The sequence below is a fragment of the Collinsella aerofaciens genome (assembly GCF_015556945.1).
In the GTDB taxonomy this organism is placed as follows: domain Bacteria; phylum Actinomycetota; class Coriobacteriia; order Coriobacteriales; family Coriobacteriaceae; genus Collinsella; species Collinsella aerofaciens_AO.
In genome coordinates this window covers 1-57,671 of record NZ_JADNNH010000005.1, presented here as the reverse complement: position 1 = coordinate 57,671, position 57,671 = coordinate 1, and the positions used below count along the sequence as shown (strand labels likewise).

The following is a 57,671-nucleotide window of genomic DNA, read 5'->3' as shown; positions in this document are numbered from 1 at the left end:
GGGGCGCGGAATGGCCTGCGCCGTGGCGCCCAGGTGCGCAAACTCCGGCGAGCAGGCGTACACCGCCATGCCTCGCGGCGTCACCGTCAGCTGGGCCTCGAGCGCAAACTTGCCCTCGCCCACTGCAACCTTTGTCGTGTGCATACCCATGGGATCTCCTGCCGCCCGCGATGTACCTGAGACCATCTTCGCCTGTATTGCGACTATACAGGCAAGCCCTCCATGTGACAAAGGGACTGCCCCTTTGTCACATTCTGTTAGAGTTGCAGGGATTGAATCCCGCTTATTCATGCGACATTGGAGTGACAACCTTGACCGCCGCAACCACGCCTAAAAGTAAGCCAACCGCCGCCGCGCTCTCCCCCGCGCGCACCAAGCTCTGCCTGGCGCTGCTCGTGCTGTTGGGATTCTCGCTCGGCTGCTCCGAGTTCGTGGTCATCGGCATCGAAAGCGACTTGGCAACGGAACTCGGCATATCACTTGCCACTGCGGGCCAGCTCATCAGCGTGTTTGCGCTCGTCTACGCTATCGCCACGCCGGTGCTTGCGCTCAGCACGGGGCGTTTTCGCCGCTACCAGCTGCTCGTGTGCTATAGCGTCGTCTTTGTGCTCGGCAACCTGGTCATGGCGTTGGCTCCCAACTTCCAGGTGCTGTTTATCTCACGCATTGTCCTGGGCTCTGTCTCGGGTGCGCTGCTCGCCGTGGGCGTGACGTACATCCCTGAGCTGCTATCCCCGCAGCAAACCTCACTTGCCATCTCGGTCGTGTACGGCGCGTTTTCCGTGGCGATGGTCTTTGTGACCTCGATTGGCAAGTTTGTGGCCGACACACTCGATTGGCACGTGGCCATGTACGGCACGCTGACCTTTGCCGTTTTGATCTGTAGCGCGCTCGTGGCGTTTATGCCTCGCGCCGGGCAGACCGATGAGCCCGCCACCTTCCGCGAGCAGGCGGGGCTACTACGCGAGCCGAGTATCATCACCGGCATGCTCATCTTCTTGTTTGGCGTGGGCTCGGTCTACGTATTCTACGGCTACGTGACGCCTTATCTGGAGCAGATGCTGGGCATGGATACCGTTCAGGCGAGCACCACACTTATGGCCTATGGCGTGTTCTGCCTGATCTCGAACATCCTGGGCGGATGGATCGATGCGCGTTTTGGCATGAAGGCGCTGCTGGTTACGTTTGTGCTGCAGGCGGCGGCACTGCTCGGGCTGTTTGCCGTGGGCGCCGCCATGCCGCTCGCGCTGGTCTTTGTCTTTAGCCTGGCGATGCTCATGTACCTGTTCTCGGTCTCATGCATCACGCACTTTATGGACGTGGCACGCAGCCGCCATCCCAAGTCGATGGTACTCGCAAGTTCGGTTGAGCCCATGGCGTTTAACGTCGGCATCTCGTTTGGCACCGCAGTGGGCGGCGCCGTGGTAAGCAGCATTGGCATTGCGTACGTGGGTGCAGTGGGCGCCGCGTTCTCGCTTGTGGCCTGGGCGCTCACGCTGGTGACGATTAAGTTGGCTCGCTGGGAGCGCCGTCGTCAATCTGCACAGCCCCGGATGCAGGCATAGGGGCGAACATAGCCCAAGGTGGCGAGCAACCGGTGAAAACCGTCCCATACGAGTAGTGTTTATCCGCCTGCAAGCTCCAGCAGTGCAATTTCGTGTACTTCAGATACACACTTTTCTACTATTTCGTGTATTCCAAGTACATGAAATCGTACTAAACTATGTATCTGAAGTACACGAAATTGGAAAGGCGGCCCCATGCGCAGATCAATCGAATCCGTTATCGAATCATGGGCGACAAAGGACGCGTCGCGCCCCCTCCTCATCCGTGGTGCGCGACGCGTAGGCAAAACGTACGTTGCCGAGGAAATCGGCAGACGAATCGCCGGCGATGCGTTTGTCAAACTCGACTTTCAGACCGATCTTGAGCTGATCGCTCCGCTGTTCGACTGTCCCACCGACGACGTTAACGCCATCGTGGCGCGAATCTCAGACTATAAACGCACCCCCATTCGCAAAGAAACCGCCTTCATCCTGTTTGACGAGGTGCAGCTCTGCGAACGGGCGCTCAACTCGCTTCGCTTTTTTTCGGGTTCGGGCTGGCGCATATGCGCGACCGGCAGTCAGCTCGGCGTCGCCACGCGCAAGCGCAAGTTGCCTTTTCCCAGCGGCGTTCGTCAAGAGACCATGCATCCTATGTCGTTCGAGGAGTTTCTCTGGGCGCTCGACGAGGAGCAGATGTCCAATGCCATTCGTACCCACGCCGGCACGCTCGAGACCTACGCCGCGCACCAAGCCGCGCTCAGCCTGTTTCATCGATACCAGATCGTGGGCGGCATGCCCGCCGCCGTCAACGCATATCGCAAGACGTTATCCATCGAGGATGCGCGCGTCGAGCAGCGCGAAATCGACGAGACCTATACCGCCGATATGACCGACCCCGAAAACGGGATCAGCGGCGTGGCGGCGCGCAAGGTCTGGCGCTCCATTCCGTCCCAGCTGCTGAGATCGTCCACAAAAAAATTCAAGTACTCCGAGGTCGAACGCGGAGGCCGTCGCGCCAAGCTTATCGAGCCGCTCGACTGGCTCGAAGGCGCCGGCATCATATCGGTCAACAACCTGACCGAAGGCATCGAGCCTCCCCTCGTTCCCTTCGACGACGAAGATGGAAGTTTCTTTAAGGTCTATCTTCTCGATACCGGCCTCATGTTCTACAAACTCGGCATCAACCCGCGGCTCTGGCTCGACCTCAAAGAGGATTCCGCCATAGCGCTATCTTCCGACTTCCGAGGCGCCCTGGCGGAAAACTCGGTCATGCAAGCATTTTCGGGCAATAGCTTGCAGACGTATTACTGGGTGCCGCCGTCGTCTTGGAAGACGACCGGCGAGCTCGATTTTTTACTTCAGACCGACCGTATGGAAATTGTGCCCGTCGAAGTAAAGTCCGCACGTAACGTGCGCGCGAGAACCCTCGGGTCGTTTATGGACAAAGCCCGATCGCCATATGCCTACATTTTGTCCGAGAACAATTTTTCCCGCAGCGAAACCGATGACGGGCGCGAGCTGCGCCACCTCCCCTTGTACGCAGCGGGCTTTATTGGAGCAAACTGCCTCAAGAGCAGTCTGTAAGCCCTGCGCGACCGCCTAGAAAGGAAGCCGCTCATGCAACGCATTCTTTTTATCTGCTATGGAAATATCTGTCGCTCGACGATGGCTGAGTCCGTGTTTACCGAGCTGGTGCGGCGCGCCGGGCGCGCGGGCGAGTTTGTCATTGACTCCGCTGCGACCTCAACTGAGGAGATCGGCAACCCGCCGCATCATGGCACGGTCGCCAAGCTGCGCGAAGTCGGGATTCCCGTCGTTGCGCACCGTGCCCGCCAGGTGCGTCGCGCGGAGTATGGCGACTGGGATCACATTGTCTATATGGATGCTGAGAACGCGCGGGGCCTGCGTCGCATCTTTGGCGACGCAGGCCCCGACGGAAAGATTACGCGCTTGCTCGATTGGACCGAGTGTCCCGGCGACGTGGCCGACCCCTGGTACACCGGCAATTTCGATGCCACCTACCGCGATGTGCTCGCCGGTTGCACCGCTATGCTCGAGCAGCTGTAGGTTCGTGGGCGCACGAACCGCGCCCACGGCATAAATCGAGCGTAGATTTTCTCCCACTTTGAGCGTTCAAGTGCGCTCTATACGGGAGAAAATCAACGCTCATGAATGTGACAAAGGGACTGCCCCTTTGTCACATCCGGGACTGGCCCTAGACCGGCTTGACCTCCAGCTTTATCCCCTCGGCACAGGAGTCGCCCAAAACATCCGAAAGGGCCCAGGTCGCATATAGCGGCAAATAGAGAACCGCTCCGTTGCGCTCAACGTTGCCTCTCGAGAAAACAATCCCGAGCCTTACGCCATATTCAACCGTATCAAGCACATGACCGAGCGCAGCGTGCGCGTGGTAATAGGAGCCCGATTTAACCTCGATCGGAACAGCCGTCCCATCCGGTCCGTCGACCACAAAGTCCACTTCACCGCGCTTTTTTGTCTGATAGTAGTAAAGCTGGCGATTTTGGGCAGCCAGCTGCTGGGCCACCACGTTTTCGTAAATGCCGCCCAGATTGGGCTCCTTGCTATCAAGATACGCCGCTTGGGCGACTCCAACGGGGTAGCGCGCCATCAACATGCCCGTATCCGATTGGTATAGCTTGAACTGCGATGGCCGTGCCGTCTTGAGCAGGGGCGACTTTGGCTCGGTTACGATATCGGCTTTGAGAGCAACGCCGGCATCGACAAGCCAGACAAAATCTCGCTGGTACTTCTCATAATGCGCCTTGGGGTCAATGGAATTGAGCACGAAACGCTTGTGTTCGCCCTCGAGCATAATAGGGAGCTGATCGTAGATGCTCTGCACCTGCAGGGCTCGCCCGCTTGCATACTTGGAGATATCCCGCCGGTACTGTTCGTTGAGCTCTGACTGTAGCTGACGAACAGAGGCAAGGTCGCCCTGCGTGTCAAGGAAACGCTGCACGACCTCCGGCATTCCGCCGACAACGGTATAGGTCCTGAAGTTTGCCATCATCGCGTCATGAATGTAATCAGGAATGGGCCTCTCGCTGATACACGCGTCACGTATCGTTTGGCGAGCCCCCTCGCTCACCCCGGTTGCCCAGCAAAACTCCTCAAAATCGAGCGGGAACATCCTAAGCTCGTGGACATACCCCACGGGATAGGACCTGACGCCCTTGAACTGGGTCCCGAGCATTGACCCCGAAAACGCCCAGCGGCACCTCCCGTCCTCAACAAGGAACTTTGCCATCGTCATGATGTCGGGGGCCTCTTGGACCTCATCGATAAACACGAGCGTTTTGCCTGGTGCAATCGACTTTCCCGAAAGAAGCGTCACCCTGCTGATGAAATCATCGGCATCCCGCGCCTCGAGAAGAGCATCTTTTGCCTGGCGATTTTCCATGAGGTTAAGCTCGATGTAGGTTGCATGGCTGGCTTTGCCAAATGCGCGAATCGAATAGCTTTTGCCGATCTGGCGAGAACCCGTGATGAATAAGGCCTTTTGCTCGGCAGACTTCAGCCAACGCTCCAGCTCTGCCGCTATTTTCCTGCGCAGCATAGGCTCTCCCCTCAGTGTCATCAAATGAAATGCAAAGTTTTATGCGCTTAATTATCGATGAAATGTAGGATTTTTAGAACCTAAAATCGGATGAAATGCAGAGATTTAGGATTATAAGCAAAAAGAAGGGGCAGCCCCGGCGAATGTGACAAAGGGGCTGTCCCTTTGCCACATTGCGCTCGACTACTCGTCAACGATCTCGGCAAGCCAGACGTTCAGCGTATCGACCTCGGGGCAGCAGAACTTTGCCGTACCAAGCTCGTTGCCAGGCACGGTTCCGCCATAGCGCAGGATATCGATATAGGGAAAGCCCACATGGCAGGCCATAGCGCACATCTTGCCGCGGTCGCGGTCGAAGTCGAAGACGTCACCCGGCTTGTGCCCGTGGTGGCAGCGGCATGTGCCCAGCTGGTCCACGCAGCTAATGCGAATACGTGGGCGCCTGCCGCGCGGGGCACCGAGCGGCTTGTTCTCGCCCGCCGCCTCGGTGCTGCTCTCGTCGGCGTTACTCATGGTCAACCACATCCAGGCAGGCCTCGATGGGAAGGCCGGCCGACTTGTCCTCTTGGTCGGCATTGCGCTCGATAAGCTCCGCCACCACGCGCATGGCATCGCCCGTCGCGCGCTGCAGGCTCCAACCGGCCATAACGCGGCCGACAAGCACCGCCGAAAACGTGTCGCCCGTACCCGGGAAATACACCGGAATGAGCTCAAAGGGAATCGTGAAGTACTCCCCCGCCACATGGTCGTAACCGATAACCGCGTTCGTGCCATTGACCACGGCGCTCGTAATGACCACCGACTTGGCACCCAGCTCGCGCACGGCGTCCACAAGGGCGCGGGCCTCATCGGGCGTGATTTGCTCGGCGATAGGCCTATCGGCAAGCAGGCACGCCTCGGTATAGTTGGGCACCGCGTAGTCTGCGCACTCCAGCAGGTGCCGCATAAGGCCAATCGTGGACTCGGGCACGCCCGCATAGAGCTTGCCGTTGTCGCCCATGATGGGGTCAACGAACACCTTGGTGCCCTTTTGCGCACGGCGGTGGCAAAAGTCCGAGATGATGCGTGTCTCTTCCTCGGTCACGATAAAGCCGGTCGAGATGGCGTCGAACTCAAAGCCGAGCTCCTCCCAGATAGCGAGGCTTTGGCGGACATACTCCGTGGTGTCGTGGATGTAGAACTTGGGGTAGTTGAGCGTATCGGACACCAGCGCCGTCGGCAGGTTGTGGATGCGATAGCCCATGTGCGACAGCACCGGCAGCATGGCAGAAAGCGCGACCTTGCCGTAACCGCACATATCGTTGATCAGCAGCAGCTGTGTGTTCTTCATGAGTGTCCCCCTTGGGTCGGGCGCGGCGCGACGGCGCCATAGTGCGACTAAGTGTAGCGCAGGGGGCGTTGCGAGCGAAGGCGAGCGGTACGAAGGGCAAATTGTTGCGGAAAGGTTACGGAAAATGATCCCTTTTCCTCCGTCCCCAAGGGATTGCATGCACCGAAACGGACCGTGGCGGAATCACAGGTTGAGGACGGACAGCGAAAGCGTTCCTAAGCGAGCAAGGTGGCGTGAAAGAGGAGGGCATAGGCCTTGTGGCCATGCCCGACGATTGAACGCCAGATTGCCGCTTAGGAACGTTTGCAGCGTCGAGCGGTTACGGCGTTTGGCAAAACGCCGTAACTTAATAAGTTTGGTACCTTGACATTCATTTCTCATGCTCCTAGATTGGTTAGGCACAAAACAATTCCACTACCTAACTAAAGAAAGGAGCAACACTAATTCATGTGCGATGAACCTCTTAACCTTTGTTCGCACGAGCCCGGCGGTGACCCGTCGCAACCGGTAGACATACCCGAAGCGGTCAACGCCGAAGACAAACTCGCCAAGCGCATCCTGAGCGGTCTGGGCTTTTGCGGCCATTACATGCATTTTCACGGCGGCGGCATATCTGGCAAGGCGCCCATCGTTTGCCTGCTCGCCAAGCAGCCTACCGGCGAGCTGTCCCAACAGGAACTTGGCATGCACTTCGACCTCAAGCCGGGGTCCCTTTCCGAGATTCTGTCCAAGCTCGAAATGGGCGGCCTCATCGAGCGCAACCGCAATCCCAAAGACCGTCGGCAGCTCACCATCCGCCTGACCGAAGCAGGATGGGAAAAGGCCCGCGTTGAGCAGGCGGCCCGCATCCGCTTTAGAGAGCGCGCCTTTAGTGCCCTCACTCACGACGAGCGCGAGCAGCTCGCCGAAATGCTCGAGAAAATCCGCAAAACCTGGGAGGAACTGGATGATTAAAACCCTCATGGGCAGCATCCGCGACTATATGAAAGTCACTGTTGCCACGCCATTGCTCGTGCTTGGCGAGGTGCTCTGCGAGATGCTGATTCCATTTATCACCGCCAACCTGATCGACGCCATCAAAGACGGCGCCACCGTAGCCGAGATGCTTCCCACCGCGGGCTTTTTGGTGCTCATCGCGCTGACGTCGCTTGCTTTTGGTGCCGCTGCCGGCGTCACCTGCAGCCATGCGAGTTGCGGCTTCGCTAAGAACCTGCGTCACGACCTGTTCTACAAGATCCAAACGTTCAGCTTTGCCAACATCGATGAGTTCTCGAGCTCCTCGCTCGTCACGCGCCTGACTACCGATATCAACAACGTGCAGCAGGCCTTTATGATGATCATCCGTATCGCCGTGCGCGCGCCGCTGGTCTTGATCTTCGCCTTTACCATGGCATTTATCATGGGCGGCAGCGTCGCCATGGTCTACCTGGTCATCATTCCGCTGCTGGGCTTTGGACTGTTCTTTATCATCTTTAAGGTACGCCCCATCTTCTCGCGCGTGTTCCACAAGTACGACGCCCTTAACGAGTCCGTCGAGGAAAACGTCACCGGCATGCGCGTGGTTAAGAGCTACGTGCGCGAAGACTTTGAGAAAGAGAAGTTCGCGACCGCCGCACGCGACGTCCAGATGGACTTCACCCGCGCCGAGAAGCTGCTCGCCTTTAACAACCCCATGATGAACATCTGCGTCAACGGCGCATTTGTCGTCATCATCTACCTGGGCTCCAAGCTCATCATCACAAGCCAGGGCACGCTGTTCGACGTGGGCCAGCTCTCCTCGATCTTTACCTATGGCTTTCAGATCCTTATGAGCCTGATGCAGCTGTCGATGATCTTTGTCATGGTGACCATGGCCGACGAATCGGCACACCGCATTACCGAGGTGCTTGCCGCCGAGCCCACGATTGCTGATCCCGCCGAGCCCGTGCTCGAGGTTGCCGACGGCTCCATCGACTTTGACCACGTGAGCTTTAAGTATTCCGCGCATGCGAAACGCCAGGCGCTCGACGACATCGACCTGCACATTACGAGCGGCGAGACCATCGGCATCATCGGCGGCACTGGCTCGGCCAAGTCCACGCTCGTAAACCTCATTGCCCGCCTGTATGACGCCACCGAAGGCACCGTGCGCGTGGGCGGCATGGACGTGCGCGACTACGACCTGGACGCGTTGCGCCACCAAGTGGCCATGGTATTGCAGAAAAACGTGCTGTTTAGCGGCACCATCGCCGAGAACCTGCGTTGGGGAGACCCGAATGCCACTGACGAAGAGGTCCGCGAGGCAGCGCACCTGGCCTGTGCCGACGAGTTTGTCGACGGCTTCCCCAAGGGCTATGACACCTGGATTGAACAGGGCGGCTCCAATGTCTCGGGCGGTCAGAAGCAGCGCCTGTGCATTGCGCGTGCCCTGCTGCGTCGCCCCAAGATCTTGATCCTGGACGACTCCACCAGCGCCGTCGACACCAAGACCGACGCCAAGATTCGCGCAGGGCTGGCAAGCTATCTGCCCAACACGACCAAGCTCATCATCGCCCAGCGCATCAGCTCCGTGCAGGACGCCGATCGCATCATCGTCATGGAGGGCGGCCGTATCGCTCAAATCGGTAACCACGACGAGCTGCTCAAGACGAGCGAGATCTACCGCGAAACCTTTACCTCGCAGAACAAGATGTCTGCCGAGGGCGAAGGGGCCGTCGAGGCCAACACCGATACGACCGTAACGCAAGCCCAGACCCAGGAAGGAGGCGAGGCACATGAGTAAGGCAACGACCGCCGAGCGCGCGCTCAACCGCAAGGGCGGCACCATGTCGCGCCTCATCAAGACGCTCTTTGGCTTCTACCCCGTGCTTTTGCCCCTCGTCGTCGTCGGCGTGGTGCTCTGCGCCATCATCAACTCCATCGGCGCGACCTTCCTTCAGAGCGCCCTGCAGATTATTAGCGAATCGTGGCAGTCGGGCGATTGGGAAGCCGCACAGCCCAAAATCGCACAGCTCGTGACCACCCTCGCCTGCATCTACGGCGTCGGCATCCTGTCCTCACTGTTCTGGAACCGCGCCATGGCCATCGTCACGCAGGGCTCGCTCGAGAAGCTGCGCGAGAAGATGTTCAACCGCATGCAGGACCTGCCGATTCGCTACTTCGACACGCACCAGCGCGGCGACATCATGAGCCACTACACCAACGACATCGACACGCTGCGCCAGATGATCAGCCAGTCGCTGCCCAACCTGCTCATGACGACCATCGTCATCGTCACGGTGTTCTTTATCATGCTGTACTACAGCGTTTGGATGTGCCTGGTCATTGTGGCAGGCGTCGCCTTTATGACCTTTATGACCAAGCTGCTCGGCTCCAACTCCGCGCGTTTCTTTATTGCGCAGCAGACCGAGCTCGGCGTGGTCGAGGGCCACATCGAGGAAGTCATGAACGGCCAGAAGGTCGTCAAGGCATTCTGCCACGAGTCTGCCGCCGAGGCCGATTTTGACGAGCGCAACGAAAAGCTCTTCGAGGTCTCGCAGAAGGCCAACATGTACGCCAACATCCTCATGCCTATCCTTATGAACCTGGGCAACCTGCTCTACGTGCTGGTCGCACTGGCAGGCGGCATTTTGCTGGCGCTGGGCGTGCCCAACCTGAGCATCTCGGGCATGGCGCTGTCCATCGCCGTCGTGGTGCCGTTCCTCAACATGACCAAGCAGTTCTGCGGACAGATCGGTCAGATCTCGCAGCAGATCAACGCCGTGGTCATGGGCCTCGCCGGCGCCGACCGTATCTTTGAACTCATCGACGAGGAGCCCGAGGCCGACGAAGGCTATGTGACGCTCGTCAACGCGCAGGTGAACCCCGATACCTGGCAGCTCGAGGAGGCCGACCACCACACCGGCATGTGGGCATGGAAACATCCGCACCGCGCAACCGGCGAGATTGAGTACGTGCCGCTGCGCGGCGACCTGGTCATGGACAACGTCGACTTTGGCTACACGCCCGACCACGAGGTGCTGCACGGCGTGTCTGTGTTTGCCAAGCCGGGCCAGAAGGTCGCGTTTGTCGGCGCCACCGGTGCCGGCAAGACGACCATCACCAACCTCATCAACCGCTTCTATGACATCGCCGACGGCAAGATCCGCTACGACGGCATCAACGTCAACAAGATCCGCAAGGCCGATCTGCGCCGCTCGCTGGGCGTCGTGCTACAGGACGTGAACCTGTTCACCGGCACCGTGATGGATAACATCCGCTACGGCAACCTGGATGCCACCGACGAGGAGTGCATCGCGGCGGCAAAGCTCGCGGGCGCGGACGACTTTATCACCCGCCTGCCCGACGGCTACGACACCATGCTCACCGGCAACGGCGCACAGCTGTCGCAGGGCCAGCGCCAGCTGATTTCGATCGCACGCGCTGCCGTCGCCGATCCGCCAGCAATGATTCTGGACGAGGCCACGAGCTCCATCGACACCCGCACCGAGGCTATCGTGCAGGCCGGCATGGACAAGCTCATGGAAGGCCGCACGACATTTGTCATCGCGCACCGCTTGTCCACCGTGCGCAACTCCGACGCGATCATCTGTCTGGACCACGGCCGCATCATCGAGCGCGGCAATCACGACGAGCTGATCGCCAAGCGCGGGTATTACTACCAGCTGTACACGGGTGCGTTTGAGCTCGAGTAGGACCGGTTACTGACGGAGGGCGCCCCGAGGGTGGCGGGGCACCCTCCTGCGCACAATCAGCCCGTCACTTAGAGCGGAATAAAAGATTGTGAGCCCCTGGCCGATTGGCCAGGGGCTCGTTTTGTGTGGGGGTATTTTGGCTGGCAGGTGCTGTATATTGTTCGTATAATTTATCGTAAGTTCCCGTACATCGATTGGAGCCTTACATGCCTGCCATTAAACCTGTTTCCGATTTGCGCAATTACAACGAGGTGCTCTCCGATGTCCACGAGGGCTCCCCGGTGTTTCTGACCAAAAATGGGCACGGTTGCTACGCTGTGCTCGACATGAAAGATTACGACCGGTTTTGCGCCATCAGCACGCTGATGTCGGAGCTTGAGCGCGGGCGCAGCTCGGGTGATGAGAGCGGATGGGTCTCGTCGGACAACGTCGCCGAGCACTTCCGCCGCAAGGCCGCAAGCCATGCATAGCTGCGCGGTCGTCTACTCTCCGCTGGCTCTGCAAGATCTCGACGACATCTGGGACTATATTGCCGTCGAAAAGGACAATCCCGCAGCAGCGGAGAGAATCGTAGAGGGCATCCTCGCTCGGATAGACCTGCTCTCCAGCTTCCCGGAGTCGGGCACGCCACTTTCATCGATCCATCCCCTACGCTCCGATTACCGGTTCGTGATCTGTGACAATTATCTCACGTTTACCGCTATCACCAGAAGGTCTATATCGACCGCGTCCTCCACAGAAAGCGCGATTACCTGCAGATATTGCTTGCCAAATAAAATGATAGCTAATTTGGGACGCTCTCTGAGTGTAGCCGTCAACAGTGAACGCAGCAAAGGAACGCCCCTTTGTCATGCAAAGTCTTTGGAAATCAAAGTGCTCATTGCCTGTGTGGCAATGAGCACTAATTGACGTAGATTAAATATTAGTTCTAACGTGAAACCCTGGAGCTGCTTGAGCAAAGAGGAAATGCCTATAATCAGTCAGCTTCGACTTCATCGGAAGTTGGCTCATCAAGAACAAAAGATGCTGAGCCACCTGTTCGGGTAACTATTCCGCCAAATCCTTGATAAGTTGAGCTGTATACATCATCGCTGGTGTCGCTTTCGATGAGATTAACCTCTCGATTGACGTAGCAGCTGAGGTACGAGTTAGATATGGATTCGTACTTAGTATCGTCATCGGCTCTAAGGAGTGAATACCAGAGCTCCTTTCTGCCCCATGCTGCGGCACCTCCCCCGCTAAGGCTAAGCACCCCAGGATATCCACATGTCGGCAAGCATACTTTCTCATATTCCGTGTTGTTGCCTGTGTCGTCTGTTTGAACCTCAAGCGAATAGGATTTACCCTCTGGTTCCTTTGGCAACGACATAGATTTAAGGTCTTCAAAAAAACGCGAGAAGTAGGCATTTTCAACATTCAAGTCAGGATTATCCGCTGCCTCGGCCTTTAGGTCCTCGTAACTAGAAGAGAGCTCATCGATCACATTTTGCTTTTTGCTTTCAAATTCGTCCTGCGATATGGGCCAATGCTCTTTAGCCATCGAGAGAACTTCTTTATCCGAAAGACCTTCAAGGTCCCTAAATCGAATCACCGAAGAGCCCGTTTCGTCGTATACATTCCAACATGTAACCGTTCCGTCTCCGTAAAATTCAAAGATTGCCGTTATCGATGTGTCTTTAGCAACGCTCTCACGTCCGTCTGCATAGTCATTACCAAAAGTGAACCAAAGCCCCTTTTGTTTGAAAGCGTCGGAGGGCGTATACGTCCCCGTCGCTTCAAGCCAATCGAACTGCTCCTTATCTGATGCAGTGTTATCCGCGGAATCGATTGGCCTGTCGTTTGTTGAGCAGCCACTCAAGGGGGATAGCAGCAAACATCCTGCAGCCAATCCCATATGTTTAACGATCTGCCGTCTTGAATAGCACTGCATAGACACTCCTTTTCTACGTACGTGTAGAAGAAATGGTATCCCCCCCCCGAAAAGACAACCGTGCTCTGCGGTGAGTTTACCGAGCGGCATCTTATATGTCCCGAGCGGCATCTTTCATGTCATTAGAAAAAGCTGTCGTGTTTTGACGGGGGGTCCTCCGGTGGGAGCTACTCCAGCTCAAACGCTCCGGTGTAGAGCTGGAGTAGCTCCCACCGGAGGCTGGGGCCCCATTTGTTTGCTGAGATTTTTCTAGGACAGCGAGAGTAGTTAAAAAAGCCCCGTCCCAAATGAGCTAGTTGAGGAGTTGGGCCATGGCGTTGACGAATTTTTGGACTTGGAGGGTGGGCTCGAGCGGATAGTGCAAAAAGACCGGCACCTCGCGACCGCACAGGAACGGCACGCCCACAAAGGCAGGGTGCACCCCCGACCACGCTCCGCAGGTGAGCACCGCGTCGCCCTTTTCCTCCGCCTCATTAAAGAGCGCAAAGTCAAAGCTGTCCACGTCGATCACGTCTACGCCGCCGTCGGCCAACAGATCGATACGCAGACTGTCCATAGCGTCGTTGCCGTGACGGAGCACGCGCAGGCGCATGCCCTCTAAGTCGGCAACTGTGATGCGCGTCTTGCGCGCCAGCGGGCTTGTGCGCGGCAGGTCGATATAAAACGGCACGTTGACAATGCGGAGCCTTTGGCAGGCATCACCCCAGCGTGGGGTAGAAAAACTCGACTGCACCACATCGACCTCGCGGCCCAAGCTGCGCATGACGGTCTCGCGCTCATCGTAGAGGTCGCTTACCGGCACGATCTCAAATCGCAGCGACGGTTCCAGATCGTGAATGCCCGACCACATCGACAACGTTTGGCGCCCCGGACACATCATCGACACGCCCAGGCGTACGGCACCGCCATCGCCCGCTGCGCGTCGGGCGCGGCGCAACGCATCCTCGGACTGCCGCATGATCGAGCGCGCGTCATCCACCAGCAGCGCGCCGGCCGGCGTCACCTTGACGCCCGAGTGCGAGCGTTCGAACAGCGTGATGCCGAACTCGGCCTCGAAACCCGACACCTGCTTGACGAGCGCCGGAGTCGACACGCGCAATTTTGCCGCCGCACGCGAGAAGCTTCCCAGCTCCGCGGCGGCCGATATGGCCTCAAGTCGTCGATCGTACACGTCAATCTCCCGTTTTCGCGCCCGTGGCCACATAGCGCCACAGGGGGTTGTTTTCGCAGGTCACGCGCTCAATTGAACATAAACTGCATCGCACAGTGTAAACCTACGGTTAACGCTATTCTAACAAATATGCAATTCACCTGCGCAAATGCAAAGCATACAGTAACCAGCGAATACCACGTGGGTCGGTTAATGGGAGCGACCCACCGGAAGGCACAAGAAGGGAAGTTCCTATGAGCAATTGGCTTAAGCTCGAGGGCGATGTCTGCGCCGTGACCGGCGCGCTCGGCGGTATGGGCGCCGAGATCTGCCGCGAGTTCGCCCGCAATGGCGCCAACGTCATCCTGCTCGACCTGGACGAGGAGAAGGTCAAGGCCGCTGCCGCCGACCTCGCTGCCGAGTTTGGCATCCACGCCGAGGGTTACAAGATGAACGCCACCGACGAGGCCGAGGTTCAGGCCGCCGTCGACGCCACCATCGCCGACTTCGGTCGCGTCGACGTCCTCGTCAACACCGCCGGTATCCTGCGTTTCGCAGCCATGGAAGACCTGCCGCTGAGCGACTGGGAGCAGGTGCTCAACGTCAACCTCACCGGCTACTTCATCACCTCGCAGCGCTTTGGTCGCGAGATGATCAAGGCCGGCCAGGGCCGCCTGGTGCACATCTCGACCGTCGCCAGCCACTCCCCCGAGACGTTCTCGGGCGTGTACAGCTCTACCAAGGCCGGCGTCAACATGATGTCCAAGATGCTCGCCGCCGAGTGGGGCCCCTACGGCGTGCGCTCCAACTGCGTCGAGCCCTGCTTCGTCAAGACCCCGATGTCGGCCAATTTCTACGCCGACCCCGAGGTCGAGAAGAGCCGCAGCCGCCTAATCGCCACGCGTCGCATCGGCGAGGTCAGCGATATCGCCAACGCCGTCATGTTCCTGGCGTCCAAGCGCTCGGACTTTACCACCGGCGACGCCATCAAGGTCGACGGCGGCTTCTCCAACATGATGGGTGACCTCACCGCCAAGCCCGGCGGCCGTCGCGCCTATGCCGACAACTACCTCAAGAACAAGGGTGTCGAGCTCTGGTCCGATGAGTCCGGCGTCGCCAAGCCGGCTGACCAGTAAACCAACCTGACAGGGAGGCCCCGCGGACACGACCGCTCCTCCCCCGTATCGATTAGAAAGAGTCCAATGGCTTCCACCAACTCCAACAAGGGTCGCGCCGTCGTGCTTTCCGCCGCGTGCGTCACCATGTTCTTCATCAGCTCCATCGCGCTGTATTCCGTCGTGAGCAAGAACCTGCTCGCCGTCTACCCCGAGTGGTCCAGCGCTCTCACCTGGGCCTTCCCGGTCTTTCAGACCATCATGGCCGTGACGGGCATCTTCGCCGGCCGCATCTCCGATAAGATCGGCCCGCGCAACGTCGTAATCGCCGCCGCCGTGTGCTACGGCCTGGGCTGGTTCATGTCCGGCACCGTCACCGAGCCGTGGCAGTTCTACCTGTGGTTCTCGCTCGTCGCCGCTGTCGGCAACGGCCTGGGCTACAACCCGGCGCTCACCACCGGCCAAAAGTGGTTCATCGACAAGAAGGGCCTCGCCTCCGGCATTACGCTCGCCGCTTCGACCGCCGGTCCTGCCGTGCTGTCCCCGGTGCTCGCCTCGCTGCTCATCCCGAGCCTGGGCATCTTTGGCGCCCTTAAGGCGCTCGGCGTCATCTTCTTTGTGATGATCGCCGCCTCCGCCCTGTTCCTGAAGGCCCCCGAGGCCGGTTGGCTGCCCGAGGGCTTCGAGGCCCCCAAGGGCGGCGCACACGCCGGCACCTTCGGCGACCTCACCCCGGGCGAGATGGTCAAGACCCCGCGCTTCTGGGTCCTCATCGTCACCTTCGCCTTCGCCGCCACCGCGGGCACCCTGCTCGTGGGCAAGGTTGCCTCCATCGCTGCCGTCCAGCTCTTCGCCGACCCCACGAGCGCTGCGGCCGTCGCCCTCGGCGGCGTGGTGGTCTCCGTCAACACCTGCGCCAACCTGGTTGGACGTCTGTCCTTTGGCCAGATCATCGACAAGCTCGGCGCCTATAAGTCGCTGCTCATCAGCCTTGTCGTCACCATCGTCGCACTCGTCATCATGTCGATGAGCTTTACGCAGGGCATGTTCTTTGTGGCGCTCGCCCTGCTCGGCTTTAGCTTTGGCGCCCTGCTCGTCATCTACCCGCCGCTCACCGGTGGCGCCTTTGGCACCAGCAACATCGGCGTCAACTACGGCATCATGTTTTTGGGCTATGCCGCTTCCACCTGGATCAGCCAGCCCATCACCGCCGTGCTGTATCACGCCGAGGCCGGCAGCGCCGCCTACCAGCAGTCCTTCTACGGCGCTATTGTGATCGCCGCCATCGCCGTCGTGCTCACCGTCTACATGATGGTCTCCGACAGCAAGAAGAAGTCCGCCTAGTTTTACCGATGCGACAAAGGGACAGCCCCTTTGTCGCATTTCACCGGTCACCAGTATTAAGGAGTCGAAATGTCTGAGCTCAACCCCGTCCGCATTGCCGTTATCGGCGCCGGCGCCATGGGCCGCAACCACATCCGCTTTGTCACCGAGGAGCCCGAGGCCGAGCTCGTCGCCATCGCCGACGCCTTTGAGGGCGCCCGCGCCACGGCCGAGGCCGCCGGCGTGCCGTTTTACACCGATCCCGCCCAGATGATGGACGAGGTCAAGCCCGAGGCCGTCATCATCGCCACGCCCAACGACCTGCACCTGGGCGTTGCTCGCGAGGCCGTGAAGCGCAATATCGTGCCGCTGGTCGAAAAGCCGATCTCCAACGATCTCGAGGATGCCCAGGCCTTCGCCGCCGAGGCCGAGACCGCCGGCGTGCCCGTGCTCGTGGGTCAGCACCGTCGCCACAACCCCTTCGTCAACAAGGCCAAGGAGATCATCGAGTCCGGTGAGCTGGGCAAGCTCACCGTGTCGAGCTTCCACTACATGATCTATAAGAATGACGAGTACTTCGATGTCGAGTGGCGCCGCAAGAAGGGTGCCGGCCCGATCCTGGTCAACCTGGTGCACGACGTCGACCTGCTCCGCTACCTGCTGGGCGAGCCCGTTGCCGTCCAGGGTATGCAGTCCAGCGCCGCCCGCGGTTTTGAGACCGAGGACTCCGCCGTGGTCAACGTCCGTTTTGCCGATGGCGCGCTCGCAAGCATGACCATCTCCGACGCCACCGCCAGCCCCTGGAACTGGGAGGCCACCGCTCGCGAGGATCCGCAGTACCGCCCCTTCGACGCCGACGCCTACTTTATCGGCGGCACCAAGGGTGCCCTTTCGCTGCCCCGCCTGCACCAGTTCTCCTACGACGGCGCCTCTAACTGGCACAAGCCGCTGCAGATGGAGATTCCGGCTGTCGACCCGGCGCTGCCGCACAAGATGCAGCTCAAGCACTTTGTGAAGGTCGTTCGCCGCGAGGTCGAGCCCGTCGTGACCCCCGCCGACAACGTCAAGACGCTCACGCTTCTCAACGCCATCAAGGAGGCCGCCGAGACCGGCCAGCTCGTCGAGCTGTAATGCTTTAGGGCAGACCGCGGCAGAAGCCCCATGCCGAACCCTTCGGTCCGCCACCAACAAGCCCCTCTTCTTTGCCCCGCGAGCAGCCTCCTGCCCGCGGGGCATTTTGCTACCTTTCCGACGATTTTTCTGGGGCGAGGGGCCATTTTGCACCTCGGCCTGATTCGTTCGCCACGAAATGCGCCTATCTACTACGTTTAACCGATCGCCCTCAACCGTGCCAAATTTCGCGAAGTAAAAACCGCAGGTAGACGGCTTGCGTATTTTCGGAAAACCGGGGGATGGTCGACCCATACGGGTTAAACGTAGTAGATAGGTCATTTTCGTGGCACGGCCCAAAACAGTCTTTTGGGACGGGTGGTATCCTTGGTAGCTCTGTGCTGCAAACGCACCTTTACCGCAAGGAGTTTCATGGATCTTATCGCCCAGCTCGCCCGCGAGCTCAACCTTAAGGCCGCCAACGTCGAGGCGGCCGTCAAGCTCATCGACGAGGGCAACACCATCCCCTTTATCTCGCGCTACCGCAAGGAAGCCACGGGCGGCATGGACGACGTCGCCCTGCGCGCACTCGACGAGCGCCTGTCCTACCTGCGCAATCTTGAGCAGCGTAAAGAGGACGTCGTTCTGCTCATCGACGCCCAGGGCAAACTCACGCCCGAACTCGAGCAGCAGATTCGAGAGGCCACGCAGCTCCAGCGTGTCGAGGACCTCTACAAGCCCTACCGCAAAAAGCGCATGACCCGCGCACAGAAGGCCCGCGAGGCAGGCCTGGAGCCGCTTGCCAACATGATCATCATGCAGGCCTCGGCCAAGGGCAGCGCGCTCGACACCGCCGCGGCCTACGTCAACGAGGAAGCCGGCTTCGACACGCCCGAGAAGGCGCTCGCCGGCGCGGCGGACATCGTGGCTGAGACGGTGGCCGAAGACCCCGAGAACGTCGCCGACCTGCGCGCCTTTACGCAAAACACCGCCGACATCGTCGTCGAGGCCACCGACCCCGCCGAAAAGACTCCCTACGAGCCCTACTACAACTATGATGAGCCGCTGCGCCGTATACCCAACCACCGCGTGCTGGCTATCGACCGCGGCGAGCGCGAGGGCAAGCTCCGCGTGCGCGTGAACGTCGACGGCGCTGCCGCCACAGCGCGCCTCAGCAGCCGTTGGCCCCGACGCCAGGGCGTCTTCGCGCCCATCTTCGATGCCGCCATCGCTGACGGTTACAAGCGCCTCATGGCCCCCTCGCTGGAGCGCGAGGCCCGCGCCAAACTCACCGTTCGCGCTCAGACCGAGGCCATCAACGTCTTTGCCAAGAATCTCGAGGGCCTGCTCTCGGCGCGCCCTGTGCGCGGCGCCCGCGTGCTCGCGCTCGATCCGGGCTACCGCACCGGCTGCAAGGTCGCCGTCATGGACGAGACCGGCAAGCTACTCGACCACGGCGTGGTCTACCCCACCAAGCCGCGCCACGACGTCGCCGGCACCAAGCGCGAGCTCGCCCGCCTCGTCAAAAAGGACGGCGTCAACACCATCGTCATCGGCAACGGCACCGCCAGCCGCGAGACCGAGGAAGTCGTCTCGGAGTTCATTGCCGAGCAGGCGCCTGGGCTGCGATACACCATTGTTAACGAGGCCGGCGCGTCGGTGTACTCCGCCTCCGAGCTCGCGAGCCAGGAGTATCCCGACCTGGACGTCACCGTGCGCGGCGCCATGAGCCTGGGCCGCCGCCTGCAGGACCCACTGGCAGAGCTCGTCAAGATTCCGCCCCAGTCCATCGGCGTGGGCCAGTACCAGCACGACCTTGACCAGGCCGAGCTCTCGCGCACCCTGGGCCACGTGGTGGAGGACGTCGTCAACCGCGTGGGCGTCGACGTCAACACCGCGAGCGCGAGCCTGCTGGGATACGTTTCGGGCATCACGCCGAGCGTGGCCAAGAACATCGTGGCTTTCCGCGAGGAAAACGGCGCCTTCACCGATCGCCGCCAGCTCAAGAAGGTCCCCAAGCTGGGACCCAAGGCATATCTCAACGCTGCAGGCTTTTTGCGAATTAGCGGCGGTAAGAACCCGCTCGACGCAACGAGCGTCCACCCCGAAAGCTACGAGGTGGCCACGTCCGTCTTGGAACGCGCCGGCGTTAAAGCAAGCGAGCTCAGCCGCGGCGGCGTGCCCGACATCGAGCGCCGCCTGGGCAGCATCTCGGCGCTGGCAAGCGACCTGGACTGCGGCACCCTGACGCTCATCGACATTGTCAACGAGCTCAAGAAGCCCGGCCGCGACCCGCGCGACGACGCGCCCGAGGTGGCCTTTAGCCGCTCGGCACTTTCCATCGACGACCTGGAGCCCGGCATGGAACTCAAGGGCACGGTGCGCAACGTCGTCGACTTTGGCGCCTTCGTCGACGTGGGTGTGCACCAGGACGGCCTCGTGCACATCTCCAAGCTGGCCAACCGCTTCGTCAAGCACCCGAGCGACGTGGTGCGCGTCGGCGACACGGTAAAGGTGTGGGTGGAAAAGGTCGATCGCGACCGCAAGAAGATCTCGCTCACCATGGTGCAGGGGAAGTAAACCACCTAAAGCAAGGGTCCCCCCTCTCGCGACGTGCAAAATCGCGAGTATTCTGCAATTTCCGCCGCCCCGAACGCCCCTCAGAGGCAATAAAGTCAAAAACGGCCCCCGTTTTAGCATCATCAGAGCCAAAACGGGGGCTGTTCCGTGCTTCGGTTAACTGGTAAAAGCCTTTACCTTGCTGAATACTCTCAATTTTGCACGGCGCAGGCGGGGGTACCTTTGCCCACGGCAGGATATGGAAGCCAAGCGCCAACTTGCTGGCAAGCTCGTGCCGGCAGCCCCGGCCTTTCCTTTGCCTAGCGCGACCCCCGCGAAGCGCGTGAGCGGTAGGGAAAGGAAAAGCCGGGGCGAACAACCCGCGGCGTAGCCAGTGTTCGCGTTACGGCAGGATATGGAAACCGAGCGCCGCGATATCCTTGGCAAAGCCGCGGACGGTGTCGAGCGAGACCTCGTACGGGTCACGGCCGATGTTCTTGCGCTTGGCCAGGATGCCGTTGGGCACCGTGATGATCTGGCAACCGCAGGCCTCGGCCTGGTAAATGTTGATGAGCTCGCGCGTGGACGCCCACAGGACCTCACAGTTGGGCTTGATGGCGGCCTTCTTGACCGACTCCGTCATAAACGGAATGGGGTCGACGCCGGTGTCGGCGATGCGGCCGGCAAAGAGCGAGATGATGGACGGCGTCTCGGTGTCAACGGCCTCGACCATCTCGTCAACCTGCTTAGGCGTAAAGATGGTGGTGACGTTGACCTTGATGCCGTCGGCCGACAGCTTGCGCACCAGCTCGGCGGTGGACTCGCCCTTGGTGGTCACGCATGGAATCTTGACGTAGACGTTCTCGGCCCAGGTAGCGATCTCGCGCGCCTCGACCTCCATGGTCTCGACGTCATCGGCAAAGACCTCAAACGAGACGGACACATCGGTGATGTGGGTCAGGACCTCCTTGGCAAACGCGCGGTAATCCGTCACGCCGCCCTTCTTCATAAGGGACGGGTTGGTCGTGAAACCCTGAACGTTGCCGTTCTCGTACATGTCGAGCATGCCCTCGAGGTTTGCACCGTCAGCGAACACCTTGATTGCCATCTGCCTGATTCCTTTCGCTTGCACATGGGCGTTAAACTGCTAAACACTTTACCTACGTTTATCAAGGCGTGAGCTGCGGTTTTTTATCTTCTCGGCGAACGGTATAAACACCTCAGTGTTTGGATTGATAAATCGATTGAGCATGCAAAAGCGAAGAGTCGCAGTTTGAGCAAACGTCAGAACGCGGGATTCATTAGATGAGGCCGAAATGCTGCATCGCTGTGACGGTGCCGTCGTGTGCGACATCGTCGGTCACGTAGTCGGCGACCGCCTTGACCTCAGGCATGGCGTTGCCCATGGCGACAGCCGTCTCGACCGCAGCGAGCATGCCCAGGTCGTTGCCGGAATCACCAAAGCCAAAGGTGCGCGCGTTGCCGGTGCGACCCAGGTATTCCAGCGCTCGCGCCACGCCCACGCCCTTGTCGATGCCCTTGGGGCTCAGCTCGCGATTCTGGCCACCGGTGTTGCACAGCTCAAACTCGCGATCGATAAAGCCGTCATCGTTGGCTACGCGAGCCAAACTGGGCACATTGAGGCATACCTTGCCCACGCGCAGACTGCCGTCGACGCGCATTTCCTCGGCGCTGTGCACCACAGAAGTGCCGATCAGAGACGACTGCTCAACGCCCGCGGGTTCCAAGGCAAAAGTAGCCACGTTGGTCTCGAAAAAGGCCTCAATCCCTGCCGCGGCCATACGGCGTGCAAGCTCCTCGACAATGTCCTCGTCAAAGCAGTCCTCGTGTACCACGCGGCCCTCGACCTCGAGTGTCGCTCCCGCCATGGCAACGACACCCGCAGGCTCCAAAGCACGCAGACCATCGGCAATCAGCCACAAGGGACGACCCGTGCAGATAAATGCCTGGTGACCCGCATTGCGCAGGCGATGAAACGCCTCGATCACCGCCTGCGAGGGGCGAACCGCCGAAAAGTCCTTGTCGGTCATGTTGTCGGGATCGAACGACGTCAGCGTGCCGTCCACGTCAAAAAAGAGCACGGCAGAATCGGGGCACGCATCAATCATATGGGTTCCTTTCGGGGGCGAGAGTAAACGAAGCATCCATCATATAATGGAGCGACGCAACCAGAGAGGTCACCCATGGAATTTTACGCAAGCTGCCCCGAGGGCTTTGAGTCCGCACTCGCCGATGAGCTTAAACGCCTCGGGCTTTCGCATGTTCGCCGGCTGAAGGGCCGCGCCACGTTTGAGGGCGAGCTCGAAGAAGGCTACCGCGCCTGTCTGTGGTCGCGTCTGGCGAGCCGCGTGTTTGCGGTGCTCGGGCGCTTTGAGGCGCAGGACGCCGACGAGCTGTACGATAGCGTTTACGACATCGCCTGGGAGAACATCGTCCGCCCCGGCGCCACCATTGCCATCACCGCCCGCGGCGTGACCGAGCAGCTGCGCAACACGCGTTTCTCGGCCCTGCGCGCCAAAGACGCGCTGTGCGACCGCCTGGCCGAGACCACGGGCCGTCGCGCCGATGTCGATGCCGCCGACCCCGATGTTCACCTACTGCTTTCGCTGCGCCAGCGCCGCGCGAGCATAAGCCTAGACCTTTCGGGCGACCCGCTGTTCAAACGCCTGCCGCCCGCAGCGACCCGCGCCGGCGAGGGCGCGCACGTGCTGCGCCCCGACTACGCCGCCCTGGTGCTGGCGCAGGTCGGCTGGACCGCGCTATGCGAGCGCGAGCTGACGGCCGACGATTACGAAAATGAAGCCCTTCCCACGCTGATCGATGCCTCGTGCGCCGGCGGCGGCCTGCTGCTGGAAGCCGTGAACATTCTGACCGACCGCGCCCCGGGCGCCGCACGCGAGCGCTGGGGCTTTGAGGGCTGGCAGCTGCACAACGCCGCTCTGTGGGAGCAGCTGCTTGCCGAGGCGCGCGAGCGCGAGGCGGCAGCGCGCGAACGCCAGGCGCGCATCGTGGCCGCAGACATCGACCCCGCCGCTCGCAAGACCGCCGAGCGCATGGTCAAGAGCGCTGGCTACAAGCGTTTTGTCGACTTTTGCGCCGCCAAGCCCGCCACCGTGCTGGACCATGCGGGCGCCGTCGCCGGTGCCGCCGTGGTCGCAGACACCACCGAGACCCCGCTTTCGCTCATGCACGACGCCATGACGCTGGTCGGCGAGCTGCGCCGCGCGCCCGAGCTTTCCGCGGCGCCGGTCGCTGCGCTCACCCGCGATGGCCTTATGGCCCGCGCGCTCCATGCCGAGCCCGCGCGCTCCATCGCCGTCATGCCCAATAACGAGGAGGCGGCTCTTGAGGTTTGGCACTCGCTCGACCACGCCGCCGCGGCATTCGAGGCTGCGACCAGCATAAACGCCGAGGAACAGTCCACGGACGTCGAAGACGAAGCCGCCGCTTCCTCCATGCCCGAACCTGCCGCCACGCTCGACTTGGGCGACGGCAAGCCGCTGCCCGTGCTCATCCCCGGGTCCGAGCAGTTCGCCAACCGCCTGCGCAAGAACGCGCGCCTGCGCCGCAAGTGGGCCAAGCGCGAGGGCGTAAGCTGCTACCGCGTCTACGATGCCGACCTGCCCGACTACTCCGCCGCCATCGACCTGTACGAGGGTTGCCCGCAGACGCCGGGCCGCTGGCTCGTCATCGCCGAATACGCCGCGCCCAAGACCATCGACCCCGCGCTAGCCCAGGCCCGCATGCTCGACATTCTGGCCATCGCGCCGCGCATCCTTGATGTTCCGGCCGAGCATGTGCACGCCAAGGCCCGCATGCGTTCGCGCGGCGGCTCGCAGTACGGCAAGCAGGGCGCCGGCAAGGGCGGCTCGGGCGAGCGCGCCAATATCGCACGCCGTCGTCTGCCACTCATCGAAGAGGGCGGCCTTACCTTTGCCGTCAACTTTGACGACTATCTGGATGTGGGCATCTTCCTGGATCACCGCGTCACCCGCAACCTAGTGCGCGAGCACGCCAAGCAGGCGCGCCGCTTCCTCAACCTGTTTGCCTACACTGGCACTGCCACCTGCTACGCGGCCGATGGCGGCGTCGAGGAGACCGTGACGGTCGACCTTTCCAACACCTACCTGGACTGGGCCGAGCGCAATATGCGCCAGAACGGCTTTGTTGGTCCGCAGCATCATTTTGTGCGCGACGACGTGCTCGCCTGGATTCGCGACCAGCGCCAGACGCGCAACCGCTGGGACCTGATCTTTGTCGACCCGCCCACGTTTTCGAACTCGTCCAAGATGGGCCGCCGCACCTGGGATGTCCAGCGCGACCATGTTGAGCTTTTGGCCGGCGTATCGCGCCTGCTCGCACAGGGCGGCCACGCCATCTTTAGCTGCAACCTGCGCGGCTTCCGCCCCGAGGCGCGCAAGCTCGCGCGCGCGGGCGTGGTGCTGGAGGACATTACGGCACAGACCATCCCCGAGGACTTCGCGCGCAACCAGAAGGTGCACCACTGCTATATCGTGCGCCGCCTGCCCATCGAGGACGCCATGGCCGAGGTCGGCTTTAGCGCCGAGGAAATTGCCGAGCGCGTCGAGGAGCTGCGTAACCCCGAGGCCCGTAAGCCTCGCGCGGCAGTGCCCGCGCACGTGCAGACCGGCAACGGCAAGTCCAACTTTGCTGGCAAGCCCTCCCCCGCCGGCAAGTCCAAAAAGAAGAAGTTCTACGCCAGCAAGCCCAAGGGCAAATAACAAAGTTGCGGTGGAATACGGACTGTTTTGCCTGGAATTAGGCAAATTTAGACCGTATTTCACCGCAACTCATATTGGGATGGCGGATGCCGACCTATCCCTGGATGACCAATCGGTAACCAATACCCACGTGCGTCTGGATATAGCGCGGATGCGCGGGGTCGGACTCGATCTTCTTGCGCAGCGTGCCCATAAAGACGCGCAGGCTCGCCAGGTCGCTCTTAGTTGCCGTGCCCCAAATCTCGTGCAGGATAAACTGGTGCGTCAGTACCTTGTCGGCGTTATGCGCCAGCAGGCACAGGAGCTTATACTCGATCGGCGTCAGATGCAGTTCCTCGCCATCCATCGTGGCGATGCCGGCATCAAAATCGATATGCAGCTCACCGGTATCGAACGAGCCCTCGGAGACAACGCCGCCCGTCTGCGCATACGAAAGGCGCCTGAGCGTCGTGCGAATGCGCGCGAGCAGTTCCTCGACCGAAAACGGCTTGGTCAGGTAGTCGTCGGCACCGGCATCGAGCGCGCGGATTTTGTCCGCGTCCTCGCTGCGCGCCGAGACCACGATAATTGGCATGCCCGACCATGCGCGCACCGACTCCACCACCTTGACGCCGTCCATATCGGGCAGGCCCAGATCGAGCAGCACAATGCTCGGCGTCTGCGACGAGGCGGCGGCGATAGCGGCATGGGCGGTCTCCACAGCCATATGGCGCAAGCCGTGCGCCTCGAGCGCGGCAACAATAAGATTGCGGACGGCGGGGTCGTCCTCAACGACCAAGATGAGCGGTTTTACGGCAGAGTTCGGCACAGCGCTACTCCTTATCAAACGAAACGTCGGCGGCAGGAAGCTCAATCGTAAAGACCGAGCCGTGCGGGTCCGCCGCGGCAACCTCTATGCTACCGCCATGTGCCAACGCAATGGAACGGCAGAGCGAAAGACCCAGGCCAACGCTGCGGTGGCTGTCGGCCAGACCATGGTTGGCGGTATAGAACGACTCAAAGATCCGCTCGCGATCCTCGGGTGCGATGCCCGGACCATCATCGGCCACCGAGCACGCCACGCGTCCATCGTCGACGCTAATCGAAATCACGATATGCGAACCCGCGGGCGTATAGGTGATGGCGTTGTTCACCAGATTGACCACCAGCTGCACCATCAGGCGCGCATCGACGTTGACGAGCGCCGGCTCATCGCACGCCACCACCTTAAGGTCGTGCTCGCGCACGGCCGGATTTACGTGGCGCAGCGCCTCCTCGACGATATCGTCCATGAGCTCGAGCGTGGTCGACAGGCGCATACCGCCACCCTCGAGCTTGGTGATGGCGAGCAGATTCTCGACGGTGGCGTTGAGCCACAGCGCATCCGAGCGAATGGATAGAAGCAGGCCGCGGCGCGTCTGGGCATCGAGCACCGCGGTGCCGGTCGAGCCCTGGTCGAGCAGCACATCGGCATTACCCGAAATACTGGTGAGCGGCGTGCGCAGGTCGTGCGAGATGGAGCGCAGCAGGTTGGCGCGCAGCTGTTCGTTTTTGGCAAGCACCGCCGCCTCCTCGCGGGCCTCCATGGCGCGGGCGCGATCGAGCGCCAGCTCGCCTTCACTCACGATGGCATCGGCAAGTGTCCGCTCCTCATGCGTCAGCACGTCGGGCTCGGCAACGATAGCCAGCACGCCCACCACCGAGGCGGGGTCGCCCGAGCGCGCGAAGCCGTCGCCTGTGCGAACCGTCAGGTAGATGCCATAAAACGCCGAGCCGCCATAGGTGGCATCGAGCGGCGTTCCCACATAGGCGGACGCCGAGAGCCGCGGCGGCATCTGCGGCGCCAGTTCGTGCACCGGTGCGGCATCGCCCACGGCCGTGTATGTCGCACGCGGCAGCAGGTCATCGCCCTCGGCGTCGGCGCTGTACCACACGACCGGGCAGCCCGAAAGACGTGCCAGCTGCGTGGCCATGGCGTGAACGATCTGATGCTGATCGGCGCACCGCTGCAGCATGCGGTTGGTCTCGAGCACCATATGCGTGCGGCGGTCGCTGGCGGCAGCCTGTGCCAAGGCGCGGCGCAGGGCCAACGCAATCGAGCTCGACACAAGCGAGACCACGAACATGATGAAGAACATGCCGGGATAGCCGCGGTCGATAAGCGACAGCGAGTAGCGCGGGTCGACAAACAAGAAGTTGTAGAGCGCCACGGCGGCAGCCGAGCTCAGCAAGCAATACAGGCGACTCCAGGTAAAGAATGCGCACAGCTGAACGGCGAACACATAGACGATCATGATGCTCGGCGCGAGACCCGGATGGTCGAGCAGCGCGCCCACAATCGTCGCCGCGACCAACAGCCCCACCGACACGCAGGCGTCATACAGAGGAGTGCGGCGCGTCAGCGTTGTGCGCCGCCACCAAAAGCTACCGGCAATATCACCGTCCGTACGGACGTCCATCAGCGCCCCGCCCCTCTCTCAAAAACAAAAACCACCACAGGGGACAGGCACCTTTGTGGTGGTTTCCCTTGTGGTGGTTCCAAGTGTATAGCCTTTGCAACCGGCGGTCGCTAGACAAACAGCACGTGCGCGAGCAGGGCACACACGCACACCGCTCCAAATACCAGTGCCACGATCGAGATCACGCGGTCGGCCATATCCATGTTGGCACGGTTCGTCAAAAACCGATCTTCGGCGGCGTCGGCGCGTGCCTCACGTACCAGCTCGGCAACCACCTCGCGGCCATCAAGCATCTTTGCATCCATGTTTGCCTCCCCGGCCTCAATCTTGTCCATCGAAAACCAACTCCGTGCAACCTGTCGGCGCCTACGGCCGCTCGTTGGGAGCCAGACGCTGCATCTTGTTCACGGCTTTGAACTTGGTGAACAGCGGCACGTACTCAAAGCTCACGTTGGAGTTCTCCAGGCCGTACCAACGCGCAGGCGTGCCGGCGGCGCGGCGGATGATGTACTTGAGCGTGATGGCCGTACGCTCGCTCGGCTCCACATCGCTTTCGGGCGCCAGAAGCTTACGGATCAGGACGAACTTGAACGTGCCGATGTTACCCGGATCCTTGTAGACCGAGTAGTCATGCGTCTGCGGCGGCAGCTCGCCGGTGGCAGCCAGGTCCTGAACGACCTGACGCAGGTAGGCATTGACGCGCTGGTTGATCTTGTAGCCCAGGTACAGATGCACGCGGAACACGTAATCGGTGCCGAACGTCTCGACCGAATAGGCAAAGGTGTGCGGTTCGTCCATGGTCTCGACATTCACAAACCACCAGGCGCGGGCGCGCTTGGGATGCTTGTCCAAGATCGAATAGACGATATCGCGGTCGATGTAGTCGGTATGGGTGTCCTTGGTCAGGTACACGACGTTGTCGCTCATGCGCTCGTAACGGTCGTCGTCGCGCAGGCGCTTGAGCTGCGGCAGGTAGCTGCGCAGCGGCAGAAGCGTAAACTGGCGCTGCTCAACAGCCGTACCGTTGTACCAGCACACCATGATGCCCATGATGAGCGCGGCCATGAGGATGGTGAAGTAGCCGCCGTGGAAGAACTTGGTAAGTGAGCTCACGAAGAAGAAGCCTTCGAGCAAAAGGAAGAAGGCCGCGAAGATCCACGGAGCAACCTTGAGCTTGCGCTCCTCGTGCAGGTAGAAGAAGAGCAGCAGCGTGGTGCACATCATAGTCAGCGTAATGGCAAGGCCGTAGGCGGCTTCCATATGCGCCGAGTTCTGGAACAGCAGCACCACGATGACGCAGCCGACAAGCATGACGTTGTTGACCATGGGGATGTAGAGCTGGCCCTTGGTCTCGGCAGGGTAGAAGACCTGCATGTGCGGCATGAGGTCCAGACGGCTGGCCTCGGACACCAGCGAGAATGCGCCGGTGATGAGCGCCTGCGAGGCAATGATGGCCGCGACGGTGGAAAGGCCGACGGCAAACGGGCGCAGGCCCGGGGCGAGCATCTGGTAGAACGGGTTGAGGTCGGCAATGCCCATGAGCTCGGGGTTGGCAGCGTTGTTCATAAGCCAAGCGCCCTGGCCCATATAGGAAAGCAGCAGGCAGCACTTAACGAACGGCCAGGTAGCGTAGATGTTGCCGCGGCCGACGTGGCCCATGTCGGAGTAGAGCGCCTCGGCACCGGTGGTGGCGAGGAAGCAGCTGCCCAGAATCATGATGCCCGCGTGGTTGTTGGGGCTCAGCAAAAAGGCGATGCCGCGCACCGGGTTGAGGCACAGCAGCACGGCGGGGTGCTGGAAGACAAAGAACAGACCCGTGCCGCCCAGGAACAGGAACCACAGCGTCATGATGGGGCCAAAGGCGTGACCGATCTTGGCCGTACCGATGCGCTGTACCAAGAAGAGCACGATGATGATGGCGAGCGTAATGGCGACGACGCGGCCTTGGTCATCGCCCAGCACGGCATGGACCGCCGGGATGGTGCGCAGGCCCTCGATGGCCGTGGTAACGGTAACGGCCGGCGTGAGGATGCCGTCGGCGAGCAGCGCGGCGCCACCTAGCATGGCGGGGATGATAAGCCACTTGCCACAGCGCTTGACCAGACTGTACAGGGCAAAGATACCGCCCTCGCCATGGTTATCGGCGCGCAGCGAGATGAGCACATACTTGATGGTGGTCAGCAACGTGACCGTCCACACGACAAGGGAGAGCGCGCCGAGCACGAACTCCTCCGTGACGCTTCCGATGCCGCCGTTGCCGGCAACGAGCGCCTTGGTTACATACATAGGGCTGGTGCCGATATCGCCGTACACCACGCCCAGCGTGACGAGCATCGCCGAGATGCTCACAGGAATCGCAGCGTGCGAAGCTGCCTCCTTGGCCTTTTGTTCCATAAGCCGGTTTCCTCCCAACTTTAATGTTCGAAGGAATTATAGGTAATCGGCCCATGTTTGAATGGCACTGTTTTCCCAGCTAGATAAACATTTATACGGCCTTTAAGCCACCTCGGCGATATGGAATGTGACAAAGGGACTGTCTCTTTGTCGCATCCGTCATTTTCCGAGCCAATTTTTGAACCACCACTCCATGGAGCGGCTCATCTCGGCCATAAAGGGACTCGTGTGCTTGCGGGTATAGATGTCCACGACGCGCTCCCCCACCACGCGGGCATGCGGACGGAACATCGCGTCCATCTCGGCTACCTGCGCGTCCATAGTCGCAGCATCGGCGCGGCAGTAGCGCTCCTCGTGCACCAGGTTCACCACGGGATGCGCAATGGCCGGACGCTCCTTACGGGGCGTGCCGATGATGAGCATCGACAGCGGCATGGTATACGGAGGCAGATCGAGCAGCTCGGCCACTTCCTCGGCATTCTCGACGATATCACCGATGTAGCAGCTCCCCAGGCCCAGGGCCTCGGCGGCGACCACGGCGTTTTGCGCAGCGATCACGGCGTCCTGGGCCGCGATGGCAAAGTCACCCAAACCCGGTGCACGGCGGGGCGCCTTGCCCGTGCGCTCGACAAACTCGGGCTCAAAGCAGCCCACGTGCTCAAACAGATCGATCCACTTGGCATAGTCGACCACAAATATAAGTGCCCAGGGCGCCTTGGCGATCATGGGCTGGTGGTCGCACAGGTCGGCCAGACGATCCAGCGTAGCCTGCTCGCGAATGCTCACGATGGAATACATCATCATGGCGCCCGCCGACGGCGCGCGACTCGCCGCATGCAAAATTGCCGCCCGCTGCTCGTCGGTCACCGCCACGGGACGGTCGTCGTCATCACGCGCGAAGGCACGCGTGGAGGAACGGTGCTCCAACGTGTCCAGCACCGCATTGCCCGTCGTCTCGACCGGATAGCCGCCCGCGTCCATGCCAGCGTCCACGTCACCCGCACTCGTCATACAAGCCCGTTCGTTCATCGCCTCATCCTCGCCAATTCTTTAAGAAGCCTTTACGTTTCCGTGTAATTCCCGTCCATTATCGCGCAGGTCGCCACTACATTGCGCCACACCGTCACACGTGCGCGTTAATATGGCTGGTTGTTGTGCGCAGACACCAATTGCAGCACATATCTTGGTAACAATCGGGTAAACCCCCGCTTTCGTACGTTTTAGTTTGTGAGGAGTCTCAGCATGTTCGCTGCCGCCATCTCGCTCGTCGGTCTTGCGGCGACCGTCTACCTTGTCTTGCGCGAGGCCAAGGCCATTCGCGCTCAGTCGGGCACCGTTGCCAAGGGCGCCTTCGCCTGGAGCGTCGCCTTTGGCCTGTTCCAGCTCTTTTTGACCGTCTGGGGCGCTATTGGCCTCGTCGCGCAGAACGAGCCGCTCGCCTTCGTGATGCTCATCCTGACCAACGCCATCCTCACCGGCTGCGCTTGGGCCAGCATCGCCCGCGACCGCATCGCCCCGCGCGTCTTTGCGTTCGCCGGGCCCGACGCCCCCGCCCCCACCGGCAAGCTCGCCCGCCTGCGCGGAGCCTTTGTGGGTAAACCGCTCGTCGCCGCCGTCCTGTGCCTGCTGCTCGCCGGCGTCTTTGCGCTGCTGGGCATGGAGGTCTCGTCCAACCACGACTTTACCTGGGTCTACCCCCTGTGCATCCTGCTCGAGTGGGCCATCATCACCACGCTCATGGTCGGCCTGTTCTTCCTGTTCCAGCGCCACGGCGCAGCCCCCGCGGTCTTGGCCTTTGCCCTCTTTGTCCTGGGCATTGCCGAGTTCTTCGTCATCACGTTTAAATCCATGCCCATCCAGCCGGGCGACCTTTCGGCCATCTCCACCGCCGCCGCGGTCGCCGGCACCGGCTACACCTTCTCGATCTCGCTGTTCTGCGTGCTGTCCATGGGCTTTACCGCCATCGCCATGCTGCTGTGCGAGTACGCCGGCCTGGTGGCACCGCACTGTCAGAAGGGCGCCGCCAACGCCAAGCGCATGCTGCTCACCAACCTGCTCGTCGCCGTGCTGTGCCTGGGCGGTGTGACCGCACACGTCACGCTCATCGACTACTACAACACCCTCGGCATCACCGTCTACACCTGGCGCCCGCTCGAGAGCTACTGGCGCGAGGGCTACCTGCCCGCTTTCATTAGCGCAGCGCAGTCCATCAAGCCGCCCAAACCCGCCGACTACTCCGTCGACGATGCCAAGGCCACGCTCAAAAAGTACGCCAAGGCCTATGACAAATCCGACGCGGCTAAGAGCGATGAGCGCGCCGCCGCAAAGGAGCAGTTCGACAGCGAGAAGCCCACGGTCATCGCCATCATGAACGAGACCTTCTCGGATCTGTCGATCTACCAGAACATGCGCGCCGGCTACGAGGGCCCGCAGTACTTTAAGAACCTGTCCAACTGCCTCAGCCGCGGCAAGCTCTACGTGAGCGCCTACGGCGGCGGTACCGCCAATACCGAGTTTGAGTTTATGACCGGCAACTCCATGGCCAACCTGGGCTCGGGCGTGTACCCCTACACCATCTACAACATGGAAACGACCGGGAACCTGGCAGAGCAGTTCAAGTCGCTCGGATATTCCACCACGGCCATGCACCCCAACCACGCCACCAACTGGAACCGCGAGAACGTGTACAAGGACTTTGGCTTTGACCGGTTCCTGTCCATCAACGACTTCCAGGGAGCCGACACTCTGCGCGGTATGGTGACCGACCAGGCGACCTATGACAAGATTCTTGAGCTGCTCGACCAGAACGCCGATCCGCAGTTTATCTTCGACGTGACCATGCAGAACCACTCGGGCTACGACACGGGCCTGCTGCCGGTCGACAAGCAGATGCACCTGAACATCGACACGACCGATCTGGACGCCAAGACCGTCGAGGACGGCACGCTCTCCGATGTCGACGAGTACGTCTCGTGCATCGAGCAGTCCGACCAGGCGCTGCGCTACTTCCTTAACGCCCTGAGCAAGCTCGACCGCAAGGTGGTCGTGGTGTTCTGGGGCGATCACCAGCCGTTCTTCCCGTCCAAGTTCAACGACAAGTGGTTTACCGGTGAGGACGACGCCACGCATCAGGAGCGTCTGTGGCAGACCGACTACATCATCTGGGCCAACTACGACGTTGCCGGCTGCGACCAGACGAGCGAGGTCGACGACCTGTCCACCAACTACCTGTCCACGCAGCTTATGCAGCTGATCGGCGCACCCCTCTCCGACTACCAGAAGGCGCACATGACGCTGCGTGAGTCGCTGCCCGCCATCAACTCGGTGGGCTACGAGGACGCCAGCCTGCGCTGGGCGCTCTCCTCCAACGTCACCGGCGACGACGCCGCCGCAGCAGCCGCCACCAAGGCGCGCGAGGATTACGCCAAGATGCAGTACTACGAGATGTTCCGCGACGGCAAGAACGTCTACACCGAGCATTTCCAGACCGAGGCCAACGAAACCGACCCCAACCTGGCACCGGGTACGACCAAGATCAAGTAGCGGGTCACTCATAACTGGTTCGTCTGCCCGGCGGCGCGGAACGTAAGGTTCCCTGCTCGGACAGTCCTGCTCGCACGGAGAGCACATTAAGTGCTCTCCGGCTCGTGCGGAACTCGCGATGAACCTTACGTTCCGCGTCGCCGGGCAGACGCCTTGTTGTTGGAGCGCGGCTTGTCGTAGGGGTATCCGCTGAACATATATAAGTCGAAGGCCACGTCATGTGGCCTTTTTGCATCCGGAAACCGTGTCCCAGAATTCACGTCCGGAACGGGATGCAGTTTCCGCTTGGGACCCGATTGGGAAAGTGTGTCCCACTATTCAGCTGGATTCCGGGATGTATTTTCCGGTTGAGGCTCGTTGGGAAAGTGCGTCCCACTTTGGGGGCTGATTCTGGGACGTGGTTTCCGGTTGGCTCTCATTGGGAAAGTTCATCCCATTTCTCGGCCTAATTATGGGACGCAGTTTCCCGTTGAGGACCCTTTGGGAAAGTGCGTCCCGGTCCGGGCGCTCAAACTGGGATGGATTTTCCGGATGAGGGCTTGACGGAAAATGTGTCCCGTTCCGGGCGCTAATTGTGGGATGCAGTTTCCGCTTGCGGAGTCTCCACTCAACAGAAAACCCGGGTGGCCTGTTTTTTGGCTACCCGGGTTTTTGGGTTGTCGATATGTTCGACTGGCTACTAGTGGGTCTTGCGGCGCTTGATCAGCATGATGAGGGCTATCACTACGAGCGTTGCTCCCGCTGCTGCTGCGGTGGCGACTAGGGCGAATGTTTGGTCGCCGGTGTTTGCGAGGTTCTTCGCTGTGGTCGTAGTCTTGACCTTGGTGTCGGTCTTAGCTCCGTTGTCGGACTTGGGCTTGTCCGGGTTCGTCGGGGTCTCAGGAGTCTCGGGGTCCTTTGAGCCTTCGGAATCGGTTGGGCCGGCGGTGTTTACCAGCGTATGGTCCAGGAACTTCTTGGCGCCCGCACTTGCCTGTGAGAACAGGCGGCGCGTGCGGATCGGGGTGGCGTTCACCGTTGTGGGCGCCGTCTCCTCGGCCTCGATATTCACGAGCGTCGTGCCGGTGTCGAGGCCCACGTCGTTGTATCCCACGTGGCAGTAATACTGCGCACCGTCATCGTCTGCGGTCAGGTCAATCTCGAGCTTTGAGGCCGTTCCAGCCGCGAGGTTGCCATCGGCACCCACGAGCTTAAACTCTGTCTCGCCGCGGCCCTTGCGGTACCACATATAGGTCGGTGCCAGCCCTGTTTCGCTATCGTCGGCACCGAGTTGCTTCACATGGCCAATCGCCGAGAGCGTCAGGTGGCTTCCCGCCGCGCGCTCAACCGAAGAGTCGTATCCAAGATCCGACCCCTCCGCAGCATCCGCCGCAGGTCCGCTCACGGTCATCGTCATGCCATCGGGCATGGTCTTGACCGTGATGATTGCCGAGCGAATACCTGTTTCGGTCGTGGATCCGTTCTTAACGGCGGCGATGGCGAATCGATACTCCGTATTGGGCTGCAGCCCATCCCACTTGAGCGAGGTCTGCGTGTTGTCGGCAATCTTCCAGCTATTGACGACCGCATCCGCCGCATTGCTCTGCAGCATGCCCACGCCGTAGCTAAAGCCACTCTTGTTTGCGAGTACATCGTCCCAGCTAAACGTAACGCTGGTCGAATCGACGGCGTTTGCCGTAAAGCCCGTCACGGCCGGCGCGTCGGGCATCTCGACGTCCTTAACGTCATAGCCCACGATCCAGAACTGGTCGGTGTCCTTGGTGCCGAGCTTGTCGCCCGAGTCTGCCTCGAACTTGTCGACATCCACCGCGTTGACGCCCAGACGCCACACAAAACCGTACTTGCCCTGCGCGGCCTCGGGCAGGTTGTCGACGGTGCCGCCGTATTCGGTCGATTCACTCGAGGAGTTACCCGTAGTAAAGCCGGCGTTGGCACCAAAGCACAGGCCGCCAAACAACTCGTGCTTTGCGAGCTTCGCGCCCATGACAACGCTGCCGTTCAGCGTCAAGCCGAGCTCGAGCTCCTGCTCCTTGCCCTCCTCGACTTCGATGGTCTGCTCAATGCTCGCCCCCGACTGCGCGGCGGCGCCGTTAAACCCATCGTGCGTGTAGGCGCGCGTTACGCCAGGCTTGCCCAGGCCAAAGGAATCCCCAACGGGAGTCTCGCCGTTGAGCGTCGTTTGATAGGTTCCGGGTTCTCCCGACCGGTTGGTCAAAAAGTAGCTGAGCGGCGTCATATTGTGCTGTTTGGCAATGCGGTCATAGGCCTCGACATTAACGACCGAGGTCTGCGCGCCGAGCGACACGGGCGCCGCCATCACGCCCTTGCCACCAGTTTCCTCATTTTCGATCTCATACTCGTAATAGACCATCGGAATCGTGTAGAGCACGGCCTTGTCACCCTCGCCGGCATGCGACTCATAGCTTACGCTTGCGCTGACCGTGCGCTCGCTCCGGTAGTCATAGCATCCCTCGGCGGCAAAATCGACTGAAGCATTCATCGCGACCAGGGGCGGACCGGTCTGCACCTCGACGGCAACGCCCAACTCGGCGCCAATGGTATAGCCCTGGGATGTCCCCGTGCCCTTTTCCTCTCCGTATGACGTGCCGCCCAACACCAGATAGCCGTATGCCTGCTCCAGATCCTCAACATAGGGCGCATCCTGCAGCACGGCAAGCACGCGCGGGTTGGTATAGACCTTGTAGCGGTCCTTGTACGTGATCTTGACGCTGTCGTTGTCGACATCGGGCAGCGCGAGCGAGATAAATGTGCCGTAGGTAGTGCCGCGACGGTTGCTCTCGCTAATCACCTGCTCCTCGCCGCGGCGCACCTTTCCGTTCTCGTCGAGCGAAAAATGCGAGGCGGTCATCCAATAGTAGTCATCGTTCTTGCGCAGGTCCTCGTCGCGGTGCTTGCCCACCACGGCGATAAAGCTCTCGTTATAGCGGTCCGAACCCGAGACGCTGCCCGCCTTGACCTCGCTGATCCACACCTGTTCTATACCCTTGTGGTCATGCTTGTTGCTGCTGTTGTATTGCTGACCGCTCATGCTCATGGTTCCGACCATGGACCCCAAGCCCTGAGCCCCGCTCTGTGCCGTGTTGCAGGCAAAGTCGCGGAACACATCGCCGCCCACGAGCACCTCGTCAACCGCCAGCTGCTCGGACAGGCCGTCAAGGTTGGCAGTGGCAAGGGCAATAGGCGCCAAGGTGCACGGATAGCGCTTATCCTGAGCGCTATCCTTCCATGCGCTGTTGGGCACATGCATCAGCCCATAGGAGGCGAGGAGCCCGTCTCTGTATTCCTTACAATCGGAAAGCTTGAACTCGCCAGACTCCGAGTCAAAATACGCGTAGCGGTACAGCGCGCCGTACAGCCCCTTGCTGCCGTCAGAAGCGCCGTAATCAAAAGCGCTGCGTTGCCAGTCATAGCCCGCAAGAATAAGGCCCGTGACAGTTTCACCCGTCTTCTTTCCTTCTTCATCGTAGGCGGCAAACGTGCCGAACGTCGCATTCGCAGCGACCATGGTCTTGCCGTTCGCGGAGAGGGAGATTGCGCCCGCGTCGCCCAGAGCATCGACATGGACGAGCGCACCCTTGGATGCATCCCACGAAAACAGCTCGCAATGCGTCGACTTATCAATATTCTTCTTGCCGCAGGGTGCCGAGACCACGATGGCGAGGTCATCGCAAAAATCGCGATCGAGGTCGCCGGCCGCTAGCGAAACGACAGGAGCTGACTGAAGCTGCGTCCAGGAGTCGTTCCCGCCCTTGTTGTGCGTGGTGTAGTCCGCGGCGTTACCGGCATCGATCTTGACGACGCTTTGCTTCCAGTTGCCGCCCTCCAAGTCATACATGTCGACTACAGCCTTGCGCACGCCGTTCTCGTCGACATAGCAGCCCGCGTAGACAAAAAGCTCGTCGACGCCGTCGCCATCGACATCGCCCGCCTCGACATCAAAGACGGCGTCGTGCTCTTGCAGGTAACCGGCATCCAGGTACTTAAAACGGCCTTCGTACATCATATTAGTGTTGACCGTCACCGGCAGGTGTGTGTCGAGAGTGCGCGTACGCCCGTTGCTAAACGAGTAGAGGACCAGCTCAACCTTTCCGGCGTATGACTTGCCGTCAATCGTCGTGGAGGAACTGTCGCCGTAGGCACGGAGCTCGGCAACGCGGCTCTTTTTGCCCGTGCTGGCGTCGCTGCAGAACTCAACACTCGTGGCGTGAATGCCCGAGAAACCGTTGTTGTCGTTGGCGAGTACTGTTGAGGACTCATTGTTGCTTAGGTACGACCAGGTGCCGCCACCGTAGTCGCTATGCTTGTAGAGATCGCTGTTCGTATCGAAGTTGTTGACGTTTTGCCAGAACTTTGCGGCGCCCCACACACTTCCATAGCCATCGGTGAGTTTGCTGCTGCCGCCAATGTCACCGCGCTCGACGTTCTCGAGCTTGTCGCGCAGAGTGTAGCGATTGCCATGGCTACCGTTAGCTGCCATATAGACCTCGCTGCGCGTGGCAAACGTCGTGGGGGTATCAGTGGAATAGGGGCCAACGGTATCGGCCGGAATGTCCTCGCTCGTGCCCAGACCCAGGGCTTGATAATCCTGCTCGGTCATATCGGTGATTGCGGGCGCGTCTGCCGCCTGGGCAACCTGGGGCGTGGCCGTGAAGCAGGCGACGCTCGTGGCGATCAACGCAGCAAGCGCCGCCGTCCCAACAAGCGGGATTTTCGACAGCCTACGGATACGGAGGTGTGGAACGTACATGAGGGACCTCGCTTTATTCGAGTGGAGTGGACTCATTTTTGCAAATGATACGTCCGATGCCCGATATCACGTGTCTCATTTTCGCCAACGGCGTGTCTCATTTTTGAGAATCCGAGATGCCGCGGAAATCTTATCCCAGCTCAAAGGCCATTTCTGGGATGTATTTTCCGTCGAGTGCCTCATCGGGAAACTGCATCCCATTTCAAGCGTCGATTCTTGGACGCACTTTCCCCTTAGACCCTCAACCGGAAACCGCATCCCACTTTGAGCGCAAATTCCGGGATGCATTTTCCGCTTGAGCCTCATTGGGAAACGGCGTCCCACTTTGAGGGCTGATTGTGGGATGCATTTTCCGGTTTTGCTCTCATTGGGAAAATGCATCCCGTTTCTTGACCGAATAATGGGACGCAATTTCCCGTTGGAGCGCCTTTGGGAAAGTGTGTCCCACTTCGACCGCCCAGAGTGGGATGCACTTTCCGCAAAGCACCTCAACGGGAAACTACGTCCCATTCCAAAGGCAATTTCCGGGACGCATTTTTCGAAAGCCTGACCATCCGGAAAGCCCGTCCCACTTTGGACGCATCCGGGCACGGAACCATCGACCTATCAGGCCTCCCATCAATAAAGAGGCGTCCTCCCGGACGGCGGGGCACGAAGTTCATCGCGAGTTCCGCACGCAAAGAAGGCCACTTAATGTGGCCTTCGTCTTGCGCAGGACTGTAGAGCAGGGAACTTCGTGCCCCGACGCCCGGGAGGACGTTTCATTTAGAAAGATGGACCGACCGCCGTCAGCGATGGGAGCTACTCCCCCAGCACGGCCTTTTTGGCGGCTGCAGCCATGTTGTCCAGATCTTCCTTGGTGGGGTGATCCTTTGCGGCAACCCAGTTGTCGAGCAGCATCTTATAGCGCGCGTTGTCGGGATCTTGCTCGAGCATGGCCTCGTAGCGCTGCTTGACCGCGGGGCCCATCTTGCCCTGGCACATCGCCCAGCCCGCAAGCTCGGCATCCCCAGCCAAATTGGAAGTTACGCGGTCGATAATCTGCTGGTAATAGCTCTGATCGGCCCCAAAGCCGCAGGTGCCAAACAGGAAGACGCGCTTGCCGTGCAAAGCGGAGAGCAACGCCGCGACCGAAGGCGTGCACGCGCCCTTGTCGCACCAAAAACCGACGAGCACCGTGTCGGCCGCGCAGGCGCCCTGCGCCTCGAGCGCAACCTGATCTGCATCCGCATCGTCGCTCAACGCCGCGGCATGGACAAACTCAACACCCGCAGCCTGCAGAGCGCGCTTGATCGCGCCCGAAACCATCCTGGTATTACCGCTCTTGCTGTTAACCACCAAAGAGCACGTCATAGTCACGTTGCCTCGTTTCCCCCAAAACTAAAGCCACTAATGCAATTTATTAGATGAATATCTTAGTACTAACAACGCAGATGTAAACCATCTGCCGCTAATCGGTAGCCCCTACTGGGCAAACTGGCTGCAGTAGAGTTCGGCGTAGAAGCCGCCTGCCGCTAGCAGCTCGTCGTGCGTGCCGCGCTCGATAATCCGGCCGTCGCGCATCACCAGGATGCAGTCGGCGTTGCGAATCGTGCTCAGGCGATGCGCCACCACAAAGCTCGTGCGGCCGGCCATGAGCTCGTCGAATGCCGCCTGCACCTGCAGCTCGGTGCGAGTATCGATGCTCGACGTTGCCTCGTCCAGCAGCAGAATCGCCGGGTCGGTGAGCATGACACGCGCGATGCACAGCAGCTGTTTTTGACCCTGGCTAAACGTGCCGCCGTCCTCGCCGATGACTGTATCGTAGCCGCCTGGCAGCTGCACGATAAACTTGTGTGCGTGCGCGCGCTTGGCCGCCTCGATAACCTGCTCGCGCATGGCATCCGGGCAACCGTAAGCGATGTTTTCCGCCACCGTGCCCTCGAACAGCCAAGTGTCCTGCAGCACCATGCCAAAGGCACGGCGAAGGCTTGCGCGCGTGTAGTCACGCGAAGACCTGCCATCGACCATGATGCGTCCGGCATCGATATCGTAAAAGCGCAGCAGCAGGTTGATGAGCGTCGTCTTGCCGCAGCCCGTGGGGCCGACCAGGGCAAAGCGCATGCCGGGCTTAGCCTCGATGCAGATGTCCTGCAGCAGCTTGCGGTCGGGCACGTAGCTAAAGTCCACATGCTCAAAGGTCACCTCACCCTGCGGGGCGGCAAGTTCCACGGCATCCGCCGCATCGGGCTCCTGCTCGCGCGCATCGAGCAGCGCAAACATGCGGCGCGCCGAGGCATACGCCGTCTGGATCTGCGTAATGACGTTGGTGACCTCGTTGAACGGCTTGGTGTACTGGTTGGCATAGGACAGGAAAATCTGCACACCGCCCACCGTAAGCGCCGCGGGCACGCCCGTGATCACGCCCACGCAGCCGATCACAGCGACCACGGCATAGATGATGTTATTGATAAAGCGCGTGCCGGGGTTGGAGAGCGAACCCATAAACTGCGCGCGCTCGCCCGCGGTGTAGAGCTCGGCATTGAGGGCATCGAAGCGTTGCTGAGCGTTCGAGCCATAGGCAAAGGCGTCGACAAGCTTCTGCTCGCCCACGTACTCCTCGATATGGCCGCCAAGCTGACCTTGAATACGCTGCTGCGCCGTAAAGCTCTTGTTGGAGAGTTTGGCGATGGCGCTGGCCGCAAAGATGGAGAGCGGCGTGACGAGCACCACTACGAGCGTCATGGTCAGGTTGATGGAAAGCATAAACGCGAGCGTGCCAACGATGGTAATAACACCGGTGAAGAGCTGCGTGAAGCCCTGCAGCAGACCGTCGCCCACCTGGTCGACGTCGTTGACCACGCGGCTCATAAGGTCGCCGTGGGCATGGCTGTCGATAAAGCTGAGCGGCATGCGGCTGAGCTTGTCGCTCGCCTCCACGCGCATGTCGCGCACCGTCTCGTAGGACAGGCGGTTGACGCAGTAGCCCTGTAGCCACTGGAAGGCCGCAGCACCTACGACGACAATCGCGAGCTTGGTAACGAGCGGCAGCAGTGCGTCAAAGTCCACCTGCCCGGCGGCAACGATCAGGTCGATGCCCTCGCCGATGAGGATGGGCGTGTAGAGCTGCAGAATCACGGAGATGGCGGCGCTCACAAACGACGCAACAAACGAAATGCGATGCGGACGAACGTAGCCCAGCAGGCGGCGGGTCACCGCACCCACGGGATAGCGCTCGGGATCGCCGGGCTGGCGCGGACCGTCGCCCAGGTCGTTGAGGTTATCGTTACCGGACACGTTGGCCGTCATCGTGGCGACCGAACCGGAGGAAGTGTACGGATTCATTTAGCAGCCCTCCTTTGCGCAGACGGATGTGGGGGCGCACACGGCGCCTGGGGCGGACGCGGGTCTTGGGGTGGGCGTGGGCGTCGTGCTCCCCTGCTGGCCCTCGAGCTCCTCGCGTCGCAGCTGCGACTGGCAAATCTCGCGGTAGAGCTGGCAGCTTGCATACAGCTCGTCATGCGTGCCCAGGCCCGCAACCGAGCCGTGGTCGAGTACGCAGATCATGTCGGCGTCGCGCACGGTCGAAACGCGCTGGCTTACGATCACCGTAGTCAGCGGCAGCCCGCCCTCAGCAGCGCCACACACGCTGCGCTCGTGGATGGCATGGCGAAGCGCCGCGTCGGTCTTAAAGTCGAGCGCCGAGGCGGAGTCGTCCATGATCAGGACCTGAGGCGAGCCCACCAGGGCGCGCGCGATGGTCAGGCGCTGGCGTTGGCCACCGCTGAAGTTCTTACCGTCCGCCTCGACCGGGGCATCGAGCCCCTGAGGCTTGTTGCGCACGAACTCGCTCGCCTGCGCCATGTCGAGCGCCGCCCAGAGCCCCTCGTCGGTCGCTGACTCGTCACGCCAGGTCAGGTTACTGCGGATCGTGCCGCTCACCAGCGACGCGCGTTGCGGGACGGTCGCGACCACATGGCGCAGCTGATCGAGCGGCCAGGCGCGCACGTCGGAGCCCATCACGCTCACGCTGCCGGTGCTCGCATCGTACAGGCGCGGGATGAGCGAGACGAGCGTCGACTTACCGCTACCCGTGCCGCCGATAATGCCGAGCGTCTTGCCCAGCGGGAGCTCCAGGGTCACATCGTTGACGGCATTGGCCGCGCCCGCGCCAAACGAAAAGCTCGCATGGCTAAAGCTCAGCGCAGAGACCGGGGCGTCGACGTCCGTCGCGGGTGCCTGGGGCAGTGCGACCGGCTCGTTGTTCTCGTCGGTGATGCTCGGCTCGCAGTTGAGCACCTCGTTGATACGCGAAGCACTCGCGCTCGCCTTGGTAAAGACCACGACCAGGTTGGCGACATACACGATGGAGGTCAGGGTCTGCGTCATGTAGTTGACGAACGCCATGACCTGGCCCTGCGTGAGCTCGCCCACGTTGACCTGGATGCCGCCCACCCACAGGATGGCGCACACGCCCAGGTTCATCACCAAAAACGTGACGGGATTAAGGATTGACGAGAGCTTGCCCACCGCGATGGCGGTATTGGCCTGGTCATCGGCGGCTTGGGCAAAGCGCTCGCGCTCGTGATCTTCGCGTACAAAGGCGCGAACCACGCGGGCGCCCGAAAGCCCCTCGCGGCAAATGAGCGCGATGCGGTCAAGCTTTGCCTGCAGCTGCTTGTAGTACGGAATGCAGCGCGCCATGACAAACCAAAACACCAGGCCAATGGCGGGCGTGCAAATCAAAAAGATCATGCCGAGCTTAAGGTCGATGGCAAGGGCCGCGCACATAGAGCCCACCGCCAAGAAGGGCCAGCGGATGAGCATGCGCACGCCCAGCGCCACGGCAAGCTGCACCTGGTTGACGTCGTTGGTGATGCGGGTGATAAGCGACGGCGTGCCAAAGCGGTCGAGTTCGGCATAGCTCAGTTTGTTGATGTGCTCGTAGAGCGCGCCGCGAATGTCGGTGCCCATGCCCTGCGAGGTCAGCGCCGCCATCTTTTGGCAGACAAGCGTAAACGAGATGCCGATCACAGCCATGGCGCCAAGTACCATGCCGTAGTGGATAACGGCGTTGACATCGTGTGCGCCAATACCCTTATCGATCATCTGGGCAATCACCAGCGGCGTCAGCAGATCAAAAATCACTTCGATCAGCTTGCACGCTGGGCCGATCACCATATACCGGCGAAACTTACCACCAAAACGCCCGAGCAGCTCAATCATGTATAGGCGCTCCCTATCATCATCCACATTCAATTCGAACCATGATAGTACGGTAAGCCCAAAAGAAGCGTAAACAACTCGTCATTTCTAATGGGATTCGGTTTCCAAAGAAGCGGAGAGGCGCGCACCCAGCCAGTGTCGGGTCGACCACTTGGTATACTTGCATTAGTGCTACCAAGTTAGTCGCCGACCCTTGAAATGAGGTGCCGAGATGAACGACATTCTCGCAAGAAGAGCAAGACGAGCAACTGCGGGCATCGCCCTTTCCGCGGCACTTGTCGCGGGAATCGCCCCCGCAACGGCGATAGCGGCAGAAACCAGCTCCCCCACCGCTGCAGTTGCCTTGCAGACGGAAGATGCGGCCGCCGCAAAAGAAAAAGCGTATGCAGCCATGCAGGAAGCGCTCAAAAACCTCGAGGCCGCAAAAGACGCCGCAAGTCCCGAGAAACTTGCGGAAATCGATGATGACATTGCCGCTTCTCAAGAGCTCTACGACAAGATGATGGCGGAAGCCGCCAAATCTAGTGAACCCCTTCCCGCCATGCGAGCGAACGTCGCTGCAGCCCAAGCCGATTACGACAAGGCCAGCAACCGGGTAAGCGAGCTTAAAGCAAAAGTAGAAAAGGCGCTCGCCGACAGGGATTACGAAACTGTTTTGCAGTTGCGTATGGAGGTCAAAATGGCGGATTCGGAAAGAGAATCTTGTGGATATAAGCTTGACCACCACCGACGTACGCTCGAAAGTCAGGAAGAGCAGGTTAAGATTTTCGAAGATGGAGCGGAGAAAGCAAAGGCCAACATCGACGCATGCACAGCCAAGCGAAATGCGCTCCTCAGCGATTTGAATAAGGCGCAAGCGGCCTATGACGACGCCTGCAAGGCATACGAAGAGGCAAAAGCCGCGGCAGACAAGGCCACCTCGCCCGAGGTAACGCAACCGACCGAGACAACGCCTCCCTCCGGCTCGACGCAACCGGCCGAGACGACACAGCCCGCCAGCTCACCCTCGACCGGCAAAGACACCCTACCAAGCTCCACCAAGCAGGCGAACTCGAGCAGCGGCAAGCAAGCAAATACGACCACCGGCAAGCTCGCAAACACAGGCGACACAGCGCCGAGCGCAATCGCACTCGCAGCAGTCGCCGCCGCAGGCCTCGGAATAACCGCCACAGCCACACGCCGCCTCAAAAACTCAAAATAGCCGCCAGAGCATACTACCTTCGCCAATCCACAAACCCAGAGACAAAAAGAGGCTCGTTTCCCCAACCTAGGGAAACGAGCCTCTTTACTTGTAAAAACAGATGGTAATGCCGCCGTCTCTTGAACCACGTAGCCGCCGCGCTCCAGACAACGCCAACGAGCAGCAAAAGACACGGGATTAAATTATTCAGATAAATGTGACCCTTCAGGTGGTTTTGGTCGGCTACCCGCGAGTGCCGGCAGGGCGCTTGGTAGTCGAGCGATCCCGCAGGCAAAGCCGAGGACCAGCGAGACACCAAACACTTCGCCGCCTCCTGGACCGCGTAGCCATCGATGTTTTGGCAAAGCCAGCGAGCGCCACCCAGAGCGAACAAGTTGGCATGAAAAAGGCAAGGCATAGACCTTCTGGTCATGCCTTGCCTTTTGAATGACAAATTGTCGCTCTGGGTGGCGCGCAGCGTCGAGCATTGCGCGGTTTGGTAAAACCGCGCAAAAAGAAAGCCCGTGCGCTCGATGGATTCGGATGCCCGACAGAGGCTCCTTATGGCTGCTTCCTTCCGGACCTGACCAGATTCGGAACATGTCGTCATCCGAACCCATCGAACGCGCTAGGCGCTCGGTATATCTTACCTGCTCCCGTCCAGCAGGGCAAGTGGGGCGAACCCATCGGATGGATTCGCCCCACTCGTGCATATCGCTAGCGGCGCCTGCGGTACAGGACCGCGCCGCCCGCGACAGCCAGCGCGCCGATGCCAGCCATGGCGCCGAGCACCTCGACCGGCAGGCTGCGGTCGCCGGTGTCGGGCATACCGCCCTTGGAGCCGTCGCCGCCGGAGCCGCTGCCGGAGCCGTTATCTGAACCGCCACCCGAGCCGCCGCCCGGCGTGCCGGGGTTCTCGGGGGTGCCGGGGGTCCCGGGCTCCTCGGCGTAGCTGTTGGTGAAGACTGGCGGCACGTTGGCGTCGCCCTCGTAGGAGACCCTCGCCGACAGATAGCCCGTCTTGGTGCCGTCGGCCGCCTCGTCGCTCACCGTGACGACGATCTTGCGCACCGCCTTGTCGTAGGTCACGTGCGCCTGGCCGTCGTCGACCTCGCTCACCGTGAAGGTGTAGGTGCCGGCCTGCTTGAACGTCAGCGCGTCGAACGTGACGCTGCCGTCCGCGGCGTTCTTGGCGGTCGACATGACCTTGCCGTCCCGGCTCTTGAGCTCAAAGCCAAACTGGCCCGCCTTGAGCTCGGCGCCCTTGAGCACCTTGGCGGCGCCCAGCTTGAGGGTGACGGGTGCGGCCTTGTAGCCGTTGGTGAAGGTCACCGAGGTGTCGTTCGTGGCATTGCCCTCGGCATCCATGAGCTCGTGCTTGACGGCGAGCGTGCCGTTACCGGCGTCGACAACCGTCGTGCGCACGCGGTACGTCGCCCTGTCGTATGTCACGCCGCCCGCCGTGCCGGCGACCTCGCGCAGCTCATAGCTGTGCGTGCCGGGCGCGGTGTAGGTGACGGGGCTGAGAGCGACCGTGCCGTCGGCGGCGTTCTTGCCCGTTGCCGCGACGCTCTCACTGCCGTCGGCGGCAATCTCGACCAGCTGGAACTCGAACTCGCCCTCGGCCAGGTCACGGCCCTTGAGCTTCTTGTTCACCTTGATCTGGTCGGTGACGGAGCTCGGCGTCGGGTTCACGACGTAGGTGTTGGTGAACTCGAACGCGCCCTTGCCCTCGGGCGTGCCCTCTGCGGGCAGGATCTCCGCGGCGAGCGTGCCCGCGTTGGTGTCCTCGACCACCTTGACCGCGAAGGTCCTAGCCGCCGTCGCGTCGTTGACCACGCCGTCGACCGAGCCGGACTCGCTCACCCGGTAGGCGAACGTCTTGATGCGCAGGCCGTCGCCGTCGATCTCGACGTCATCGAGGTCGCTCGGCTGCTTGAACGTGACGTGGCCCAGCTCGACGTTGCCGGCGGCGTCGTTGGTCGCCTCGGTTACCGTCTTGCCGGAGGCGTCGACCGGCGCGGGCGCGCCGTCCAGCGGCTCAATCTTAAAGGTGTACTTGCCCTCGATGTCGGCCTGCGTGAGGCCGAGTCCGGCCTGGCCGAACGCCAGCGTCTTGGTACCCGCGAGGTCGACTGTCGCCTCGTTGGTGCCGTAGCCGTTCACGAACGACAGCGTGCCACCGGAGCCCTCGGGGTAGACCACGGCCACATCCAGCCCGCCCTTGCCGTCATCGGTCACCTTGACCGTGATGTCGAAGCTCGAGGCGGTCGCCGTCACGCCCGCGGGCAGCCGGTCCGTGCCGTCCTCGGATACGGTATAGGGAATGGCCCATGAGCCGTCGGCGGCCCTGGTGGCGGTGCCGTCCGCCACCATCTGCTCGAGAGCGTCGGTGGTGTAGGCGATGGGCGAGAACGCAAGTCCCGCTGCCTCGCCGTCACCGGAGGCCTGGTTGGTCGCGGTCGCGACCACGTTGCCCTGGGCATCGCGTACGGAGAACGAGAACTCGTCCGCCGCCGCGGCGCGACCCGTCAGCGTCTTGGTGGCGTTAATTGCCACGTTGCCCTCGCCGCCGAGCACGCCGGTGGCCTCGTAGGAGTTCTGGAACGCGACCGTCACGGGCGCGGGCGTCTCCGTGGCGTCATCTGCCGTGGAGACCTCGCTGCGGGCGACCTCGAAACCGTCCTTGGCAACCGTGGTCGTGACCGTGAGCTTGCCCATCGCGGCATCGTAGCCGGGCGCGATGGTCACCGTGCGTGGCGCGGTGTCGTTGGTGTAGCCCTCGCCGCCGAGCTTGGTCTCGGTGACGGTGAAGCTGTAGGTCTTGCCCGCGTCGGCGTCGGTGAACTTCACGTCGCTCTTCGCGGCACCGCCGATGAGGTCGACCAGGTCGGCCTTCCCATCGTCAGCCGCGGCCACGGCGTAGGCGTCCTTGTCGGTCTTGAGGCCGAGCTTGGCGGCCGTCTCGGCGTCCGCGGTCACGGTGAAGGCGAACTGCCCCGCCTCCATGGCACGGCCGAAGAGCGTCTTGGACAGGCGCACGCCCGCGCGGGCCGAGTAGTCGAGCTCGGTCGTGTAGGTGTTGACGAAGTCGACGCCGCTCACCTCCGCGATCGCGGGCGTCGTGGCCGTGAGGTTGCCGGAGCCGTCGTCGGTCACGGTCACCGTCATCGTGGCGGCGTGGCCGTCGTAGGCCACGCCGGCGATGGCAGAGCCGTCATCGGGCCTGACCTCGCGCACCGTGTAGGTGAAGGTCTTGGCGCGCACGCGCTTGCCACCGACCTCGGCGAACTCGGCATCCTTGATGTCATCGAGCGTGTAGCGGATGGAACCGAAGTCGAAGGCGACCCTATCGCCCGCCTTGGTGCCGGCGGCCGTCACACTGACGGTCTTGGAGCCGTCGGCAGATCCCTCGGGCATGGGCGCGCCGTCCTTGCCCGCGAGCGCGAACTGGAAGCTGTCGCCCTCCGCCCAGTCGCGACCCTTGAGCGTCTTGGTGAAGAGCCCCGCGGTGGAGACGTCTCTGCCCTCGGTGGCCGTTCCGTACGTGTTGGTGAACGCGACGGTCGCGCCGTCCTCGGTCACGGCGCCTTCGGCCTTGGAGCCGTCAGCCCCGTTGGCCGTGGTCGTGTAGCCCTCGGCGGCATCCTCGGTCACGGTGTAGTGCGCGCCCACGGGCAGGCCGGCGACGGTCTTCTCCCCGCCGTCCTTAAGCGTGAAGGTCGCCTTGCCATCCGCGAACGTCACGGCGTGCTCACCCTTGCCGAAGGTGCCGGAGACGGGCTCGCCGTCCCCGTCGGTCAGCGCGACCGTGAAGCCGAACTCGCGCTGATTGTCGCCGCCGACGACTGTCTTCTTGACGATGAGGCTGCCGGTCTTGGCGGTGTTGGTAAAGACCGCCGCCTCGACCGTGCGTTCAACAGCGTCACCCGCATCGTCGGTCAGCTGTGCAACCTTGGTCTTGGCAGACAGCTTACCGGCGCCATCGTCGGTCACCGTGACGGTGGCACGATAGGTGGCCTTCGAGAACGTGAGTGCCGTCTCGTCACCCGACTGCTCGGTAATCATATAGGTATAGGTACCGGGCTTGGTGTACTCGATAGCACCGAAGTTGCCGACCTGGGCATCCTTGTGCAACTCAATCGTCGACACGCCCTCCTTGGCGCCCTTGGGCATGGGTGCCTCACCCTGGGCAGTCAGCATCATGGTAAAGGCATCCGATGTTATCCAGTTGCGTCCGGAGATCTTCTTTTGCACCTTAAAAGCGTTTTTCACCTTCGTGGACTCCACGCTATAGACATTGGTGAAGCCTGCCTGCGTTGTCTGTCCGACGGTGCCCTTCTTGGTGTTCGCCTTGTCGGCAATTGCAAATCCGTCCTCACTCGTCATGAGATCGCCCTTGGAGTCAAGCTCCTGCACCTCGTAACGAGCACCCACGGGCACGGTAACCGTCACGGAGCCGCCGGCCTTAAGCTCGATGGTATCCCCGCTCTTGATCTGTCCGCTTACATAGGTGCCGTTGGTGCCGCTGAGGCGACCGGCGAACGCAAAGGTGCCGGCCAGAGGCGTTGTGCCATCGGCCTGGTAGAGCAGCACCTTAAAGGTAAATGCCTTGTTGGGCGCAGTGATGCCTTCGGCGGCCGTGACCGTCTTGCTCAACGTCAGGCGCCCGTCAGACACCTCGTCGGTAGTGGTGTTGGTCTTGACGGCAGGGTTGTTGCCGACCGCCACCGACGCCTGGTTGGAAATGTCGCCCGAAGCGCCACCGCTCTTAAACGCGTTCTCGGTCACGCGAACCTTAAACTGAACCGTGCCCTCCTTGCCTGCGGGAACGTCCTTCAACGTCCAGGTAAGGCTGCCGTCATTGTCCTTGGAGGCGGCATCCTTATGGTCGCCGGCGAACTCTACGAACTCGGTTCCCGCGGGGACGGCATCGGTGATCTTCACCGTGGCAGACGCGCCCTCGGTGCTCTTGTAGCCGATGGTGTAGGTGAGCTCATCGCCCAGCTTAATGCCCAAGCCACTCGAATCCTGAGCATCACTCTCGGACTTCTTGGGCACGTAGTTGGTCGTGGTGCCGGTATAGCTCTTGTTGCCAACCGTAATAGTGGCGGCGTTTTTGACGGTGCCGACAGCGCCCTGGGCATCCTCCACGGCGTCCTCGGTAATCTTGACGCGCACGCGCACCGAACCGTGGCTGCCCGCGGGTTGCTTACCCAGGTCCCAAGTAAGCGACTGTCCGCTCGCGGCGCCCTTATCGGCACACTCGCCCTCAAAGGCCTCGAACACAACGCCGGCAGGAAGCTTGTCGGTCACGGTCACGTTGGCCGGAACCAAGTTGCCATTGGCATCGGCCTCGGTGTTGACCCAGTTAATGGTGTAGACGTAGGAGTCGCCCACGGAGAGCAACTGCCCGTCGATGTCCACATTGGGCTTCGCAACCGTGCCGATCGTCTTGACCTTATCGCGTGTGTTGTGAAAGACGATCTTGCCGTTCTCGGTACCATTGCGATAGGTCACCTTGGACGTAAGCTTGCCGTTGTTGTTATCGGTCACCTCGAGCAGCACGCGGCACGTCGCGGACGTGTCCACGGGACGCACGCCCTCGGGCAGGTTGGCCAAGCGCTCTTTTGCCACCAGGTTAAAGCTGTAGGTAGTGGTGTGGTCGGCATTGTGTTGCTTGGTGGCAACACCATCCTTCACAGCGCCAGCAAGGTCAATCGTCAGCTCATGGGATCCGCCGAGAGCGCCGCCAAGCTTAAAGTTAACCTTGCCGAAGTCGACCGTGGCGATACCGTTATCGCTCGCCTGGGTCTTACCCTCATCCATCTTTTCGAGCGAGCCATCGGTCTTCTCGGCATACAGGTCAAACGTATACTGACCCGCCTCAATCTTGTCGCCGGAGTCCATTACCTTCTCGGCAGCAAGACCGTCGAATGTTCCGGTCGCGATGTAGCTGTTGGTAAAGGACACCTGGGCCTTGGCGGTACCGCTCTCGGAGCTAAAGGTATTCGCATCGCGGGGCTCTTCAACGTCGTTGGCGTCATAGTGCTTGACCGTGGTCACGGTATAGAGCGAACCGTTATCGCGCTTCTTAACCGCAATCTCTACCTTCCAATAGGTGGAGTCGTATGTATAGCCGCCCCTACCGCCGCCATTCTCGACAATCTTGTAGGCAAACGTCTTGTCCGCATCGCCCGTCGCGAAGGTCAGGCCGCCCAAAATACCGGTGTGGGACGTGCCATCGGCCTGCGGTTCATCGTTCGTAACGGTGAGCTTACCCTCATCCGCGCGCAGCAGCTTGTTGAGCTTTTCGATTGAAGCATCGTCTTCGCCCGTCACCGTAAAGCCAAACATGCCGGCATGCAGATCGTGCCCGTTAAGCGTCTTGACGATCTCCAAACCGCCCTGGAGCTCGTAGCTCGTTGAAGTTTGGTAACTATTGGTAAAGATGAAGCCTTCCGAGCCGGTCGTGCCATCGGCACGCGCTACAAGTTTGCCGCCCTCATCGGTTACGGTGACCGTCACGGTATAGACGTGCTGGTCATACTTCCACTCGCCAAGACCGCTGTTCGCAGCCACCTCGTTAATAGCGAACTTATACGTGCCCGGCTTGTTGAAGGTGAGCTTTGAGAAGCCGACCTGATAGTGCTCCCCGTCCTTGAGGCCCTCCTTCGTTTGCTTCTTCTCAGCGTAGCCGTTCTCCGCACTCATCGAAGAGCCGGTGATGAGCTTGCCGTCGATAGCAGCCTTGGTGACATCATCGGCCGCGGTCATGGCAAAGGTAAACTTGTCCGGAGCATTGGCACCGGCAACCACCTTGGTCACGGACGGAGTATAGGTTGCTGCCTCGGCGACCGTATAGGTGTTCTTGAATTTGACCGTCGCGACACCGGTAGACGTCGCATCCGACGGGTAGATCCACTGGCCCTCGAGCTCGTCCTTGCCATCGACCTGCTTGCTTACCGATGTCGTGACCCTAAGCGTGCCGTCGCCGTTATCCGCTACGACGGCCCTAACCGTATGGACCGTCTCGTCGTACGTATAGCCCGTCGCTTTGTCGTCAATCTCGCTCACCGTATAGGTGAACGTCTTGCCGGCATCATCCTGAGTGAAGGTCAGCCCGCCCGCAGGTACCAAACTTACGGTCTTGGGAGCGTTGGCCTCGACATTTGCGGTCTCAAAGACCTTGCCATTCGTGGAAATGCCAACCTTGCTGGCAGACGTCTCGTCAGCAGGCTTGACGATATAACGGAACGTGCTCTTAGGCGAGCCAAAAATGGTCGCGTCCTTGGGATACGTCAACGTCTTCTCGATCTGCAAACCGCCATTGGCGCCATAGTCGAGACTTGCCGTGTAACGGTTCACAAACGAGACAGCAGGCGTCGTGGCGCCGGTCTCACTTGCATCGTACTGCTGCACGTAAGTATGCGAATCTTGCTTGAGCTCGACGATCTTTTCGTCCGTCAGCGCGCTCGCGTCGGCGCCGTCGCCCAGCAGCTCCGTCACACCCGCACCCTTGAGCACGGTCGTCACGGTGTAGAGCTTAGCGGGGTCGTCCTTGCGTGCTAGAACCTTGACGAGCACGATAGCGTCACCAGTGTAGCCGGTGTCATAGGCGTAGCCGGCAGCCGCAGGCTGATTCTCGCGGATGCGATAGGCAAACGTATGGCCCAGATCCTGCTCCGTGAGCGTACGAGCAAAGAGCTTCTCTTGCCCGCTTGCGCCCACCACGGCACCGGACACGCCGGCCCCCGCAGCCTTATTGGACAGGCTAGCATCGGCGCCGTCGACCGACGTCTGAACGCCGTTGTACCAAAGGCCCGTCACGGCAAAGGTAAACTGGCCCGCGGCAGAAGCGCGACCCTCAAGGGTCTTGCTGACCGTCACGCCATCAAAGGTGCCCGACGCATGGTATGCGTTGGTAAAGGCGGCCTTGTCAGTTACGGCCTTGTCCGCATCGGAGGCGCCGGTGTTGGCGTAGGTCACGCTCGACACGCGCAGCTTGCCCGTGTGGTTGCCCGACTCGTCCAGATCGGTCACCACGACGGTCGCACGTGCGGTGTACTTGTCCATAGACATGCCCGCCTGGCCATCCTGTGCGGCGTTCTCGGTGATATTGAAGCTAAAGGTGCCCGCGCGGTTGAACGTCACGGTCGGGGCGGCTTCGGTGCCAAAGGAGAACGAGGCCACGCGTCCCGACTCGGGCGCGGCGGCAGTAGCCTGACTGGCGTTAATGGCAACAGCCCCATCCGTTACTGCCTTTGCGGTGGTCTTACCCAGACCAGTTGCGCTGGCATCGTCCGTAGCGGCGGTAAGGTTAAAGGTATAGGTCTCGCCCTGGTTCCAATCGCGACCGCTCACGGTCTTTTGGCCCTGCAGGGTCACGCTCATGGGCTCCACGCTATATATATTGGTAAAGGAAGGCGTAACGTTCGTGTCCAGCTGCTTTACCGAGCCGTCCTTTACAACCTTGTAGTACTCGATCGAAGTCTGGATGCCGGCGCCCTTCTTGGCGTTGCGCACCACGGCGTAATAGACCGACTTGTCGTAGTCCATGCCCTTCTTAATGCTACCGAGATTCTCAGCGAACTTGTACACGTAGGCGCGTCCCGCATCAGCCTTGGCGGTATAGGAGATTGCCGGCCATGTCACCGTACCGTCGGCGTTATTGCCCACGGTCGCGGTGTCGCCCTCGGCGCCCTGAGGCATGGGGGCCTTGATGCTCTTGTCGACCTTATCGGGATCGAACGCTGCATTGTCGTCCGCATAGCCGCCCACACGCTTGAGCTCAAAGCTAAAGGCGTTCTGGGAAAGCGGGAAACTCCCGGCGTTGTCGGTTAGGCTCTTTTGAGCATGGATGGTGATGTTCCCCTCATGCTCGTCGTAGCGGTTGGTGAAGATCGCGTCGGCAACCTCTGTCTTGGTGTCGTCGCCCGCGTCGTTGCGCTCCTGCGTCATCTTCACGCTCTCAACGACAAGAGCACCAGCTTGGTTGTCCTCCACCACGACCTCCGCTTTATAGCGGGCGGCGGAGTAGCTTATGCCGTCTGCCCCGGCATCGGAACCGGGGATAACCTCCGAGATGGTATAGGTGTACGTGCCGGGCTTGGTATAGGTGATTTCGCCAAACGTTGCCGTCTTATAGGTGATGTCGCCAACCGTTTGCGTCTGGGAATTCTTGGTAAGCTCGACCGTCGACACCTTGCTCTTGGCGCCATTGGGCATGGGGACGCCGTCGTCGGCTGTAAGCTGCACGGTAAAGGAATCGCCATCGGCCCAATCGCGACCCTCGAGCATCTTCTTGGCGCTTAGGCCATTCTTTACGGGGCTGACACTGTATTTGTTGATGAACTCGAGCGTGTTGCTCGCGGGAATCTTTCCGTCCACGAGCGCGACGATCTTGCCCGTGATGGTGTTACCGGTTCCGGACTGCTCCTCGCCGCCGGCCTTGCGGCTCACGAGGCTAAAGCCAGCCGGAAGCACCGACTCGCCGGCAGAGCCGGTCACAGTGTTAACGATGCTCGCCAGCACATTGCCACTGGACTCCTCGCCCTTGGTGGTGAGCTCGCTCACGCTGTAGCTGTCGTCCTTCTTAAGGTCGTAAACGCGAATGGTCTCGCCGGCCTTGATGAAATGGGTGTCGCCGTTCTTAAGCGTAAAGGAGTTGCCCACGGCCTTGCCGCTTGCATCGAATACGTGCGCCTCGTAACCCTTCTGGGACTCCGGCAGGGTGAACTTAAACGTAAACGTCAGATCGTTGTTGTTCGCATCCTTGGTGGGCGCGGTAAGGCCACTGTCCGCCGTCACGGTCTTAGTCACTTGCAGGCGTGCCACGCGACGATCGGTATACTGCACGGCCGTTGCCGTGGTAAAGAGATGATTGAGCTGAAGCGTGCCCAGATCGGTGCCATTGGTGGCATCATCGTCTTGATAAAGAGCCATGCGGTTTACGCCCGTATCGGCAAAGATCGTCGCCAGCTGACCGTCGCGATCGCCACCATCCTCGACATAACGCAGAACGGTCTTGGCGCCCTGCGTCGCCTTGTCGTAGCGCATGTGCATCAAGTCGTCCGCCAGAGAAGGCGTCACGCCCTTGGCAGTGCTCGTCTGGCCCCACGTCAGGTTACCCTTGACATCTGCACCAGTCGCGCTCTGCAGCTTGCCCTTGATGTGTGTCAGCGTATTATCGATCGAGTCGGGAGAGCCAAACTGCGCTAGGGAAGCAATCAGCGAACCCGGGCCGCTCATGCTGCGCACACCGTCGTCTTCCTTGCCGGCATCCACATACACACCCGAATCGTCCACGATTACCTTGGTGATGGTGTTGTTAATCTCATGGCCATCTGGACTTACAGACTCACGCAGGTAGTACGTACCCTTGATAAGGGGTGCATGCTTTGTCGAATCGAGTGGGAAGCATGCAGCACCCTCAATGTCATACGGATAGGTCATGCCGTTTGCCTGCACGGTGTCATACGGCGTGGCGCCGGCTTCAATGGCATACGTGCTGGGGCTATCGCCGGTAACGTCCTTGGCCTGGTACAGCTCAAACGTCGCGCCGTTCACGGGCTTGCCCAGGTCGTCAACCTTCTGCACAAACAGACGATTCTGGACGTTGGTGAGGTGAATCACCGTAGAGAACTGCCTGTTTATCGTTTGATATTGGACCATAGAGGTGTTGTCGATGGTTGCCTCCGCCAGAGACGATGCTGTGGTGTGATACACCGCCACGGTATATTCGGACTGGGACTTGTCCGTCATCATGGCGGCGTACTTCTCGATATCGCCGGGCAGCGACCTGACCGTTACCTCGTAGTCGCCCTTGGTGTTGACGCCAAAGACGCTCGTATCTGCCGATTTGGCAGCCTCGACCGCACCGGCAATGCCATGCGCAGAGCATAGCTTGTAGCCCTCGAGCGGATTGCCCGTGACCGCCGTCCATGCGCTTTCGTCCGTGTCACTCTTGCTCTTATCGGTGCGCTTGAGCACGACAGCAAAGGTCGTACCCGAGCTAATGGGTTTGTCCTTATTGTCTTTTGTTTCTTTGCTAAGGGAAATGGTCTCCTTAGCGGCCAGATAGCCGCCGTTCAGCCACATGCGGCTGCCCGTCCATGACTTGTCGTCGGCTGTTGTAACCGTTGTCTGCGGTGCAACCACCGCGCCACCCGTGCCACTTGCCGCGGCCTTGTACTGCAGGTGCAGCTCACCTGGCGTTGCAGTGGTCGATGAGGTCAGGCTCGAGCGGTATCCCTTGGGCAGGTTAACCTCTTTGAGTACAAAGTAGTCGTTTTTATTGGCGTGCTCTTCGTCGAAGGAGAGAACGGAACCGTCCGGCTTCAGAAGCACCAGCTGGCCATTGGCGTCCGTCGTGCCCTGAGCGATGGCCTCATCCTGCGCGTTCCAGTTGGCATCTGACTGATACAGAGCAAACTCGGCACCCTGGACTGCCTCGCCGTTCTGGTCGACCTTCGCGACCTCGGACGACGGCAGGGTGGTGAGGTTGAACTTAAGCGACATGTTCGATGCGCCCGCGCCACGCTCCAGATAGAAGAAGCTCAGCGTGTGCTTGGAGCTGTCGAGGAAGGTGTTGCCGGAGAATCTTCTGTTTGAAGTATCTGCGCCGGCAGCTTGGAACATCGCCTTAATGGTGGTGTCTTGAATTGTCTTTTCGGGATCATTTGCATTGTCGACATGACCGACATGCACGCCACCGGTGGCGAAGTTGATCTTGAGCGTCGCCTTCTCATGGATGCCACCCAGATCGCCCACGAGTACGCCATCGATGTACACCCAGACGTCATCGTCGCCCGAGAACTCAAAGATCATATCTTTGTTACCGGTGGTCTTGCCGCTCGCAGGCTGGACAAACTCCGTGGTCACGGACATTCCAAAGTGATGGTTGAGGTTCGTGCTTCCATCAATGATCTGCTTAGGGGAGAGGCTGTTGCCCTTCTCATCAAAAACCTTGTCAGCCGAGTCGAAGGGGAAGAACTGGCCCAGATTTGCATCTGATACGCCGCCCTTATATACGCCCGCCTTATCGTAGACGTTAAAGGAGTTGGTCGTGGGGTTATACACGGCATAGTTACCATAGTTACCGTCAGAGCCGTACGAGTCGTAGACGTAATAGCCATCTTTGAGCTGGAAAAGGCCTTGCACGTTGTTGTAAACGGCCTTGCCATTCTGCTTGCCGTTGGCCTGACTGTCGTTGTTAAAGAGATAGGCCAGCGACTCATCGGTGCAATCGCCTTTCGTGCCGTATGAGGCATAGGTGCCAGCCTTGATCTCGGGATAGCCATTCACCAGCGTGTTCTTCACAAATGGAAGACGTCCAAAGCCGTCAATGCCGCTTCTTCCCGTCCATTTATTAATACCCGATCCAGCACCGCCATTGAACTTGAGCTGGTGACCTTTGTTGATGCCGGTGTTGTCATTGCCATTTTTGTTGTTTATGTTGACGGACTTATCATTGTCGCCGTTCACGACCCAATAGTCGAACAAATTGACCGTAGTGCCGGTGGGATTCACCGTCTGCACGGTGTGGTTGCTAAAGGGAACCGCTTGATCGGCCGACGCACTCGTCGCGCCAAACAAGAGCGCACACGCCGCCAGCGGGACGGCCAAAACCCTAAGGACACGCTTTGCGGTATTGGTTTTCTTGCCAAAAGGCTTTAGCATTTCTCGAGCTCTCGCACACACGCGATTCATGAAGGCCCTCCCCAAATCCATGAGGACGGCAAGAAGCAGCTCGCTATATATGTGTGTCGTCCCCATCGATGCAAATATACGCCCCCCCCGCGCAGAAACGCAAGGCAGGACATCGCTGCATGCTTAAAATTGTAGCAATTTGGGTGACCCGAAATTTCGCCTCGGGTTGCCACTCGGTCGTCAAATCGAACCATTCGCGCCATCGACATACCCCAGTAGGACAAATCGACCGGCAATCTTTATCCCCCACAACCCACAAAGTAGCTAATTTGGGACGTGTCTCTATAGTTTTGTCAACCGCGTGCTTCGCGCCATTTCGGCATGACGCATCCGGGCGCCTGGCGCCCCCGCTTGG

The 57,671-nt window shown here is 60.6% G+C and carries 33 protein-coding genes and 1 other RNA gene (1 of these 34 running past the window's edge); 15 read left to right on the top strand and 19 right to left on the bottom strand.

Annotation, left to right across the window (positions count from 1 at the left end; all coding sequences use genetic code 11):
• A protein-coding gene (locus tag I2F59_RS02540; RefSeq protein WP_055286308.1) for an isopentenyl-diphosphate Delta-isomerase crosses the window boundary here: on the bottom strand, positions 1–150 show its beginning. It extends 798 nt beyond the left edge of the window; the window shows 150 of its 948 coding nt (coding positions 1–150); it begins with the start codon at positions 148–150; its stop codon lies off the left edge, out of view.
• A 152-nt stretch (positions 151–302) separates the two neighbouring features.
• Between I2F59_RS02540 and I2F59_RS02535 the strand changes: the two genes are divergently transcribed.
• From I2F59_RS02535 to I2F59_RS02525, 3 genes are all read left to right on the top strand, one after another.
• A complete protein-coding gene (locus tag I2F59_RS02535) occupies positions 303–1,565 on the top strand; it encodes an MFS transporter (protein WP_253276050.1) in 1,263 nt (420 codons plus the stop codon).
• A gap of 195 nt (positions 1,566–1,760) precedes the next feature.
• Positions 1,761–3,131: an ATP-binding protein gene (locus I2F59_RS02530; protein WP_195503140.1), complete on the top strand. Its 1,371-nt coding sequence runs from the start codon at positions 1,761–1,763 to the stop codon at positions 3,129–3,131.
• A 33-nt stretch (positions 3,132–3,164) separates the two neighbouring features.
• Positions 3,165–3,614, top strand: a complete 450-nt coding sequence (locus tag I2F59_RS02525; protein WP_055286304.1) for a low molecular weight protein-tyrosine-phosphatase — start codon at positions 3,165–3,167, stop codon at positions 3,612–3,614.
• A gap of 148 nt (positions 3,615–3,762) precedes the next feature.
• Here the strand turns inward: I2F59_RS02525 and I2F59_RS02520 are convergent, their stop codons facing one another.
• The 3 genes from I2F59_RS02520 to I2F59_RS02510 form a co-directional block, all read right to left on the bottom strand.
• Entirely contained in the window at positions 3,763–5,124 is a 1,362-nt protein-coding gene (locus I2F59_RS02520; RefSeq protein ID WP_195503139.1) for an ATP-binding protein, read from the bottom strand.
• A gap of 183 nt (positions 5,125–5,307) precedes the next feature.
• Positions 5,308–5,637: a TIGR04076 family protein gene (locus I2F59_RS02515; protein ID WP_229065292.1), complete on the bottom strand. Its 330-nt coding sequence runs from the start codon at positions 5,635–5,637 to the stop codon at positions 5,308–5,310.
• Positions 5,630–6,454 carry a PfkB family carbohydrate kinase gene (locus I2F59_RS02510; RefSeq protein WP_195503138.1) on the bottom strand — a complete coding sequence of 275 codons (825 nt, stop codon included), beginning with the start codon at positions 6,452–6,454 and terminating at the stop codon, positions 5,630–5,632. The genes I2F59_RS02515 and I2F59_RS02510 overlap by 8 nt, the downstream gene beginning before the upstream one ends.
• A gap of 447 nt (positions 6,455–6,901) precedes the next feature.
• On the opposite strand from I2F59_RS02510, the gene I2F59_RS02505 reads away from it, so the two are divergent.
• The 5 genes from I2F59_RS02505 to I2F59_RS10055 all read left to right on the top strand — a co-directional run bounded on the left by I2F59_RS02505 (position 6,902) and on the right by I2F59_RS10055 (position 12,036).
• Positions 6,902–7,408: a MarR family winged helix-turn-helix transcriptional regulator gene (locus I2F59_RS02505; RefSeq protein ID WP_195503137.1), complete on the top strand. Its 507-nt coding sequence runs from the start codon at positions 6,902–6,904 to the stop codon at positions 7,406–7,408.
• The gene (locus I2F59_RS02500; protein WP_195503136.1) at positions 7,401–9,215 is read left to right on the top strand and encodes an ABC transporter ATP-binding protein; all 1,815 of its coding nucleotides are present in this window, start codon (positions 7,401–7,403) and stop codon (positions 9,213–9,215) included. The genes I2F59_RS02505 and I2F59_RS02500 overlap by 8 nt, the downstream gene beginning before the upstream one ends.
• Complete coding sequence (locus tag I2F59_RS02495) at positions 9,208–11,127, top strand: ABC transporter ATP-binding protein (protein WP_195503135.1); 1,920 nt, start codon at positions 9,208–9,210, stop codon at positions 11,125–11,127. The genes I2F59_RS02500 and I2F59_RS02495 overlap by 8 nt, the downstream gene beginning before the upstream one ends.
• 206 nt (positions 11,128–11,333) lie before the next feature.
• Positions 11,334–11,597: a type II toxin-antitoxin system Phd/YefM family antitoxin gene (locus I2F59_RS02490; RefSeq protein WP_117773873.1), complete on the top strand. Its 264-nt coding sequence runs from the start codon at positions 11,334–11,336 to the stop codon at positions 11,595–11,597.
• Positions 11,527–12,036: a type II toxin-antitoxin system RelE/ParE family toxin gene (locus tag I2F59_RS10055; RefSeq protein WP_411161345.1), complete on the top strand. Its 510-nt coding sequence runs from the start codon at positions 11,527–11,529 to the stop codon at positions 12,034–12,036. Before I2F59_RS02490 ends, I2F59_RS10055 begins: the two co-directional genes overlap by 71 nt.
• Before the next feature lie 67 nt (positions 12,037–12,103).
• Here the strand turns inward: I2F59_RS10055 and I2F59_RS02480 are convergent, their stop codons facing one another.
• Together I2F59_RS02480 and I2F59_RS02475 are read right to left on the bottom strand one after the other, a co-directional pair.
• Positions 12,104–13,057 carry a hypothetical protein gene (locus I2F59_RS02480; protein WP_195503133.1) on the bottom strand — a complete coding sequence of 318 codons (954 nt, stop codon included), beginning with the start codon at positions 13,055–13,057 and terminating at the stop codon, positions 12,104–12,106.
• A gap of 292 nt (positions 13,058–13,349) precedes the next feature.
• Positions 13,350–14,228, bottom strand: coding sequence for a LysR family transcriptional regulator (locus I2F59_RS02475; RefSeq protein ID WP_271755813.1), 879 nt, complete (start codon positions 14,226–14,228; stop codon positions 13,350–13,352).
• A gap of 233 nt (positions 14,229–14,461) precedes the next feature.
• Between I2F59_RS02475 and I2F59_RS02470 the strand changes: the two genes are divergently transcribed.
• The 4 genes from I2F59_RS02470 to I2F59_RS02455 all read left to right on the top strand — a co-directional run bounded on the left by I2F59_RS02470 (position 14,462) and on the right by I2F59_RS02455 (position 20,335).
• Positions 14,462–15,343: an SDR family NAD(P)-dependent oxidoreductase gene (locus I2F59_RS02470; RefSeq protein ID WP_195503131.1), complete on the top strand. Its 882-nt coding sequence runs from the start codon at positions 14,462–14,464 to the stop codon at positions 15,341–15,343.
• 66 nt (positions 15,344–15,409) lie between these two features.
• Positions 15,410–16,666, top strand: coding sequence for an MFS transporter (locus I2F59_RS02465; RefSeq protein WP_055310145.1), 1,257 nt, complete (start codon positions 15,410–15,412; stop codon positions 16,664–16,666).
• A 69-nt stretch (positions 16,667–16,735) separates the two neighbouring features.
• A complete protein-coding gene (locus I2F59_RS02460; protein WP_006235665.1) occupies positions 16,736–17,776 on the top strand; it encodes a Gfo/Idh/MocA family protein in 1,041 nt (346 codons plus the stop codon).
• Positions 17,777–18,187: 411 nt separating this feature from the next.
• The gene (locus I2F59_RS02455; RefSeq protein WP_138375133.1) at positions 18,188–20,335 is read left to right on the top strand and encodes a Tex family protein; all 2,148 of its coding nucleotides are present in this window, start codon (positions 18,188–18,190) and stop codon (positions 20,333–20,335) included.
• A 382-nt stretch (positions 20,336–20,717) separates the two neighbouring features.
• Here the strand turns inward: I2F59_RS02455 and I2F59_RS02450 are convergent, their stop codons facing one another.
• Both I2F59_RS02450 and I2F59_RS02445 read right to left on the bottom strand, forming a co-directional pair.
• Entirely contained in the window at positions 20,718–21,422 is a 705-nt protein-coding gene (locus I2F59_RS02450) for a transaldolase (protein ID WP_171021548.1), read from the bottom strand.
• 193 nt (positions 21,423–21,615) lie between these two features.
• Complete coding sequence (locus tag I2F59_RS02445; protein WP_161115389.1) at positions 21,616–22,443, bottom strand: HAD-IIB family hydrolase; 828 nt, start codon at positions 22,441–22,443, stop codon at positions 21,616–21,618.
• 75 nt (positions 22,444–22,518) lie between these two features.
• On the opposite strand from I2F59_RS02445, the gene rlmKL reads away from it, so the two are divergent.
• Complete coding sequence (rlmKL, locus tag I2F59_RS02440; protein WP_138375135.1) at positions 22,519–25,077, top strand: bifunctional 23S rRNA (guanine(2069)-N(7))-methyltransferase RlmK/23S rRNA (guanine(2445)-N(2))-methyltransferase RlmL; 2,559 nt, start codon at positions 22,519–22,521, stop codon at positions 25,075–25,077.
• Between the two features lie 94 nt (positions 25,078–25,171).
• Here rlmKL and I2F59_RS02435 read toward each other — a convergent pair whose 3' ends face one another.
• The 5 genes from I2F59_RS02435 to I2F59_RS02415 all read right to left on the bottom strand — a co-directional run bounded on the left by I2F59_RS02435 (position 25,172) and on the right by I2F59_RS02415 (position 30,920).
• Positions 25,172–25,885, bottom strand: coding sequence for a response regulator (locus I2F59_RS02435; protein WP_138113523.1), 714 nt, complete (start codon positions 25,883–25,885; stop codon positions 25,172–25,174).
• A gap of 4 nt (positions 25,886–25,889) precedes the next feature.
• Positions 25,890–27,515 (bottom strand): ATP-binding protein, encoded by a 1,626-nt coding sequence (locus I2F59_RS02430; RefSeq protein WP_195503130.1) that lies wholly within the window; start codon positions 27,513–27,515, stop codon positions 25,890–25,892.
• Between the two features lie 110 nt (positions 27,516–27,625).
• Positions 27,626–27,850 (bottom strand): hypothetical protein, encoded by a 225-nt coding sequence (locus tag I2F59_RS02425; RefSeq protein ID WP_229065291.1) that lies wholly within the window; start codon positions 27,848–27,850, stop codon positions 27,626–27,628.
• Between the two features lie 31 nt (positions 27,851–27,881).
• The gene (locus I2F59_RS02420) at positions 27,882–29,909 is read right to left on the bottom strand and encodes a KUP/HAK/KT family potassium transporter (protein WP_035138754.1); all 2,028 of its coding nucleotides are present in this window, start codon (positions 29,907–29,909) and stop codon (positions 27,882–27,884) included.
• A 159-nt stretch (positions 29,910–30,068) separates the two neighbouring features.
• Positions 30,069–30,920: a nitroreductase family protein gene (locus tag I2F59_RS02415; protein ID WP_229065290.1), complete on the bottom strand. Its 852-nt coding sequence runs from the start codon at positions 30,918–30,920 to the stop codon at positions 30,069–30,071.
• Positions 30,921–31,151: 231 nt separating this feature from the next.
• On the opposite strand from I2F59_RS02415, the gene I2F59_RS02410 reads away from it, so the two are divergent.
• Positions 31,152–33,452, top strand: coding sequence for an LTA synthase family protein (locus I2F59_RS02410; RefSeq protein ID WP_195503129.1), 2,301 nt, complete (start codon positions 31,152–31,154; stop codon positions 33,450–33,452).
• Positions 33,453–34,131: 679 nt separating this feature from the next.
• Here the strand turns inward: I2F59_RS02410 and I2F59_RS02405 are convergent.
• The 4 genes from I2F59_RS02405 to I2F59_RS02390 all read right to left on the bottom strand — a co-directional run bounded on the left by I2F59_RS02405 (position 34,132) and on the right by I2F59_RS02390 (position 43,425).
• On the bottom strand, positions 34,132–38,220 hold the full coding sequence (locus I2F59_RS02405) for a fibronectin type III domain-containing protein (protein WP_195503128.1): 4,089 nt from the start codon (positions 38,218–38,220) through the stop codon (positions 34,132–34,134).
• A gap of 801 nt (positions 38,221–39,021) precedes the next feature.
• Positions 39,022–39,573, bottom strand: a complete 552-nt coding sequence (gene bilS / locus I2F59_RS02400; RefSeq protein ID WP_195503127.1) for a flavodoxin family protein BilS — start codon at positions 39,571–39,573, stop codon at positions 39,022–39,024.
• 111 nt (positions 39,574–39,684) lie between these two features.
• Positions 39,685–41,544, bottom strand: coding sequence for an ABC transporter ATP-binding protein (locus I2F59_RS02395; protein ID WP_195503126.1), 1,860 nt, complete (start codon positions 41,542–41,544; stop codon positions 39,685–39,687).
• Positions 41,545–43,425 (bottom strand): ABC transporter ATP-binding protein, encoded by a 1,881-nt coding sequence (locus I2F59_RS02390; protein WP_229065289.1) that lies wholly within the window; start codon positions 43,423–43,425, stop codon positions 41,545–41,547.
• A gap of 211 nt (positions 43,426–43,636) precedes the next feature.
• On the opposite strand from I2F59_RS02390, the gene I2F59_RS02385 reads away from it, so the two are divergent.
• Positions 43,637–44,626: a hypothetical protein gene (locus tag I2F59_RS02385; protein WP_195503125.1), complete on the top strand. Its 990-nt coding sequence runs from the start codon at positions 43,637–43,639 to the stop codon at positions 44,624–44,626.
• Between the two features lie 506 nt (positions 44,627–45,132).
• Here I2F59_RS02385 and ffs read toward each other — a convergent pair.
• Positions 45,133–45,228: signal recognition particle sRNA small type (ffs, locus tag I2F59_RS02380), an RNA gene on the bottom strand.
• 94 nt (positions 45,229–45,322) lie between these two features.
• Positions 45,323–57,286 carry a Spy0128 family protein gene (locus I2F59_RS02375; protein ID WP_195503124.1) on the bottom strand — a complete coding sequence of 3,988 codons (11,964 nt, stop codon included), beginning with the start codon at positions 57,284–57,286 and terminating at the stop codon, positions 45,323–45,325.
• Positions 57,287–57,671 lie beyond the last annotated feature (385 nt).

Coding starts and splice junctions, on each gene's coding strand:
- I2F59_RS02480 (WP_195503133.1), bottom strand. CDS start 13,057: ATGCAGTGCTATTCAAGACGGCAGATCGTTAAACATATGGGATTGGCT.
- I2F59_RS02510 (WP_195503138.1), bottom strand. CDS start 6,454: ATGAAGAACACACAGCTGCTGCTGATCAACGATATGTGCGGTTACGGC.
- I2F59_RS02520 (WP_195503139.1), bottom strand. CDS start 5,124: ATGCTGCGCAGGAAAATAGCGGCAGAGCTGGAGCGTTGGCTGAAGTCT.
- I2F59_RS02515 (WP_229065292.1), bottom strand. CDS start 5,637: ATGAGTAACGCCGACGAGAGCAGCACCGAGGCGGCGGGCGAGAACAAG.
- I2F59_RS02460 (WP_006235665.1), top strand. CDS start 16,736: ATGTCTGAGCTCAACCCCGTCCGCATTGCCGTTATCGGCGCCGGCGCC.
- I2F59_RS02385 (WP_195503125.1), top strand. CDS start 43,637: ATGAACGACATTCTCGCAAGAAGAGCAAGACGAGCAACTGCGGGCATC.
- I2F59_RS02530 (WP_195503140.1), top strand. CDS start 1,761: ATGCGCAGATCAATCGAATCCGTTATCGAATCATGGGCGACAAAGGAC.
- I2F59_RS02450 (WP_171021548.1), bottom strand. CDS start 21,422: ATGGCAATCAAGGTGTTCGCTGACGGTGCAAACCTCGAGGGCATGCTC.
- bilS (WP_195503127.1), bottom strand. CDS start 39,573: ATGACGTGCTCTTTGGTGGTTAACAGCAAGAGCGGTAATACCAGGATG.
- I2F59_RS02375 (WP_195503124.1), bottom strand. CDS start 57,286: ATGCTAAAGCCTTTTGGCAAGAAAACCAATACCGCAAAGCGTGTCCTT.
- I2F59_RS02505 (WP_195503137.1), top strand. CDS start 6,902: ATGTGCGATGAACCTCTTAACCTTTGTTCGCACGAGCCCGGCGGTGAC.
- I2F59_RS02490 (WP_117773873.1), top strand. CDS start 11,334: ATGCCTGCCATTAAACCTGTTTCCGATTTGCGCAATTACAACGAGGTG.
- I2F59_RS10055 (WP_411161345.1), top strand. CDS start 11,527: ATGAGAGCGGATGGGTCTCGTCGGACAACGTCGCCGAGCACTTCCGCC.
- rlmKL (WP_138375135.1), top strand. CDS start 22,519: ATGGAATTTTACGCAAGCTGCCCCGAGGGCTTTGAGTCCGCACTCGCC.
- I2F59_RS02415 (WP_229065290.1), bottom strand. CDS start 30,920: ATGACGAGTGCGGGTGACGTGGACGCTGGCATGGACGCGGGCGGCTAT.
- I2F59_RS02470 (WP_195503131.1), top strand. CDS start 14,462: ATGAGCAATTGGCTTAAGCTCGAGGGCGATGTCTGCGCCGTGACCGGC.
- I2F59_RS02420 (WP_035138754.1), bottom strand. CDS start 29,909: ATGGAACAAAAGGCCAAGGAGGCAGCTTCGCACGCTGCGATTCCTGTG.
- I2F59_RS02405 (WP_195503128.1), bottom strand. CDS start 38,220: ATGTACGTTCCACACCTCCGTATCCGTAGGCTGTCGAAAATCCCGCTT.
- I2F59_RS02425 (WP_229065291.1), bottom strand. CDS start 27,850: ATGGACAAGATTGAGGCCGGGGAGGCAAACATGGATGCAAAGATGCTT.
- I2F59_RS02390 (WP_229065289.1), bottom strand. CDS start 43,425: ATGATTGAGCTGCTCGGGCGTTTTGGTGGTAAGTTTCGCCGGTATATG.
- I2F59_RS02395 (WP_195503126.1), bottom strand. CDS start 41,544: ATGAATCCGTACACTTCCTCCGGTTCGGTCGCCACGATGACGGCCAAC.
- I2F59_RS02445 (WP_161115389.1), bottom strand. CDS start 22,443: ATGATTGATGCGTGCCCCGATTCTGCCGTGCTCTTTTTTGACGTGGAC.
- I2F59_RS02495 (WP_195503135.1), top strand. CDS start 9,208: ATGAGTAAGGCAACGACCGCCGAGCGCGCGCTCAACCGCAAGGGCGGC.
- I2F59_RS02430 (WP_195503130.1), bottom strand. CDS start 27,515: ATGGACGTCCGTACGGACGGTGATATTGCCGGTAGCTTTTGGTGGCGG.
- I2F59_RS02525 (WP_055286304.1), top strand. CDS start 3,165: ATGCAACGCATTCTTTTTATCTGCTATGGAAATATCTGTCGCTCGACG.
- I2F59_RS02410 (WP_195503129.1), top strand. CDS start 31,152: ATGTTCGCTGCCGCCATCTCGCTCGTCGGTCTTGCGGCGACCGTCTAC.
- I2F59_RS02465 (WP_055310145.1), top strand. CDS start 15,410: ATGGCTTCCACCAACTCCAACAAGGGTCGCGCCGTCGTGCTTTCCGCC.
- I2F59_RS02455 (WP_138375133.1), top strand. CDS start 18,188: ATGGATCTTATCGCCCAGCTCGCCCGCGAGCTCAACCTTAAGGCCGCC.
- I2F59_RS02500 (WP_195503136.1), top strand. CDS start 7,401: ATGATTAAAACCCTCATGGGCAGCATCCGCGACTATATGAAAGTCACT.